This window comes from Jatrophihabitans fulvus (assembly GCF_054781375.1).
Genome location: NZ_BAAGUN010000001.1, coordinates 980,856 through 1,038,228, shown reverse-complemented (window position 1 = coordinate 1,038,228; position 57,373 = coordinate 980,856). Strand labels below are relative to the sequence as shown.

The 57,373-nt window shown below is 72.6% G+C and carries 57 protein-coding genes (2 of these 57 only partly in view); 11 read left to right on the top strand and 46 right to left on the bottom strand.

Translation table 11 applies throughout. The annotated features are described in order from the left end of the window. The 5 genes in view from aroB to ACYVP9_RS05030 are tightly spaced (at most 16 nt apart) and all read right to left on the bottom strand, a layout consistent with a single transcriptional unit that may run on beyond the window. Positions 1-507 carry the beginning of a 3-dehydroquinate synthase gene (gene aroB, locus ACYVP9_RS05050; protein WP_460604295.1) on the bottom strand. 570 nt of this gene lie to the left of the window's left edge, so 507 of the gene's 1,077 nt are visible here — the first part of the coding sequence; its start codon is at positions 505-507; its stop codon lies beyond the left edge, outside the window. Then, positions 501-1,022, bottom strand: coding sequence for a shikimate kinase (locus ACYVP9_RS05045; protein WP_460604294.1), 522 nt, complete (start codon positions 1,020-1,022; stop codon positions 501-503). Before ACYVP9_RS05045 ends, aroB begins: the two co-directional genes overlap by 7 nt. A gap of 2 nt (positions 1,023-1,024) precedes the next feature. Further along, positions 1,025-2,227 carry a chorismate synthase gene (aroC, locus tag ACYVP9_RS05040; protein WP_460603613.1) on the bottom strand — a complete coding sequence of 401 codons (1,203 nt, stop codon included), beginning with the start codon at positions 2,225-2,227 and terminating at the stop codon, positions 1,025-1,027. Between the two features lie 16 nt (positions 2,228-2,243). Further along, positions 2,244-3,650 (bottom strand): glucose-6-phosphate dehydrogenase, encoded by a 1,407-nt coding sequence (locus ACYVP9_RS05035; RefSeq protein ID WP_460603612.1) that lies wholly within the window; start codon positions 3,648-3,650, stop codon positions 2,244-2,246. Between the two features lie 16 nt (positions 3,651-3,666). Further along, positions 3,667-4,353 (bottom strand): A24 family peptidase, encoded by a 687-nt coding sequence (locus tag ACYVP9_RS05030; protein WP_460603611.1) that lies wholly within the window; start codon positions 4,351-4,353, stop codon positions 3,667-3,669. Positions 4,354-4,508: 155 nt separating this feature from the next. Here ACYVP9_RS05030 and mobA point away from each other — a divergent pair, with 155 nt between their 5' ends. Further along, positions 4,509-5,093, top strand: a complete 585-nt coding sequence (mobA, locus tag ACYVP9_RS05025; RefSeq protein WP_460603610.1) for a molybdenum cofactor guanylyltransferase — start codon at positions 4,509-4,511, stop codon at positions 5,091-5,093. On the opposite strand, the gene ACYVP9_RS05020 is transcribed toward mobA, so the two are convergent. From ACYVP9_RS05020 to alaS, 5 genes are all read right to left on the bottom strand, one after another. Then, complete coding sequence (locus tag ACYVP9_RS05020; protein ID WP_460603608.1) at positions 5,066-5,917, bottom strand: formate dehydrogenase accessory sulfurtransferase FdhD; 852 nt, start codon at positions 5,915-5,917, stop codon at positions 5,066-5,068. The two genes, mobA and ACYVP9_RS05020, sit on opposite strands and share 28 nt — an antisense overlap. 175 nt (positions 5,918-6,092) lie before the next feature. Continuing rightward, positions 6,093-6,908, bottom strand: coding sequence for a shikimate dehydrogenase (locus ACYVP9_RS05015; protein WP_460603607.1), 816 nt, complete (start codon positions 6,906-6,908; stop codon positions 6,093-6,095). Then, positions 6,905-8,182 carry an endolytic transglycosylase MltG gene (gene mltG, locus ACYVP9_RS05010; RefSeq protein ID WP_460603605.1) on the bottom strand — a complete coding sequence of 426 codons (1,278 nt, stop codon included), beginning with the start codon at positions 8,180-8,182 and terminating at the stop codon, positions 6,905-6,907. Before mltG ends, ACYVP9_RS05015 begins: the two co-directional genes overlap by 4 nt. Positions 8,183-8,243: 61 nt before the next feature. Then, positions 8,244-8,702 (bottom strand): RuvX/YqgF family protein, encoded by a 459-nt coding sequence (ruvX, locus tag ACYVP9_RS05005; protein ID WP_460603604.1) that lies wholly within the window; start codon positions 8,700-8,702, stop codon positions 8,244-8,246. A 2-nt stretch (positions 8,703-8,704) separates the two neighbouring features. Beyond that, entirely contained in the window at positions 8,705-11,416 is a 2,712-nt protein-coding gene (alaS, locus tag ACYVP9_RS05000; protein WP_460603603.1) for an alanine--tRNA ligase, read from the bottom strand. 134 nt (positions 11,417-11,550) lie between these two features. Between alaS and ACYVP9_RS04995 the strand changes: the two genes are divergently transcribed. Beyond that, positions 11,551-13,641 carry an HD-GYP domain-containing protein gene (locus tag ACYVP9_RS04995; RefSeq protein ID WP_460603601.1) on the top strand — a complete coding sequence of 697 codons (2,091 nt, stop codon included), beginning with the start codon at positions 11,551-11,553 and terminating at the stop codon, positions 13,639-13,641. Positions 13,642-13,675: 34 nt separating this feature from the next. On the opposite strand, the gene ACYVP9_RS04990 is transcribed toward ACYVP9_RS04995, so the two are convergent. The 4 genes from ACYVP9_RS04990 to ACYVP9_RS04975 all read right to left on the bottom strand — a co-directional run bounded on the left by ACYVP9_RS04990 (position 13,676) and on the right by ACYVP9_RS04975 (position 16,874). Further along, a complete protein-coding gene (locus ACYVP9_RS04990; protein ID WP_460603600.1) occupies positions 13,676-13,963 on the bottom strand; it encodes a hypothetical protein in 288 nt (95 codons plus the stop codon). Beyond that, the gene (locus tag ACYVP9_RS04985; protein ID WP_460603599.1) at positions 13,960-14,370 is read right to left on the bottom strand and encodes a DUF948 domain-containing protein; all 411 of its coding nucleotides are present in this window, start codon (positions 14,368-14,370) and stop codon (positions 13,960-13,962) included. Before ACYVP9_RS04985 ends, ACYVP9_RS04990 begins: the two co-directional genes overlap by 4 nt. 55 nt (positions 14,371-14,425) lie before the next feature. Next, on the bottom strand, positions 14,426-15,760 hold the full coding sequence (locus ACYVP9_RS04980) for a replication-associated recombination protein A (RefSeq protein ID WP_460604293.1): 1,335 nt from the start codon (positions 15,758-15,760) through the stop codon (positions 14,426-14,428). An 82-nt stretch (positions 15,761-15,842) separates the two neighbouring features. Then, entirely contained in the window at positions 15,843-16,874 is a 1,032-nt protein-coding gene (locus tag ACYVP9_RS04975) for an IPT/TIG domain-containing protein (protein ID WP_460603598.1), read from the bottom strand. A 208-nt stretch (positions 16,875-17,082) separates the two neighbouring features. Here ACYVP9_RS04975 and ACYVP9_RS04970 point away from each other — a divergent pair, with 208 nt between their 5' ends. Continuing rightward, positions 17,083-18,069: a hypothetical protein gene (locus tag ACYVP9_RS04970; protein ID WP_460603597.1), complete on the top strand. Its 987-nt coding sequence runs from the start codon at positions 17,083-17,085 to the stop codon at positions 18,067-18,069. Between the two features lie 61 nt (positions 18,070-18,130). Continuing rightward, a complete protein-coding gene (locus ACYVP9_RS04965; protein ID WP_460603595.1) occupies positions 18,131-19,630 on the top strand; it encodes a potassium/proton antiporter in 1,500 nt (499 codons plus the stop codon). Positions 19,631-19,633: 3 nt separating this feature from the next. Here the strand turns inward: ACYVP9_RS04965 and ACYVP9_RS04960 are convergent, their stop codons facing one another. The 5 genes from ACYVP9_RS04960 to ACYVP9_RS04940 all read right to left on the bottom strand — a co-directional run bounded on the left by ACYVP9_RS04960 (position 19,634) and on the right by ACYVP9_RS04940 (position 26,086). Next, positions 19,634-21,784 (bottom strand): acyltransferase family protein, encoded by a 2,151-nt coding sequence (locus tag ACYVP9_RS04960; protein ID WP_460603594.1) that lies wholly within the window; start codon positions 21,782-21,784, stop codon positions 19,634-19,636. A gap of 69 nt (positions 21,785-21,853) precedes the next feature. After that, positions 21,854-22,288, bottom strand: a complete 435-nt coding sequence (locus tag ACYVP9_RS04955; RefSeq protein ID WP_460603592.1) for a nitroreductase family deazaflavin-dependent oxidoreductase — start codon at positions 22,286-22,288, stop codon at positions 21,854-21,856. After that, positions 22,281-24,101 carry an aspartate--tRNA ligase family protein gene (aspS, locus tag ACYVP9_RS04950; RefSeq protein ID WP_460603590.1) on the bottom strand — a complete coding sequence of 607 codons (1,821 nt, stop codon included), beginning with the start codon at positions 24,099-24,101 and terminating at the stop codon, positions 22,281-22,283. The genes ACYVP9_RS04955 and aspS overlap by 8 nt, the downstream gene beginning before the upstream one ends. After that, the gene (hisS, locus tag ACYVP9_RS04945; protein ID WP_460603589.1) at positions 24,098-25,417 is read right to left on the bottom strand and encodes a histidine--tRNA ligase; all 1,320 of its coding nucleotides are present in this window, start codon (positions 25,415-25,417) and stop codon (positions 24,098-24,100) included. Before hisS ends, aspS begins: the two co-directional genes overlap by 4 nt. Beyond that, entirely contained in the window at positions 25,418-26,086 is a 669-nt protein-coding gene (locus ACYVP9_RS04940) for an MBL fold metallo-hydrolase (RefSeq protein ID WP_460603588.1), read from the bottom strand. A gap of 139 nt (positions 26,087-26,225) precedes the next feature. Here ACYVP9_RS04940 and ACYVP9_RS04935 point away from each other — a divergent pair, with 139 nt between their 5' ends. After that, positions 26,226-26,945 carry an FKBP-type peptidyl-prolyl cis-trans isomerase gene (locus tag ACYVP9_RS04935; protein WP_460603586.1) on the top strand — a complete coding sequence of 240 codons (720 nt, stop codon included), beginning with the start codon at positions 26,226-26,228 and terminating at the stop codon, positions 26,943-26,945. A 10-nt stretch (positions 26,946-26,955) separates the two neighbouring features. Then, positions 26,956-27,747, top strand: a complete 792-nt coding sequence (locus tag ACYVP9_RS04930; protein ID WP_460603585.1) for a peptidylprolyl isomerase — start codon at positions 26,956-26,958, stop codon at positions 27,745-27,747. 98 nt (positions 27,748-27,845) lie between these two features. On the opposite strand, the gene ACYVP9_RS04925 is transcribed toward ACYVP9_RS04930, so the two are convergent. From ACYVP9_RS04925 to ruvC, 9 genes are all read right to left on the bottom strand, one after another. Further along, the gene (locus tag ACYVP9_RS04925; protein ID WP_460603584.1) at positions 27,846-30,557 is read right to left on the bottom strand and encodes a RelA/SpoT family protein; all 2,712 of its coding nucleotides are present in this window, start codon (positions 30,555-30,557) and stop codon (positions 27,846-27,848) included. A 146-nt stretch (positions 30,558-30,703) separates the two neighbouring features. Next, complete coding sequence (locus ACYVP9_RS04920) at positions 30,704-31,234, bottom strand: purine phosphoribosyltransferase family protein (protein WP_460603582.1); 531 nt, start codon at positions 31,232-31,234, stop codon at positions 30,704-30,706. Continuing rightward, positions 31,231-32,361, bottom strand: coding sequence for a protein translocase subunit SecF (secF, locus tag ACYVP9_RS04915; RefSeq protein WP_460603581.1), 1,131 nt, complete (start codon positions 32,359-32,361; stop codon positions 31,231-31,233). Before secF ends, ACYVP9_RS04920 begins: the two co-directional genes overlap by 4 nt. Next, a complete protein-coding gene (gene secD, locus ACYVP9_RS04910; RefSeq protein WP_460603580.1) occupies positions 32,361-34,688 on the bottom strand; it encodes a preprotein translocase subunit SecD in 2,328 nt (775 codons plus the stop codon). The genes secF and secD overlap by 1 nt, the downstream gene beginning before the upstream one ends. Positions 34,689-34,836: 148 nt before the next feature. After that, positions 34,837-35,190: a preprotein translocase subunit YajC gene (locus ACYVP9_RS04905; RefSeq protein ID WP_460603579.1), complete on the bottom strand. Its 354-nt coding sequence runs from the start codon at positions 35,188-35,190 to the stop codon at positions 34,837-34,839. An 11-nt stretch (positions 35,191-35,201) separates the two neighbouring features. Continuing rightward, entirely contained in the window at positions 35,202-36,245 is a 1,044-nt protein-coding gene (ruvB, locus tag ACYVP9_RS04900) for a Holliday junction branch migration DNA helicase RuvB (RefSeq protein WP_460603578.1), read from the bottom strand. A 7-nt stretch (positions 36,246-36,252) separates the two neighbouring features. Further along, complete coding sequence (gene ruvA / locus ACYVP9_RS04895) at positions 36,253-36,870, bottom strand: Holliday junction branch migration protein RuvA (protein WP_460603576.1); 618 nt, start codon at positions 36,868-36,870, stop codon at positions 36,253-36,255. Next, on the bottom strand, positions 36,867-37,442 hold the full coding sequence (locus ACYVP9_RS04890) for a hypothetical protein (RefSeq protein WP_460603575.1): 576 nt from the start codon (positions 37,440-37,442) through the stop codon (positions 36,867-36,869). The genes ruvA and ACYVP9_RS04890 overlap by 4 nt, the downstream gene beginning before the upstream one ends. Beyond that, positions 37,439-37,954 carry a crossover junction endodeoxyribonuclease RuvC gene (ruvC, locus tag ACYVP9_RS04885; RefSeq protein WP_460603574.1) on the bottom strand — a complete coding sequence of 172 codons (516 nt, stop codon included), beginning with the start codon at positions 37,952-37,954 and terminating at the stop codon, positions 37,439-37,441. Before ruvC ends, ACYVP9_RS04890 begins: the two co-directional genes overlap by 4 nt. Positions 37,955-38,041: 87 nt before the next feature. On the opposite strand from ruvC, the gene ACYVP9_RS04880 reads away from it, so the two are divergent. From ACYVP9_RS04880 to ACYVP9_RS04870, 3 genes are all read left to right on the top strand, one after another. Beyond that, complete coding sequence (locus tag ACYVP9_RS04880; protein WP_460604292.1) at positions 38,042-38,860, top strand: site-2 protease family protein; 819 nt, start codon at positions 38,042-38,044, stop codon at positions 38,858-38,860. Beyond that, positions 38,857-39,657, top strand: a complete 801-nt coding sequence (locus ACYVP9_RS04875; RefSeq protein WP_460603572.1) for an alpha/beta hydrolase — start codon at positions 38,857-38,859, stop codon at positions 39,655-39,657. Before ACYVP9_RS04880 ends, ACYVP9_RS04875 begins: the two co-directional genes overlap by 4 nt. A gap of 65 nt (positions 39,658-39,722) precedes the next feature. Next, on the top strand, positions 39,723-40,202 hold the full coding sequence (locus tag ACYVP9_RS04870; RefSeq protein WP_460603571.1) for a hypothetical protein: 480 nt from the start codon (positions 39,723-39,725) through the stop codon (positions 40,200-40,202). A 3-nt stretch (positions 40,203-40,205) separates the two neighbouring features. Here the strand turns inward: ACYVP9_RS04870 and ACYVP9_RS04865 are convergent, their stop codons facing one another. Both ACYVP9_RS04865 and ACYVP9_RS04860 read right to left on the bottom strand, forming a co-directional pair. Beyond that, a complete protein-coding gene (locus ACYVP9_RS04865; protein WP_460603570.1) occupies positions 40,206-41,831 on the bottom strand; it encodes a hypothetical protein in 1,626 nt (541 codons plus the stop codon). Then, a complete protein-coding gene (locus tag ACYVP9_RS04860; protein WP_460603569.1) occupies positions 41,828-42,583 on the bottom strand; it encodes a YebC/PmpR family DNA-binding transcriptional regulator in 756 nt (251 codons plus the stop codon). Before ACYVP9_RS04860 ends, ACYVP9_RS04865 begins: the two co-directional genes overlap by 4 nt. Positions 42,584-42,649: 66 nt before the next feature. Here ACYVP9_RS04860 and ACYVP9_RS04855 point away from each other — a divergent pair, with 66 nt between their 5' ends. Continuing rightward, complete coding sequence (locus ACYVP9_RS04855; protein WP_460603568.1) at positions 42,650-43,519, top strand: class I SAM-dependent methyltransferase; 870 nt, start codon at positions 42,650-42,652, stop codon at positions 43,517-43,519. On the opposite strand, the gene pdxT is transcribed toward ACYVP9_RS04855, so the two are convergent. The 11 genes from pdxT to ffh form a co-directional block, all read right to left on the bottom strand. Further along, positions 43,520-44,119, bottom strand: a complete 600-nt coding sequence (gene pdxT, locus ACYVP9_RS04850) for a pyridoxal 5'-phosphate synthase glutaminase subunit PdxT (RefSeq protein ID WP_460603567.1) — start codon at positions 44,117-44,119, stop codon at positions 43,520-43,522. A 71-nt stretch (positions 44,120-44,190) separates the two neighbouring features. Further along, entirely contained in the window at positions 44,191-44,358 is a 168-nt protein-coding gene (locus ACYVP9_RS04845) for a hypothetical protein (protein ID WP_460603566.1), read from the bottom strand. A 565-nt stretch (positions 44,359-44,923) separates the two neighbouring features. Continuing rightward, positions 44,924-45,337: a DUF2752 domain-containing protein gene (locus ACYVP9_RS04840; RefSeq protein ID WP_460603565.1), complete on the bottom strand. Its 414-nt coding sequence runs from the start codon at positions 45,335-45,337 to the stop codon at positions 44,924-44,926. Beyond that, positions 45,330-45,713: a TM2 domain-containing protein gene (locus tag ACYVP9_RS04835; RefSeq protein WP_460603564.1), complete on the bottom strand. Its 384-nt coding sequence runs from the start codon at positions 45,711-45,713 to the stop codon at positions 45,330-45,332. Before ACYVP9_RS04835 ends, ACYVP9_RS04840 begins: the two co-directional genes overlap by 8 nt. A gap of 47 nt (positions 45,714-45,760) precedes the next feature. Further along, entirely contained in the window at positions 45,761-46,654 is an 894-nt protein-coding gene (pdxS, locus tag ACYVP9_RS04830; RefSeq protein ID WP_460603563.1) for a pyridoxal 5'-phosphate synthase subunit PdxS, read from the bottom strand. A gap of 24 nt (positions 46,655-46,678) precedes the next feature. Continuing rightward, the gene (locus ACYVP9_RS04825) at positions 46,679-47,728 is read right to left on the bottom strand and encodes a DUF3048 domain-containing protein (RefSeq protein ID WP_460603562.1); all 1,050 of its coding nucleotides are present in this window, start codon (positions 47,726-47,728) and stop codon (positions 46,679-46,681) included. Beyond that, positions 47,725-48,291, bottom strand: a complete 567-nt coding sequence (locus tag ACYVP9_RS04820; RefSeq protein ID WP_460603561.1) for a hypothetical protein — start codon at positions 48,289-48,291, stop codon at positions 47,725-47,727. The genes ACYVP9_RS04825 and ACYVP9_RS04820 overlap by 4 nt, the downstream gene beginning before the upstream one ends. A gap of 50 nt (positions 48,292-48,341) precedes the next feature. Continuing rightward, positions 48,342-49,463, bottom strand: coding sequence for a glycosyltransferase family 4 protein (locus tag ACYVP9_RS04815; protein ID WP_460603560.1), 1,122 nt, complete (start codon positions 49,461-49,463; stop codon positions 48,342-48,344). A 3-nt stretch (positions 49,464-49,466) separates the two neighbouring features. Beyond that, positions 49,467-50,393, bottom strand: a complete 927-nt coding sequence (locus tag ACYVP9_RS04810) for a phosphatidylinositol mannoside acyltransferase (protein WP_460604291.1) — start codon at positions 50,391-50,393, stop codon at positions 49,467-49,469. 133 nt (positions 50,394-50,526) lie between these two features. Continuing rightward, entirely contained in the window at positions 50,527-51,144 is a 618-nt protein-coding gene (gene pgsA, locus ACYVP9_RS04805; protein WP_460603559.1) for a phosphatidylinositol phosphate synthase, read from the bottom strand. A gap of 126 nt (positions 51,145-51,270) precedes the next feature. Next, positions 51,271-52,806 carry a signal recognition particle protein gene (gene ffh, locus ACYVP9_RS04800; protein ID WP_460603558.1) on the bottom strand — a complete coding sequence of 512 codons (1,536 nt, stop codon included), beginning with the start codon at positions 52,804-52,806 and terminating at the stop codon, positions 51,271-51,273. A gap of 128 nt (positions 52,807-52,934) precedes the next feature. Here ffh and ACYVP9_RS04795 point away from each other — a divergent pair, with 128 nt between their 5' ends. Continuing rightward, positions 52,935-53,723 carry an SGNH/GDSL hydrolase family protein gene (locus tag ACYVP9_RS04795; RefSeq protein ID WP_460603557.1) on the top strand — a complete coding sequence of 263 codons (789 nt, stop codon included), beginning with the start codon at positions 52,935-52,937 and terminating at the stop codon, positions 53,721-53,723. 123 nt (positions 53,724-53,846) lie between these two features. Here the strand turns inward: ACYVP9_RS04795 and fabG are convergent, their stop codons facing one another. The 5 genes in view from fabG to ACYVP9_RS04770 are tightly spaced (at most 33 nt apart) and all read right to left on the bottom strand, a layout consistent with a single transcriptional unit that may run on beyond the window. Continuing rightward, on the bottom strand, positions 53,847-54,611 hold the full coding sequence (gene fabG / locus ACYVP9_RS04790; RefSeq protein ID WP_460603556.1) for a Rossmann-fold NAD(P)-binding domain-containing protein: 765 nt from the start codon (positions 54,609-54,611) through the stop codon (positions 53,847-53,849). A 33-nt stretch (positions 54,612-54,644) separates the two neighbouring features. After that, positions 54,645-55,421 carry an SDR family oxidoreductase gene (locus tag ACYVP9_RS04785; RefSeq protein ID WP_460603555.1) on the bottom strand — a complete coding sequence of 259 codons (777 nt, stop codon included), beginning with the start codon at positions 55,419-55,421 and terminating at the stop codon, positions 54,645-54,647. Further along, positions 55,418-56,383 carry an LLM class oxidoreductase gene (locus ACYVP9_RS04780; RefSeq protein ID WP_460603553.1) on the bottom strand — a complete coding sequence of 322 codons (966 nt, stop codon included), beginning with the start codon at positions 56,381-56,383 and terminating at the stop codon, positions 55,418-55,420. The genes ACYVP9_RS04785 and ACYVP9_RS04780 overlap by 4 nt, the downstream gene beginning before the upstream one ends. Next, positions 56,380-56,955: a TetR/AcrR family transcriptional regulator gene (locus ACYVP9_RS04775; RefSeq protein WP_460603551.1), complete on the bottom strand. Its 576-nt coding sequence runs from the start codon at positions 56,953-56,955 to the stop codon at positions 56,380-56,382. Before ACYVP9_RS04775 ends, ACYVP9_RS04780 begins: the two co-directional genes overlap by 4 nt. Next, positions 56,948-57,373 carry the final stretch of an acyl-CoA dehydrogenase family protein gene (locus tag ACYVP9_RS04770; RefSeq protein ID WP_460603550.1) on the bottom strand. Its footprint extends 804 nt past the window's final position, so only the last 426 of its 1,230 coding nucleotides appear in the window; its start codon lies off the right edge, out of view; its stop codon occupies positions 56,948-56,950. The genes ACYVP9_RS04775 and ACYVP9_RS04770 overlap by 8 nt, the downstream gene beginning before the upstream one ends.

Here is a 57,373-nt window from a genome sequence, read left to right as displayed (position 1 = left end):
GAGCGTCGTGAGGTCGCAGAGCACCCCGGCCGGCGGGTGGAACGCGCCCACCAGGTTCTTGCCGCGTCCGGTGTTGATGCCGGTCTTGCCACCGACCGCGGCATCGACCATGCCCGCGAGCGTGGTCGGCACCTGCACGACGCGCACGCCCCGGAGCCAGGCCGCGGCGACCCAGCCGGCGAGGTCGGTGGCCGCTCCCCCGCCGACGCCGACGACGGCGTCGGAGCGGGTGAAGCCCAGCGTGCCGAGCTCGTCCCAGCAGCGGCCCGCGACGGCGAGCGTCTTGCCCGCCTCGCCGTCGGGCAGCTCGATCGGGTGCACGGTCATCCCGGCGCGGGCGAGCTCGGCGCCCACCTGCTGCGCGGTGACGGTCACGGACGGCTGGTGCAGCACGGCCACCCGCGTGGCACCGGGCAGCAGCCCGCCGATCGCGGGCAGCACGTCGGTGCCGATGAGCACGGGGTACCCGGGCGAGCCGGTGACGTCGATGCGGGTCGTGGTCAACAGTGCCCCCGGCGGTGCAGGCGGGCCGCCACCGTGGCGGCGACGTGGCCCGGAGTGCGCCCGTCCGTGTCGACGGTCAGGGTCGCGACCGAGCGGTACAGCGGCTCCCGCTCGCCGGCGAGCGACGCGAGCCGGGCCTCGGGGTCGTCGGCCAGCAGCGGACGGCTGCGGCCGTCGCCCACGCGCTCCCCCAAGGTGCTGAGGCGGGCGCGCAGCAGCACCACCGGGACGTCCGCGGCCGACAGCGCGTCACGCACCGCGGGCGTGGTGAGCGCGCCGCCGCCCAGCGCGAGAACGCCGTCGAACCCTGCCAGGGCGGACGCGATCGCGGCCGCCTCGAGCTCGCGGAAGGCGGGCTCCCCCGACTCGGCGAAGATCGCCCGGACGCTGCGCCCGGTGCGCTGCTCGACGAGCTCGTCGGAGTCGGCGAACGGCACCGCCAGGATCTTCGCCAGGCGGCGTCCGCTCGTGGTCTTGCCCGCGCCGGGCAGGCCGACGAGGACGGCCTTCGGCGGCACGGTCACCGCCCGGGGGCCGGGGTGAGGCCGCGCTCGACGAGCCGCTTCAGGTAGGAGTCCAGGTTGCGCCGGGTCTCGGTGACGGAGTCGCCGCCGAACTTCTCGAGCGCCGCCTCGGCGAGCACGAGGGCGACCATCGCCTCGGCGACGACGCCGGCGGCGGGCACGGCGCAGACGTCCGACCGCTGGTTGATGGCGACGGCGGCCTCGCCGGTCTCGGTGTCGACGGTGCGCAGCGCCCGCGGCACGGTCGAGATCGGCTTCATCGCGGCCCGCACGCGCAGCACCTCGCCGGTGGTCATGCCGCCCTCGGTGCCGCCCGACCGCCCGGACACGCGGCGGATGGTGCCGTCGTCGTTCACGATCTCGTCGTGCGCGAGCGAGCCGCGGGTGCGGGCCAGCTCGAAGCCGTCGCCGACCTCGACACCCTTGATGGCCTGGATGCCCATGAGCGCGGCCGCGAGCTTGCCGTCGAGCCGTCGGTCGCCGTGGGTGAAGCTGCCGAGACCCGGCGGCAGGCCGTAGGCGAGCACCTCGACGACGCCGCCGAGGGTGTCGCCGTCCTTGCGGGTGCGGTCGATCTCCTCGACCATCGCCGCGGACGCGTCCGCGTCGAGGCAGCGGACGGGTGAGGCGTCGACGCGCTCGGCGTCCTCGGGCGTGGGGACGACGCCGGCGGGCGCGGCCACCGTGCCGATGCCCACGACGTGGCTGACGACCTCGACACCCAGCGCCTGCTGCAGGAACGCGCGGGCGATCGTGCCCAGCGCGACCCGGGACGCGGTCTCGCGGGCGCTCGCCCGCTCGAGCACCGGACGGGCGTCGTCGACGTCGTACTTCTGCATGCCGGCGAGGTCGGCGTGGCCGGGGCGCGGGCGGGTGAGCGGGGCGTTGCGGGCCAGCTCGGCCAGCACGTCCTCGTCGACCGGGTCGGCCGACATCACCTGCTCCCACTTGGGCCACTCGGTGTTGCCGACGCGCACCGCGACGGGGCCGCCCATGGTGACGCCGTGCCGCACCCCACCGGTCAGCTCGACGACGTCCTGCTCGAACTTCATCCGCGCGCCGCGGCCGTAACCGAGGCGCCGGCGGGCGAGGTCGGCGGCGACGTCGCCGGTGGTGACGGCGACACCGGCGGGCAGGCCGTCCAGGACGGCGACGAGCGCGGGCCCGTGCGACTCGCCCGCGGTGATCCAGCGCAACACGCGGGCCAGTCTCCCACTACCCGCCGAGCAGCCATCCGTCCGGTTCGGCCAGGGCCGAGGCCTGCTTAGGGCCCCACGAGTTCGGCGCGTACCGGTGCAGCGTCGGCGGGTCGTCGAGCAGCGGCGCCGCGGCCTCCCAGACGGCGGCCAGACCGTCGGGACGGGTGAACAGCGACCGGTCGCCGGTGAGGATGTCGTGGATGAGCCGCGCGTACGGCGGCAGCGGGTCGCCGTCCGGGAGCTGGTCGAGGTGCAGCGAGGTGTCGGCGGTCTCGAGCTCCGCGCCCGGTCCGGGCCGCTTGGTGACCAGCTGCAGGTCGATCGCGCCGTCGCCCTTGAGGTCGAAGGTGATGACGTTGCCGTGCTTGGGCACGCCCGAGAGCGTGCCGGCGGGCTCGCGCAGGATGAGGCTGACCCGCTGCGCGCTGGTGTGCAGCCGCTTGCCCGTCCGCAGCAGGAACGGCACGTCGCGCCAGCGGTCGTTGTCGATGAACAGCTTCGCGGCGACGAACGTGTCGGTGCGCGAGGTGCTGCGCACCCCGTCCGTGTCGGTGAACCCCTCGAACTGGCCGAGCACCACGTCGTCGGTGTCGAGCGGACGGAAGCAGCCGATCACCTTTTCGCGGGCGGCCTGCAGGTTCTCGGCGCTCAGGTCGGCCGGGGGCTCCATGGCGACCTCGGCCGCGAGCTGGAACAGGTGGGTGACGAGCATGTCGAGCACCGCGCCGGTCTCGTCGTAGAACTCGGCGCGGTCGGCGATGCCCAGCGTCTCGGGCACGTCGATCTGCACGGCGCGGATGTGCTCGCGCGACCAGACGGCGTCGAACAGGCCGTTGGCGAAGCGCAGCACGTGCAGGTTCTGCGTCGCCTCCTTGCCCAGGAAGTGGTCGATGCGGAAGACCTGCTTCTCGTCGAGCACCTCGTGGACCATCTCGTCCAGCTCGCGGAAGCCCTTGGCGGACGTGCCGAACGGCTTCTCGTAGACGACGTAGCTGCCCTTCGCCAGGTCGTGCTCGCCGAGGCCCTCGGTGATGCGCTGGAACGCCGACGGCGGGATGGCGAGGTAGTGCACGAGCTGGGCGTCCGCGCCGACCTGCTCGCGCGCCTCGGCGATCACGTCCAGCAGGCTGCCGGGGTCGTCCTTGGCGAACCCGCCGCCGGCGAATCGCAGCCGGGACTCGAAGTCGCTCCAGGTGCCGTCGTCGAGCTTCTCGCCGGAGTCGGTGAGCACGCCCCGGACGTGCTTGCGGAAGTCGAGGTGCGACACGTCGCCGCGGCCGTTGCCGACGAGCACCCAGTCGGACGGGAGCAGCTTCTCCTTGGCCAGCGTGTAGAACGCCGGCAGCACCATGCGCTTGGCGAGATCGCCGGTGGCGCCGTAGAGGACGAAGACGGTCGGGCCGGGACGGTTCTGCTCAGTCACTCTTGCGCTGTACCCGTCAGAGAAGGTTCGGCACCAGGTCGAAGGCGAGGATCACCAGCGCCCCCAGGATCAGCATGGGTCCGAAGGGAATCGCGGTCTTCATCGTCGCCCGGCGGGTCGCCAGCAGCACGATCGAGACGACCGTACCGAGCACGAACCCGGCGAAGATGCCGTAGTAGACGTAGGCCCACCCGAACCAGCCCAGGTACCCGCCGAGGATGCCGCCGAGCTTCACGTCGCCGTAGCCGAACGCCTTCGGCGAGACGAACGCCAGCAGGAACAGCACCGCGAAGACGGCGGCCGCACCCTCCGCCGCGCGCAGCAGCGGGTGCCACTCGCCGTACGCCAGCGCGACGAGCGTCCCGAGCACGGGCGCGGCGACGGCCAGCGTGAACACCAGCCGGTTCGGCAGGCGGTGGTGCTCGCGGTCGATCACCACCAGCGGCGTGCTGACCAGCGCGAGCGCCAGCATGGGCAGCAGCACCAGCGAGAGCCCGGCGGTCAGCCCGGCCAGGGCGCCGAGCACCAGCGCGACGCCCGCGGTGGCGAGTTGCCGCTCCCGGCCGGTGCGTTCGACGCGCCACCAGTCGCGACGATCGGCGTCCGGTGCTGTCAGCGTGAGTCCCGCCAGGTAGGGCGCCGCCGCCACGCAGGCCCCCGCCGCGATCAGCGCCGCGGGCAGCGCGAGGTGCGGGAACGACACGCCGCCGGACCCTACCGGCGCGCCGCCCGCCCCGCCGGACGGTCGGGCCCGGCTGTGGACGGTGCCGGACTGTGCCGGCCGGCGCGGATCGTCGGACCTCGGGACCCGGGTGGCCGACACGCCCGAACGTCCCCGCCCGGACCTACGCTCGCGGGATGGAGCCGGGGTTCGACGCGATCGTGCTCGCGGGCGGACGGGGGCGCCGGCTCGGCGGCGCGGACAAGCCCGGGCTCGACGTCGGCGGAACACCGCTGCTCGCTCGCGTGGTCGAGGCGGCGCGCGGAGCGCACACCGTCGTGGTCGTCGGCCCTGAAAGAAGTCTCGACCTCGACGTGAGGTGGTGCCGCGAGGAACCGCCAGGGTCGGGACCGGTCGCCGCCCTCGCCGCGGCACTCCCCCTGACCACGGCCCCGCGCCTGACCGTGCTCGCCGCGGACCTGCCGTGGATCGCACCGGCGGTGCCGCTGTTGCTGGCCGCGGTGCCCGCGGGCGGACGCGCCTCCCTGATCGATGCGGACGGTCGCGAGAACCGGCTGGCGTCCGCCTGGGAGCGCGCCGCCCTCGAGGACGCGCTCGCCCGGCTCCCCACGACGCGCGACGCCTCGATGCGCTCGCTCGCCGACGGCGTCCCGCTCACGCCCGTGCCCGACACCGGGGGGTGGGGCGACGACTGCGACACCTGGGACGACGTCGCCCGGGCACGGGCCCGGGCTCAGGACACGAACTCGTCGCCGGCGTAGAGGTTCAGCCGCCCGCCGCGCACCATGCCGGCGAGCAGCAGTCCGTACTCCCGCGCCAGGTCGACGGCCAGGCTCGACGGCGCCGACACCGCGACGATGCCCGCCACCCCGGCCGCAACGGCCTTCTGCACGATCTCGAACGAGACACGCCCCGAGACGACGAGCAGGCGCTCGCGCCCGGGCAGCTCGCCGGCGAGCAGGGCCTGTCCGACCACTTTGTCGACGGCGTTGTGGCGCCCGACGTCCTCGCGCACCGGGCCGAGAGCGCCGAGCGCCCCGTTGACCAGTCCGGTGCGGCAGTCGGCGAGGGCCGCCGCGTGCACCCCGCCGGTGCGATCGAACGCCTTCTGCCGGGTGCGCATCGTGTCGGGCAGACCGGCGAGCACCTCGGCGGACACCGTCCACCCGTCGCCGTGGGTCGGCCCGCCCGCCAGCGGTGCCAGATCGAGGACGTCCGCGCTGCACACGCCGCACGCCGCCGAGGTGACGAACGCGCGGGGCCGGGGCGGACGCACACCCGGCCGCAGCGTGACGTGGACGCGGTCGGTGTCGTCCTCGCGGCAGGTGCGCATCGCCAGGATGTCGTCCGGGGCGCGCACGCCCGACTCGACGACGAGCCAGCCGGCCGCGAGCTCGATGTCGTGGCCGGGGGTGCGCATCAGGGTGGCGAGCGTGGTGCCGGCGCCGTCCTCGGGCACGAGGTGGCTGCGCGCATCGAGGCCGAGGACGAGCGGGCTCTCGACGGCGAGGTCGTCGGGCGTGCGGCGGACGTCGGCACCGCTCGCCCGCCGCACGATCGAGCGTCGCGTCGTGGTCACCGCCATGTGTCCCGACAGTAGTCCGGGCGTGGTCGCGGTCGGGGCTGGTCACCGCCGCCCGATCTTGCTAACTTAACACCGATCACACGCGCCGTCCCGGGATGGAGGGGCGGGACGACGCTGGTGCTCACCCGCTGTGGCCGGTACGGCGGCGTCGACGCGGACCGCGTCGGCGCCGCAGTCACGCCAGAAGCGCTCCCGGCACCGCGTCCGCGAGCTCGTCGCGCATCGCCGCGAGCGGACCCGGCCGGCCGGTCATGAGCTCCACCTGCCGCACCGCCTGGTGCAGCAGCAGCGACGCTCCCCCGATGACCGTCGCTCCGGCCGCGTCCGCGGCGGCGGCCAGGCGCGTCGGCCAGCCCGCGTAGACGGCATCGAGCACGGCCTGTCCCGGGCGCCACGCGTGTCCGGCGACGGCGTCGGCGGCACCCGGCGGCAGCGTCGAGACGACCAGATCGGACGCGAGCGGCCCGTCGGCACCGAACGTCCGCACGTCGAGCGTGACCCCGGCGCGCTCGGCGGTGACCCGCAGCGCCGCGGCGCGACCGGTGTCGCGCACGAGCACCGCAGCCTCACCCAGACCGAGCCGGCCGAGCGCGACGACCACGGCCTGCGCGGTGCCGCCCGCGCCCAGCACGGTCACCGACGCAGGTCGGACGTCCACCGCGGCGAGCGCGCCCAGCACCCCGTCGACGTCGGTGTTGTCCGCGATCCAGCCGCCGCGTCCGTCCGGCAACAGCGTGTTGGCCGCGTCGGCCGCGGCGGCCGAGGAACGTACCTCGGACGCGAGCGCGAGCGCAGCGTGCTTGAGCGGCATCGTGCACGAGAACCCCGCCCAGTCGCGACGCGCGTCGAGCAGGCCGGGCAGCTCGTCCTCACCGCACTCGAGGGCCTCGTAGGTCCAGTCGAGGCCGAGCTCGCGGTACGCGCGCCGGTGCAGCAGGGGCGACAGCGAGTGGGCGATCGGCCGTCCGAGCACGGCGGCACGGCGGCTCACGGCTTCGCGCAACCCCAGTTGTTCTCGTAGCACTTCAGCTGGGCCTTCACGAACTTCTCGGGGCTGTTCGTGAAGTACAGGTGGCCCTCCGCATCGCCGTTGACGTAGTACGTCCAGTTGCCCGCCGGCGGGTCGACCGCGGCGTCGAGCGCCTCGGACCCGGGGTTGCCGATCGGCGTCGGCGGCAGGTCCTTGTTGCGGTACGTGTTGTACGGGCTGTCGATGGTCACGAAGTCGACGTCGGACGGCTTCTTTCCGGCCAGTTCGGCGGCGTACACGCTCGTGGCGTCGATCTTGAGCAGGTCCTTGGCCGCGAGCCGGTTCAGGATGACCCGCACGACCTTGCCCATGTCGTCGGGGTACTTGGCCTCGGCTTGCGCCATCGAGGCGATGATCAGCGCGCGGTAGGGCGTGAGCCCGAGCTTCTTCGCCTTGGCCGAGAAGCCGTCGGCACGCACGATGTCGGTGAACTTGCCGACCATCTGCTGCAGGGCGTCACGGACGCCGGTCTCCTCGTCGAAGGTGTAGGTCGCCGGGTAGAGGAACCCCTCGGCGGTCATCGGGGTCTTCCCGCCGGGCAGCAGGTAGTCGGTGGGGATGCCGAGGTTCTTGACGTCCTTGAGGACCTTGAGCACCTCGGCCTGCGACGCGCCCAGGCCGCAGCCCTTCGCGGTGGGCAGGGAGTTCGTGCACCGCGGCGCGGTGAGCAGGGCCGTGATCGACTGCAGCGTCGCGCCCTCGCGCACGACCGTGTCGGACGCGACGCGGGACGCCGGGTCGAGCAACAACCCGAGCGCCGCGGACGCGGACATGTGGTGGCGCAGCCGGTAGGACCCGGGCTGGATGTTCTGCGAGCGGTCGTCGTCGCCGGCGGCGTCGGTGAAGGCCTGCTCGCTCGCCACGACGCCGGCGTCCTCGAGGGTCCGACCGATCTCGGACGCGCCGTCGTTCGCCTTGACGGTGACGACGACGCTGCCGGTGCCGGAGCCGTCGTAGTCGGCGGGGTTGAGGTAGTGGTACACCGGCAGCGCGATGAAGTAGACGGCCGCGGCGACGATGACGGCCACGACCGCGGCCATCACCATGACGGCACGCCGGCCGCGGCGGGCCTGGTGGTCCCGGCGCCGGTCGCTGCGTGAGCGCCGCACCGGGGCGGGCCGCCCGTGGTCGACCCCGTGGTCGCCCCCGTGGTCGCCGTCGTCCCCGAACAGGAGGTCGTGCGTGTCGAGGGACGCGTCGGGGTCGTAGACCGACTCCCGGTTGCGTCGTGCCACGCGTACTGCTCCCCTCGGTGTGCGCGCCGCGGCGCTCTCGTCGTCCCGATACCGGGCCCCGCTAGGGCGCCGGTCGGCGCCCACCCAGCTCGAGCCAGTGCTGCAGCAGTTCGACCGCTGCCGCCTGGTCGATCACGGCGCGCCCGGCCCTGCCCCGCACGCCGCCGTCGGCGAGCTTACGCGCCGCCGACACGGTGGTCAGCCGCTCGTCCAGGTACTGCACGGGAACCGGGTCGATCCGGGGGCCGAGCAGCTCGCCGTAGGTACGGGCCATCTCGGCGGACCGTCCCTCGCGGTTGGCCAGGGTGCGGGGCAGCCCGACGACCACCCCCACCGCCTCGTACTCGGCGACCAGGCCCGCCAGCTCGGCGATGTCGCGGTCGCCGCGCGGGTCGCGCCGCAGCGTCGTGACCGGGACGGCGAGCACACCCATCGGGTCGCTGCGGGCGACGCCGACCCGGACGGTGCCGACGTCGACCGCGAACCACACCCCGGGCGTGTCGCCCGTTCCCCCGGTCACGGTCAGGACGGGTTCGTCACGTACGTCCGGGCGGCGCCGAAGGCGTCCTTCAGCTGCGCCGCGTCGCCGCCGGCGCCCTGCGCGACGTCGGCCTTGCCGCCGCCACGGGCGCCGAGGACGGGCGCGAACGCCCGCACGACGTCGCCGGCCTTGAGCCCGGCGGACTGCCCGGCCTCGTTGACGGTGGCCACGAACGCGGCGCCGCCCTTGTCGTCGGGCGAGGCGACGAGCACGACGGCGGGGTCGCCGTGGCGCAGCCGGTTGCGGACGTCCAGGGCGAGCGAGCGCAGGTCGGCGCCGGTGACGCCCGCGGGCGCCTCCGCGAGCACGACCTGGGTCGCGCCCACCTGCTCGGCGGACGCGGCGAGATCGCCCGCGCTCGACAGCACGGCGGCGGCGCGCAGCTTGCCCAGCTCGCGCTCGGCGTCCTTGAGCCGGTCGAGCACGCCGGTGATGCGCTCGGGCAGTTCGTCGGGCTGCGCCTTGAACTGGCCGGCCAGCTGGGAGACGAGCACGTGCTCCTTGGCGAGGTAGCGGAAGGCGTCGAGACCGACGAGCGCATCGACGCGGCGGACGCCGGAGCCGATGGAGGCCTCGCCGAGCACCTTGACCATGCCGATCACCGAGCTGCGGGGCACGTGGGTGCCGCCGCACAGCTCGCGCGAGTAGTCGCCGATCTCGACGACGCGCACCTCGTCGCCGTACTTCTCGCCGAACATGGCGATGGCGCCGATGCGCTTGGCCTCGGCCTGGTCGGTCACGAACCACCGGACCTCGAGGTCGCGCAGCAGCACCTCGTTGATCTCCTGCTCGACGTCGGCGAGCACGCTGGCCGGCACCGCGGACGGTGTCGTGAAGTCGAAGCGCAGCCGTCCGGGGGCGTTGAGGGAACCCGCCTGGGCGGCGCTGTCGCCGAGCGCCTTGCGCAGCCCCGCGTGCAGCAGGTGGGTCGCGGAGTGGCTGCGCGACACGGACGCGCGCCGGGCCGGGTCGACGGACGCCAGCACCGGGTCGCCGGGGCGGACCTCTCCCGACAGCACCGACACCCGGTGGACGATCAGTCCGGGCACCGGCTGCTGGACGTCGACGACGGTCAGCTCGGCCTCGCGGCCGTTCGCGTTGACGGACAACCGTCCCCAGTCGGCCTGCTGGCCACCGCCCTCGGCGTAGAACGGCGTCGCGTCCAGGACGATCTCGACGTCCTGCCCCTGCCCGGCGGCGGGCAGCAGCCCGTCCGGTCCGAGGATCGAGGTGACGACCGCCTCGCGCGCGATCTCCTGGTAGCCGGTGAACAGCGTCGGCGCGGTGGAGTCGAGCGCTGTGCGGTAGATCGACAGGTCGGCGTGGCCGGTCTTCTTGGCGCGGGCGTCCTCCTTGGCCCGCGCGCGCTGCTCGGCCATGAGGGTGCGGAAGCCCTGCTCGTCGACGGCGACGCCCTGTTCGGCGGCCATCTCGAGCGTGAGGTCGATGGGGAAGCCGTACGTGTCGTGCAGCTGGAACGCGGTCGCGCCCGACAGCGTCGTCCCGCCGCCGGACTTGGTCGCCGAGACGGCGTTGTCGAGGATCGTCGTGCCGGAGCGCAGGGTCGTCCGGAACGCCTCCTCCTCGGCGTAGGCGTAGGTGGAGATGCGCTCGAAGTCGGACGCGAGCTCGGGGTACGACGGCGCCATCGCGTCGCGGGACACCGGCAGCAGCTCGGGCAGGACGGGGTCCTGCACGCCGAGCAGTCGCATCGCGCGGATGGCGCGCCGCATGATGCGCCGCAGCACGTAACCGCGGCCGTCGTTGGACGGGATCACGCCGTCGCCGATGAGCATCAGCGCGGTGCGCACGTGGTCGGCGACGATGCGCAGCCGCACGTCGTCGGGGTGCGACTGGCTGGCCGCGTGCCCGGAATGCGCGCCGTAGACCTTGCCGGCGAGCTGCGCGGCCCGATCGAGCACCGGGCGCGTCTCGTCGATCTCGTACATGTTGTCGACGCCCTGCAGCAGGGTGGCCATGCGCTCCATGCCCATGCCGGTGTCGATGTTCTTCTTCGGCAGCTCGCCCAGGATCGGGTAGTCGGACTTGCCCGGCCCGGTGTTGGCGCCCCGCTCGTTCTGCATGAACACGAGGTTCCAGAACTCCATGTAGCGGTCCTCGTCGACCGCGGGGCCGCCCTCGACGCCGTAGTCGGGGCCGCGGTCGTAGTACAGCTCGCTGCACGGGCCGCAGGGTCCGGGGATGCCCATGGACCAGAAGTTGTCGTCCATGCCCTTGCGGACGATGCGCTCCATCGGCAGGCCGATCTCGCGGTGCCAGATGTCGACGGCCTCGTCGTCGTCGAGGTAGACGGTGGCCCAGATGCGCTCACCGTCGAGGCCGAAACCGCCCTCGTCGACGGGCTTGGTCGACAGGTCCCACGCGAGCCGGACGGCCTCGGACTTGAAGTAGTCGCCGAAGCTGAAGTTGCCGTTCATCTGGAAGAACGTGCCGTGCCGGGTGGTCTTGCCGACCTCGTCGATGTCCGGGGTGCGGATGACCTTCTGCACGCTCGTGGCTCGCGGCCACGGCGGCGTCTGCTGCCCGATGAAGTAGGGGACGAACTGCACCATGCCTGCGTTGACGAACAGCAGGTTGGGGTCGTCGAAGGGCAGCGGGACGCTCGGCACGACCGTGTGGCCGTTGCGCTCGAAGTGCCCCAGGAAGCGGGACTTGATCTCGGCGGATCTCACCGTGCCATGCTGCCAGACCGCTCCACCCTGCTATCGGGCAACGCAGTCGGGGCAGTGCGCGCCGTGTCCCCTCACGTTCGGCGGCGTCCTGTCGATGCTGTGGGGGTCAACTGCATGCGTCGAGAGGGTCAACCGTGGGCAAACGTCGCACGTCGTCCGGAACGGACGTCGGCGCCGTGGGCGACGACGCCCGGGGCGCGGAGCCGCGCACCAGGTGGGAATCGCGCCCGGTCCTGGCGTTCCTGATCCGGGCGGTCGCGACGATGGTCCCGCTCGCCGTCGGCACCCTGACCGGCCGGTGGGTCGTCGGCCTGTTCCCGGTCGACACGTCGCTGTGGACGGTCACCGGCGTCTCGTTCGCCGTCGCGCTGGTCGTCGCCGCCGCCGTCGCGAAGGTGACGCAGAGGGCCGTCCCGCTCTGTGTCGTGCTCAAGATGACGATGATCTTTCCGGACGAGGCTCCGAGCCGGCTGAAGGTGGCCCGGCAGGCCTCGACGAAGAACGAACTCACCCGGCGGCTGCAGGATCCCGAGGCCCCTGCCCGGGAGATCGCCGCGGCGTTGCTGGCGCTCGTCACCGCGCTCGGGCGTCACGACCGCAGGACCCGCGGGCACAGCGAACGCGTCCGTCTCTACTGCGACCTGCTGGGCGAACAACTCGGCCTCGACGAGCACGACCGTGGCCGCCTGCGATGGGCCGGGGTGCTGCACGACATCGGCAAGCTCGAGGTGGCGTCGGCGATCCTCACCAAGCCGGGCGGGCTGGACGGCGACGAGCTGAGCGAGATCAAGCACCACCCGGACCACGGTGCGCGCATCGCCCGGCCGCTGGCCTCGTGGCTCGGTCCGTGGTTCGACGGCATCGAGCAACACCACGAACGTTGGGACGGCGCGGGGTACCCGCGCGGGCTCAGCGGATCGAAGATCAGCCTGGCAGGTCGGGCCGTGGCCGTCGTCGACGCCTTCGAGACCATGACTGCGGCCCGTTCGTACAAGTCGCCCATGCCGACGGCGGCGGCTCGGGCCGAGCTGACCCGGTGCGCCGGACACCACTTCGACCCGGCGATGGTGCGCGCGTTCCTGTCCATCGGGCTGCCGCGGTTGCTGTGGGCGATGGGCCCGCTGACCTTCGTCGTCAACGTCCCCTTCCTGCGCTGGATCCCCGCGGCGTCCGCCCGCACCGTCGACGCCGCCAACGCCGGACTGGCCGGCGCGGTGGCCCCGGTACAGGCCACTGCCGTCGCCGCGGCCGTCGTGGCCGCCCCGATGAGCGCCGTCGCGCACGCAGACACCGTGGCGTACGCCCGCGATACCGCCGTCATCACCCATCCGGGCGGCCACGGCACCTCGACCGGGGGCGTCCCCGGCCGCCGCGGCGGGGCCGGGGGGCCCGCAGCCCTCTCGCCGTCCCCCACCGCCGTCCCGGGCAGATCGGGCTCCGGCGGCGTGGGCCCGGGCTCGCCGGCCTCCGCTCGCCCCGACGCTGCTCATCCCTCCCCGGAGATGACTGGGTCGACCGCAGCGGCCTCTGGCGTCACTCCGAGCGGAAGCACCGACCCCGGCACGGACGGTGCCACCGGCAGAGACGACGACACCTCCCGCGGCGAGGACTCCGGCAGCGGACCGTCCGGTGAGGGCCGCGAGGCCGCCGCGAACCCGGGAGGCGGCTCCCGGCGCAGCGGCGGTTCCGGTTCTGCCTCGGGAGGAAGCGCAGACAAGGGGTCCGGCAAGGGGTCCGGCAACGGTGCCGGCAAGGGGTCCGGGAACGGTTCCGACAGGGGGTCCGGCAACGGGTCCGACAACTGCCACGGCAACGGGACCGGCAGCGGGTCCGACAAGGGGTCCGACAAGGGGTCCGACAAGGGGTCCGACAAGGGGTCCGACAAGGGGTCCGACAAGGGGTCCGACAAGGGGTCCGACAAGGGGTCCGGGAACGGCTCGGACAACGGGTCCGACAAGGGCCCCGGCAAGGGGTCCGACGACGGGTCCGGCAGAGGCTCGGACGACGGCTCCGGCAACGGGTCCGACAACGGGTCCGGCAAGGGGTCCGGCAAGGGCCCCGGCAAGGGGTCCGGCAAGGGCCCCGGCAAGGGGTCCGACGACGGGTCCGGCAAAGGCTCGGACAACGGCTCCGACAACGGGTCCGACAAGGGGCCAGGCAACGGCTCCGGCAAGGGCCCCGGCAAAGGCTCCGGAGGCGGATCGGGAGGCGGCGGCCGAGGCTGACGTCGCGCCGTCAGCCGCTCGGGCCGGACCGGCGTCAGGCCGAGTCGGTCGGCGTCTGTGGGGGGCCGGGGCGCGGGAGCGTGGGCATACGGCCGAGCTCGCCGTCGAGGCCGGTGTCGCGGCGCAGCTGCTCCTCGCGCTCGCTCATGGCGGCGCGCACGTCGGCGCCGAACTCACCGATGGCCACGGCGAGCTCGCTCAGCGACTCGGACAGGCCGCGGGCCATGCCCTTGGGCGTCATCTTCTCGGCGGCGGCGGACAGCTTGCGCACGACCAGCACGCCGATCGTCACGCCCATGGCCAGCCAGAACAGGCGCCTCATACCGACCGGCCCCGGCGGCTGGCGCGGTGCTTGCGCTTGGCGGCGCGGACGGCCTCGGCGTCGCGGCGGTCGGACACCGTCTTGCGGACGCCGTAGGTGAACGCGGCCGCCTTGATCATCGGGCTGCCGAGTGTGGCCGACACGACCGACGTCATCGCGGCCACGTTGGTGGTCATCGAGTTGACGTTCTTGGCGATGCCCTCGATGTGTTCGAGCTGCGCGTTCAGCTGGGTGACCGTCTGCTGCGCCTCGCCGATGATCGGGCCCAGGCCGTCGTGGGTCTTGCGGACGGCCAGCGTCGCCTCGTCGAGCGTCTTGCCGAGCTTGAGCAGCGGAACGGCCAGCACCAGCACGAGCACGACGAACGCCCCGGCCGCGATGAGTGCGGCGATGGCGCCACCGGACATGGGCTCGTCCTCCAGGGTCGACGTGCGAAACGGGCTACCGACGGACCTTATCGGGTCACCTGCCGCGTATCGCCGCCCGTAGTCGCTGCACCCACTCGACCAGGTGCTTCTCGGCGCCCCGTCCGGCCGGACGGTAGTAGTCGCGACCCACGAGTTCGTCCGGCGGGTACTGCTGCCGCACCACGCCCTCGGGGGTGTCGTGCGGGTAGCGGTAGTGCGCCGCGTGGCCGAGCTTCTTGGCGCCGGTGTAGTGGCCGTCGCGCAGGGCCGGGGGGACGGCACCGGCCAACCCGTTGCGGACGTCGGCCTGCGCGGCGTCGATGGCGGCGACGACCGCGTTCGACTTCGGCGCCAGCGCAAGGTGGATCGTGGCCTGGGCCAGGTTGATGCGGGCCTCGGGCAGCCCGATCAGCTGCACCGCCTGCGCCGCGGCGGTGGCGGCGAGCAGGGCGGTCGGGTCGGCCATGCCGACGTCCTCGGAGGCGTGGACGACGAGCCGTCGGGCGATGAAGCGCGGGTCCTCCCCCGCCTCGATCATCCGGGCGAGGTAGTGCACGGCCGCGTCGGCGTCGGAGCCGCGGATCGACTTGATGAAGGCGCTGATGACGTCGTAATGCTGGTCGCCGTCGCGGTCGTAGCGCACCGCCGCGCTGTCGACGGCCTGCTCGAGGGTGGCCAGGTCGATCGCGCTGCGCCCCTCGGCGCGGACGGTGCCGGCCGCCGCCTCGAGCGCGGTGAGCGCGCGCCGCGCGTCGCCCCCGGACAGTCGCAGCAGGTGGGCGCGGGCGTCGTCGTCGAGCGTGACGGTGCCGTCGAGGCCCCGCGGGCTGTGCAGCGCCCGGTCGACGAGCGAGCCGACGGCCGCCTCGTCCAACGGCTGCAGGGTGAGCAGCAGGCTGCGCGACAGCAGCGGCGACACGATCGAGAAGAACGGGTTCTCGGTGGTGGCGGCGACGAGCGTGACGTGCCTGGCCTCGACGGCGGCGAGCAGCGAGTCCTGCTGGGTCTTGCTGAACCGGTGGATCTCGTCGATGAACAGGACCGTCTGCCGGTTGTGGTGCGTGAGTTCGGCCTTGGCCCGGGCGATGACCTCGCGGACGTCCTTGACGCCGGCGTTGAGCGCTGACAGCTGCTCGAAGCGGCGGTTGGCCGCGGACGACACGATGAGCGCGAGCGTGGTCTTGCCGGTGCCGGGCGGGCCGAAGAGGATCAGCGACATCGGCGCGTCGCCCTCGACCAGCCGTCGCAGCGGCGACCCCGGTGCGAGCAGATGTTCCTGGCCGACGACCTCGTCGAGGGTGCGCGGGCGCATGCGGGCGGCCAGCGGGCCGGAGTCGGGTACGGCGACGGGGTCGGCGGGCGGCGGCGCGTCCCCACCGCTCTCGAACAGCGTCACCGCACCAGGTTAGGCGGGCGGCACGACAGCGGCGCCGGACCCGTGGGGGTCCGGCGCCGCGGTGGGTCGAGCAGGATCAGCGCACGTAGGTGTACGTGCTGCCGGCCGAGACGGTGCTGGTGACCGAGCCGGTCGTGGTCTGGACGGTGACCGGGCCCTCGGCGGTGGCCGCGGGGACGGTGCAGGTGACCGTGGTGGCCTTGACCGAGCCGGCGACGACCGGGCAGGAGTTGCCGTCGACGGTGACCGTGGTCGAGGTGGTGAAGCCGGTGCCGGTGACGGCGAGCTTGTTGCCGCCGTCCATCGGGCCCGAGGCCGAGCCGACCTTGATCGAGATGCCGGCGATCTGGAAGGCGTGGCTGTCGGCGACGGTGGTGCTCGAGCTGGCCGCGGCGTAGGCGAAGGACTTGCTGACGCCGTTGCTGGTGACCCTGAGGACCGGCGCGGCATCGGCCGGGATGGCCGGCAGGGTCGCGGTGAAGGACCCGCCACCGGACGCCATGGTCACGCCGGTGAGCTTGACGCCGTCCAGGGTGGCCGACAGCGGGTACGTGGTCGAGTTGACGAACGGGGTCGAGCCCGCGGTCACCTTGATCGCGGTTCCGCCGCCGGACGACGCCGAGGTCTTCGGGGCGGTCTGGCCGGCGGAGCCCGCCGTCACGACCGGGAACGTGGTGCCGTCGTTGTCCGCGAGCGTCGGGGCGGCGACGAAGGCGAGGGCCTGCTTGGTGTTGGTGGACGGCGTGGTGACGACGTTCGAGCCCGTGACCGGGTCGATCGTCACGACGACGTTGTTGCCGACGGCGCAGGTGTTGTCGGTCTTGAAGATGAGGGTCGTCGGGCTGGTCACGGCGTAGATGCCGGCGGTGCAGCCGGCGACGGTGACGTCGTTGATCGAGTCCTCGTCGAAGTTGGTGCCGGTGACGACGATGCTCTGCTTGGCCGTGAGGGCGGGCAGGCGGTGGACGCTCAGCGAGGTGATGGTCATCGTCGCGGCGGCGTTCGCCGGGCCCGCCACGGTGAGGACGCCGGCGGTCAGCGCGCCGGCACCGACCAGCACGGCTCCGCCGGCCGCGACCAGGCGGCGGCTGGGGTGGATACGGGTCATCGGGGGGACTCCTCCGTGAGTACTGGGCGGGCCGGGAGGGTCCCGGCCGACCGTCGCGTCCGTGCGACACCCGGTCCATCGGCAGCGGCAGCAGGAAGTTGAGGCGCAACGCCGGAACTTCTTCCCCCCGCCGGCGACGACGTCCGATTCGTCCGGCGCTGGACGGATTCACAGCTACCGGACGGCCGGACGCGGATAGGCCGACACCGTGAACTCGACCCGACGCCGCTCCCTGTTCCTGGCCGCCACGGCCTCGGCCGCGTCCGCCGTCGTGGTGGCGGCCGCCGTCCCCGCGGTCGCCGGCGAGCGGGGCCCCCGCCCGGCGCCCGGGCGGGCCACGACGATCGCCCTGCCCACCGGCCTGCAGCCCGAGGGCATCACCTCGGCCGGGTCGCGGTACTTCGTCGGCTCGCTGAACGACGGACGGATCGTCACCGGCGACCTGCGCCGCGGTGGGGCGGCGACGGTACTGCTGCCGGGCGCCGCGGGCCGGCAGATCCGCGGGCTGTACTACGAGCCGCGCTCGAAGCTGGTGTGGGCGGCCGGCAACGTCGGCACCACCGGCCACGTCTGGGCCGTCGACTCCCTCAGCGGGCGCGTCGCGTCCGACACGGTCGTGCCGGGCGCGGTGTTCCTCAACGACCTGGTCGCCACCCGTGCGCAGGTGGTCGTCACCGATTCGCGGGCCGAGCGGCTGACCACGATCCCGCTCGGCCGCAGCGGCACCGCGTCCGGGGCGCCCCGGTTCACCGCCCTCGGCGGCGCCTGGCCCGGCGCGGTGGTCGAGAACGGCGAGCGCGGTCTCAGCGCCAATGGCATCCGGCTGCTCGACAAGCGCACCGTCGTGCTCGACCACAGCACCGCCGGCGGTCTGTGGGCGGTCGACCTCGGCACCGGCAAGGCCCGCGCCATCCGGGTGACGGGCGGCCCGGCCATCACCGCCGGTGACGGCCTCGAGCGACGGGGCGCGACCCTGTGGGTCGTGCGCGGCACCTCCGACACGTCCGTCGCCCAGCTGCGGCTGAGGCACGGGCGCGGCGGCTGGACGGCGTCGTGGCAGCGGCTGCTGACGGACCCGTCGCTCGACGTCCCGTCGACGGCGACGTTCGCGCTCGGTGCGCTGTACGCGGTCAACGCGCGCTTCGGCACCCCGTCCCCCGCCACGGCCGACTACCGGATCACGCGACTGCGCTGATCGACCCCTCCCGCCCCAGTAGGCTGGAGGACTCGCCCGACCCCGACCCGGTAGGACGCCTGTGACGCTCGAGCAGCTGTACGTCGTGCTGCTCGTGGGCGGGGTGGTCGTACTGGTCAGTATCGCGGCGACGCGCCTCGCGTCCGTCGTCGGACTGCCCAGCCTGCTGCTGTTCCTCGGCCTCGGTGTCGTTCTCGGCGAGGACGTCATCGGCGTCCAGTTCGACAATGCGCAGGTCGCGCAGGACCTCGGCACCGCCGCCCTCGCCGTCATCCTCGTCGAAGGCGGTCTGACCACCCGCTGGCACGAGGTCAAGGCGGTCCTGGCACCGGCGGGCATCCTCGCGACACTCGGCGTCGGCGTCAGCACCGTGGTCACGGCCGTCGGCGCCCACGCGCTGCTCGGCTTCGACTGGCAGCTCTCGCTGCTGCTCGGCGCGATCGTGTCCTCGACGGACGCCGCCGCGGTGTTCGCGATCCTGCGGGTGGTGCCGCTGCCGAAACGGGTGGCCGGTCTGCTCGAGGCGGAGTCCGGATTCAACGACGCCCCGTCCGTCATCCTCGTGACGCTGTTCAGCACCACCCCGTTGCACCCGGACGGGCTGCACTTCGCCGGCGAGCTGGTCTACGAGCTCGGCGCCGGTGCGGGCATCGGGTTGGCCCTCGGCTTCGCCGGGTCGTGGGGGCTCAAGCGGCTGGCGCTGCCCGCGTCGGGTCTCTACCCGCTCGCGATCTTCGGGCTGGGCATGGTGGCGTTCGCCGCGGCCGGGTCGGCGCACGCCAGCGGCTTCCTCGCCGCGTACCTGTCGGCGCTGGTGCTGGCGAACACCGGCCTGCCGCACCGTGCGGCCACCCGGTCGTTCGCCGAGGGCTTCGGCTGGCTCGCCCAGATCGGGCTGTTCGTGCTGCTCGGCCTGCTCGTCGACCCGAGCGAGCTCGGCCGGGCGATCGGGCCGGCGCTCGTGGCGGGCGTCGTGCTGCTGCTGCTCGCCCGTCCGCTGTCGGTGTTCGCGTCGCTGGTGCCGTTCCGGGTGCCGGTACGCGAACAGGTTTATCTGTCGTTCGCGGGCCTGCGCGGCGCGGTGCCGATCGTGCTCGCCACCTTCCCGATCGTCGAGAACGTCACCGACTCCGATCAGCTGCTCAACATCGTGTTCGTGCTGGTCGTCGTGTTCACCCTGATCCAGGGGCCCAGCCTCGCGCCGTTCGCGAAGCTGCTCGGCATCGCCCCGCGCGACGCCGTCCGCGACCTCGAGGTCGAGGCCGCGCCGCTCGACGTGCTCGACGCCGAGCTGCTCACCGTCGCGATCCAGAAGGGGTCCCGGCTCGACTCGGTGTCGGTGCTCGAGCTGCGACTGCCCCCGCGCAGCGTCATCACGCTGGTCATCCGCGACGACCGCAGTTTCGTGCCCGACCACCTCACGCGGTTCCGCACGGGTGACCAGATGCTCATCGTCACCAGCCGCACGCATCGCGAGGCCACCGAGCGCCGGCTGCGGGCGGTCAGCCGTCGCGGCGCGCTCGCCCGCTGGTTCGGCGACGACGGCGCCGAGGAGCAGTAGACCTCAGGTCTTCAGCGCCGCCAGCAGATCGGGCTGCAGCATCGGCGCGAGGGTGCGCGAGTACGCGCCCGCCAGGTGGCTGTCGTCGTAGAAGACGGGCACGCCGCCGATGGCGGCCGAGCACCGGCGGGCCGGGCAGATGAAGCGGGTCATGTCGGCGAGGTGCACGTCCGACCGGCCGAGGCTGCGGACGGCGGCGGGCATGTCGTCCGGGGGGAAGCGCAGCGCGGTCCCGCACACCGTGTAGTCGTCCGGGTGCTCGATCATGCAGGTCGTGCCCGGGTCCTTCAACGTGGGCGTGTCCCGGATGACGACCACGGGGACGCCGCCGGCGGACAGCTTCTGCAGCACGGCGCGGTAGCCGGCGAGATAGGCCTTGTGGCTGCCCGCCCGCGTCGTGCCGTAGGCCCGGTACAGCTCGCGGTTGCTCATGACGACGAGGTCGACCTTGTCGGCGACGACGCTGGAGACGACGTCGTCGACCCAGCGGTCGCAGTTGCGTCGGGACGGCGCGTCGGCGAAGTTCTGCGTCACGTCGGCCAACGAGCAGCGGATCGAGGTGTACGTGACGATGCTCCAGTCACGCGACCTCCCCACCTCGCGGATGGCGGGCAACCACTGGGCGCCGTGACTGTTGCCGACCAGCGCGACCTTCGTCGTCCCCGTTGCGGGGCCGAACTCGCAGCGGCGCAGCGGGAAGTCCGGCGGGTGCGAGAAGCAGTTCAATCCGTCCGCCTGCTCGTGCCAGATGTCCGACTGCTCACGGCGCGCGTCGGCTGCGGTGGGGACGAGACGGCCCGACGTGGTCACGACCGTGCACTTGCCGGGGCCGCTCAACACGGCGGCGGCGCCGTAGCAAGGGTCCTTGCCCTTGAGCGCCTTCTGCGTGGCGACGGCGTCCTGGCGTTCGCGCGCCGTGACCTCGTGCAGTTGCAGCTGGGCGCCGGCGACCACGACCGCCATGGCGACCGCGGCGAGCGCATAGGGCCGGGGCAACGTCCGACCCCACGCCGGCGTACGGAACCGGTCCTCGACGAAGCGTTTCGTCAGCGCGGCCAGCACCAGCGTGGCGAGCAGGATCGCGATGTTGTCCAGCCGCCCGCGCCGGCCGTCCGAGACGCTCGGCGCCAGGATGATCAACGGCCAGTGCCACAGATACACCGAGTAGGAGATGTCGCCGAGGTACTGCACCGGACGCAGCGCCATCGGCGCCGCCGGCGAGAACCGTCCCCTCGGCGCAGCCGCCGCGATCACCAGCGCCGCGCCGCCCACGGGCAGCGCCGCCCGCCAGCTCGGGAACGGCGTGGCGTCGGTGTAGGTCAGCGCCACACCGGCGACGACGGCCAGTCCGGCCCAGCAGGCGACCACGCGCACGACGCGTCCGGCCCGTTCGGGCAACCGGGGGCGCGACCCGCGCGCCACCCACGCCGCGAGCGCGCCGCCGATGCCGAGCTCCCAGATGCGGGTGGTCGTGGCGAAGTAGGCGGTCGTCGGGTCGCTGTCGGTCAGCCGGATCGACCACGCGAACGAGCCCGCGACGACCAGGACGATGCCGGCGAGCACGAGAGCGCGGAACCGCACCGCGAGCGCGCACAGGACCGCGAGCAGGATCGGCCAGCCGAGATAGAACTGCTCCTCCACCGACAACGACCAGAAGTGCTGCACCGGCGTCGGCGGCGAGGCCGGATGCAGGTAGTCGACCTGCTGGCCCGCGAGCGTCCAGTTGATGACGTACAGCGCCGCCGACCGCACCTGCGTCGCGGTGTCACGCCACAGACCGTCCGGCGCGACCACCCGGGTCGCGACCAACGTCGCCAGCAGCACCAGCAGCGACGCCGGCAGCAGCCGGCGGATACGGCGCGACCAGAAGGTCAGCAGGTCGCGCGGCCCGCGCGGCGGTTTCCGCAACAGGTGCGCGGTGATCAGGAAGCCGGAGATGACGAAGAAGACGTCGACGCCGACGAAACCGCCGCTCAGCCGTCCCGGCGAGAGGTGGTAGACGACGACCAGCCCGACCGCCAGCGCCCGCAGCGCCTGCACGTCCGTCCGGACGCCACCCTCGCGGGTGACCGTGCCGACCGCCGGCCGGGGTCGCTCGTCCCCCGGCGCGGCGCGATGGCGGCCGGCCGGCCGCGGGCGGGACGGAATGGACATGTGCGCGGCTTGTCTATCAAAGCCGTCGACAACTCCGCCAGCCGGCGCCCGACCGCGGTCGGCCGTCTCTCAGGCGCGGGTCAGCGCGAGCACCGGGATGGTGCGGATGCCGTCGGTCTTCGTCGCGTAGTCGCCGAAGCCCGGGGCCTGGCGGACGATCTCGGCGTAGGCGCGGTCGCGCTCGTCACCCTCGAGCTCGCGGACGGTGACGTCGTAGGTGTCGATGCCGCCGACGCCGTCGCCGCGGCCGACCTCGACACTGGCCCGGCCGGCGCCCAGCACGTTCTCGTACCACTGCGGATGCGTCGGGGCTCCGGCCGCGGAGGCGACGATCAGGATCTCGCCGGGCTCGCCCTCGAACCACATCAGGGGCGCGACGTAGCCCTTGCCCGAGCTCCGTCCGACGTGGTGGAGCAGCACCATGTTCGCGCCGTCGAAAGGCCCGCCCACCATGCCGTTCTTGGTGTGGAACTCGTCGATGACCTGCTGGTTCCAGTCACTCACTCTTGTCAGCCTCCTCGGGCTTCGACTCGGGCTTCGACTCGGGCTTCGGCTCGGGCTTCGGCTCGGGCTCGGCGTCGACACCGGCCTCCTTGCGCTGCTGCGCGGTGATGGGCGCGGGGGCTGCCGTCAGCGGGTCGTAGCCGCCGCCGCTCTTCGGGAACGCGATGACGTCGCGGATCGAGTCCGCGCCCGACAGCAGGGCGCAGATGCGGTCCCAGCCGAAGGCGATGCCGCCGTGCGGCGGGGCGCCGAAACTGAAGGCGTCCAGCAGGAAGCCGAACTTCTCCTGCGCCTCCTCCTGCGACAGGCCCATGACCTTGAAGACCCGCTCCTGCACGTCACGGCGGTGGATACGGATGGACCCGCCGCCGATCTCGTTGCCGTTGCAGACCACGTCGTAGGCGTACGCCAGCGCCGACCCGGGGTCGGTGTCGAACGTGTCCATCGAGTCGGGCTTGGGCGAGGTGAAGGCGTGGTGGACGGCGGTCCACTCCCCCGCGCCGACGGCGACGTCGCCGGCGGCGACGGCCGCGGACGACGGCTCGAACAGCGGGGCGTCGACGACCCACAGGAACGACCACGCCGACTCGTCGATGAGACCGAGCCGCTTGCCGATCTCGAGCCGGGTCGCGCCGAGCAGCGCGCGGGCGCTGCTCGCGGGTCCGGCGGCGAAGAAGACGCAGTCGCCCGGCTTCGCGCCGACGTGGTCGACGAGCCCGGCGCGCTCGGCGTCGGACAGGTTCTTGGCGACGGGACCGCCGAGTTCGCCGTCCTCGCCGACGAGCACGTAGGCCAGGCCCCTGTGCCCGCGCTGCTTGGCGAACTCCTGCCAGGCGTCGAGGGTGCGGCGCGGCTGCGACGCGCCACCGGCCATGACGACGGCGCCGACGTACGGCGCCTGGAAGACCCGGAACGGGGTGTCGGCGAAGAACTCGGTGCACTCGACGAGTTCGAGGTCGAAGCGCAGGTCGGGCTTGTCGCTGCCGTAGCGGCGCATCGCCTCGGCGTACGGCATGCGCGGGATGTCGCCGATCTCGTGGCCGATCAGGCCCCACAGGGCGCGCAGCACCGACTCGGCGAGCGCGATGACGTCGTCCTGGTCGACGAAGCTCATCTCGATGTCGAGCTGGGTGAACTCCGGCTGCCGGTCGGCGCGGAAGTCCTCGTCGCGGTAGCAGCGGGCGATCTGGAAGTAGCGCTCCATTCCCGCGACCATCAGCAGCTGCTTGAACAGCTGCGGCGACTGCGGCAACGCGTACCAGCTGCCGGGACGCAGCCGCGCCGGCACGAGGAAGTCGCGGGCGCCCTCGGGCGTCGACCGAGTGAGCGTCGGCGTCTCGATCTCGACGAAACCCTGGTCGACGAGCACGTCGCGGGCCGCCTTGTTGACCTTGCTGCGCAGCCGGATGGCGGCGGCCGGGCCCTCGCGGCGCAGGTCGAGGTAGCGGTACTTCAACCGCGCCTCCTCGCCGACCTCGGTGTGGGCGTCGAGCTGGAACGGCAGTGCACCCGCCTCGTTGAGCACCTCGATGGAGGTGGCGGCGACCTCGACCTCACCGGTGGGCAGGTTCGGGTTGACGTTCTGCGGCTCGCGGGCGCGCACCTCGCCGGTCACCTTGAGCACCCACTCGTTGCGCAGGCCGTGCGCGAGGTCGTTCTCGCGGACGACCACCTGCACCACGCCGGACGCGTCGCGCAGATCGATGAACGCCACCCCGCCGTGGTCGCGGCGGGTGGCGACCCAGCCGGCGAGGGTGACGGTGCTGCCTGCGTCGGACGCGCGGAGGGTGCCGGCGTCGTGGGTGCGGATCATGACTCAACCTTCGTTGCGAGTACCTGCGGTCGCAGGTCGGTTTCAGGGGGTGACCAGGTGGCGGGATCGGCCTCGACCTGGTCGCCGGAACGGATGTCCCTCACGCCGTGGGCGTCGCCGGGGAACCAGACGTACGGGATCCCCCGGCGCTCGGCGTAGCGGATCTGCTTGCCGAACTTCTGCGGCGCGGCGGCGACCTCGCACGGGATGCCGCGGGCGCGCAGCGCCTGGGCGATCGCGTCCGACTCGCCGCGCGACTCCTCGTTCACCAGGGCCACGAGCACCGCGGACGGTACCGAGCGCGACGCGTCCAGCACCTTGCCCTGGAACAGCGGCAGCAGCAGCCGGCTGACGCCGAGCGAGATGCCCACGCCGGGGTAGGTGCTCTTCCCGTCGGACGCGAGCTGGTCGTACCGTCCGCCCGAGCAGATGGAGCCCAGCGATTCCCAGCCGGTCATGCGGGTCTCGAACACGGTGCCGGTGTAGTAGTCGAGACCGCGCGCGATGCGCAGGTCGGCCTCGACGGTGACGCCGGTGATCGACGCGCACCCCTCGACGACGGCCACGAGCTCGTCGAGACCCTGCTCGAGCAGCTCGTGCGTGACGCCCAGCGCCCGCACCCGCTCGGCGAACGACCCGTCGGACGCCCGGATGTCGGCGAGTGCGAGACAGCGGTCGGCCTGCTGCTCGTCGAGCCCCGCGACGTCGACCAGTGAACGGCGAACCACGTCGGCGGGCACCTTGTCGAGCCGGTCGATCTCGCGCATGACCGCGGCCGGATCGCCGGCGCCGAGGCCGCGGTAGAAGCCCTCGATGAGGCGGCGGTTGTTGACCTGCAGCCGCAACGGCGGCAGGAAGTCGAGGGCGCTCAGCGCCTCGGCCATGACCCGGGCGATCTCGACGTCGTGGTGGAACGGCAGCGTGTCCTTGGCGACGACGTCGATGTCGGCCTGCGTGAACTCGCGGAAGCGTCCCTGCTGCGGCCGCTCGCCGCGCCACACCTTCTGGATCTGGTAGCGCCGGAACGGGAACTCGAGGTGGCCGGCGTGCTCGAGCACGTAACGCGCGAACGGCACGGTGAGGTCGTAGTGCAGGCCGAGGCCGGCGTCGCCCTCGTCGTCGCCGGCGTGCAGCCGGCGCAGCACGTACACCTCCTTGTCGATCTCGCCCTTGCGCAGCAGGGTGTCGAGCGACTCGACGGCGGGTGTCTCGAGCGAGGCGAAGCCGTGCAGCTCGAACACCGTGCGCAGCCGGTCGAGCACCGCCTGCTCGGCGAAACGCTGCGACGGCAGGAGTTCGGGGAAACCGCTGACCATCTAGAGATCCTGGAGGAAGGGGTTGGTGGCGCGCTCGCGCGCGATGGTGGTCTGGGGGCCGTGGCCGGGCAGCACGACGGTGGTGTCGTCCATCGGCAGGATCACCCGCTTCAGCGACGCGGTCATGTCGCTCATCGAGCCGCCCGGCAGGTCCGTCCGCCCGATCGAACCGGCGAACAGCACGTCGCCGGCCAGCAGCGCCGCCTCGTCGTCGGGACCGGCGTGCTCGAGGTCGAACACGACCGAGCCGAGGCTGTGGCCGGGTGCGTGCCGCACGCCGAAGCGCAGGCCAGCGAGCTCGATCGGCGCGCCGTCGGACAGTTCCTTCACGTCGTCGGGCTCCGCGGCGGTGAGCATGCCGTAGAGCGGCGTGCCCTTCGGGATGCCTGTCCACGACCAGGGGTCCGACAGCTGCGGACGGTCGCCCGGGTGGATGTAGGCGGGCACGTCACGCGCCTGGCACACCGGCACGACCGAGAACGTGTGGTCGAAGTGGCCGTGGGTCAGCAGCACCGCGACGGGGTGCAGCCGGTTCTCGGCGATCACCTCGTCGAGCCGGCCGGTGACCCCGATGCCCGGGTCGACGACGACGCACTGCTCGCCCACACCGGTTGCGACGACGTAGCAGTTGGTCGCGGTGACGTCGGACGGGAAGCCCGCGATGAACACCTTCGGGCACTCCTACGACGGTCGGCGGACGGGACGGGATCGAGCGCCCGCCAGCCTACCGAGCAGCGTCCTCGGCCCGGGGACAGCCCACTTCCGTACACTGCGGAGGTTTGATCAGCGGCATCGAGAGGTTGTGCGGGTGGCCACGAACAAGCAGCGCCGGGAAGCCGAACGGGACCGGTTGCGGCGACAGCTCGAGGATCGCCGCCGCAAGGAGGCCGCCCGCAAGCGATTCGTCCTCGTCGCGTCCGTGGTCGGCACCCTGGCCCTGATCGTCGTGCTGGTGGTCGTGCTCGCCACGAGCCTCGGCGGCGACGACGACACCCCGGCCGCCCAGAGCCCCAGCGCCACCCCGACGCAGCCGACGAGCGCGGCCCCCTCCTCCCCCGAGGCGCAGCACTGCCCGACCACCACCGGTCCCGGGGTCGTCACGTTCCAGGGCGTCAGCGTCGGCAACGCGGCGAACATCGCCAAGGAGCCGAAGGTCTGCTCGACCAGCGCGAAGGCGCCGACGAAGCTGCTCTACAAGGACCTCGTGGTCGGCAAGGGCAAGACCCCGGCGCTCACCTCGACGGTGTCGGTGCAGTACACCGGCGTGCTCTACAAGAACGGCACGCAGTTCGACTCGTCCTGGGCCCGCGGCGGCCAGCCCGCGCAGTTCAACCTGCAGCAGGTCGTCGCCGGCTTCACCCAGGGCATCGGCGGCAACTCGGCCGCGAAGATCCCGCCGATGAAGGTCGGCGGACGGCGCATCGTGATCCTGCCGTCCGACCTCGGCTACGGCGCCCAGGGCTCACCGCCCACCATCCCGGCCAACGCGCCGCTCGTGTTCGTGATCGACCTGAAGAACGTCGGCTGAGGCACCCGCCGTGGTCACCGACAAGCAGCGCCGCGCGGCCGAACGTCGCCGTCTGCAGCGGCAACTCGAACGCCGCCGCGAGCGGGAACTGCGCCGCCGCAGGTTCACCCTGATCGCCTCGATCGTCGGCGTCGTCGTGGTCGTCGGCGTCGTCGCCGGCCTGCTCGTCGCGACGTCCGGCTCGGACGACGACACCCCCGCGGCCTCGACGCCCCCGTCCGGGTCGCCGACGACCGCGGCCGCCGCGGGCCTGTGCACGTGGACCTCGTCCGGCGACGCGGCGCGCAAGGTCACCCCGCCGACCACGACGAACCCACCCGACACCGGCACGGTGTCGGTGTCCCTGCGCACCAGCCGCGGCACCATCGGCCTGAAGCTGAACCGCGCCAAGGCGCCCTGCGCCGTCGCCAGCTTCCTGTCGCTCGCGAAGCAGAAGTACTACGACCGGACGCCCTGCCACCGCGTCACCACCGGACCGACGCTCTACGTGCTGCAGTGCGGTGACCCGACCGGCTCCGGCAGCGGTGGTCCCGGGTACTCGTTCGGCGACGAGCTCATCGGCGACGAGAAGTACACCAAGGGCGTGCTGGCCATGGCCAACGCCGGGCCCGACACCAACGGCAGCCAGTTCTTCCTCGTCTACAAGAACTCGACGCTGAAGCCCGACTACACCGTCTTCGGCACCATCACGTCCGGACTCGGCATCATCGACAAGGTCGCCGCCGCCGGCGTCGCCACGGGCGGCCCGGACGGCAAGCCGAAGCTGCCCATCGACATCACGTCCGTCACCCGGGCCAAGTAACCGCTTCCCGGCCGGAGTGGTCGTGACACACCGGCGTGTCCGCAGCCGATCGAGCCGGGAAGCGGTGGGCGGTCACGCCGTCGCGTGACCGTCACACCTCACGCTGTCGCGTGGATGCGGTACACGTCGTAGCACCCCTCGACGCCGCGGATGGCCCGCAGCAGTGAGTCGAGGTGCTTGGCCTCGGCCATCTCGAACGTGAACCGGCTGACCGCGATGTTGTCGCGGGTGGTCGACACGTTGGCCGACAGAATGCTCACCCGCTGCTCGGTGAGCACCCGGGTCAGGTCGTTGAGCAAGCCGCGCCGGTCGAGCGCCTCGACCTGGATCGACACCGCGAAGGTCGAGCCCGCGCGCGGCGCCCATTCGACGTCGACGAGGCGCTCCGCCTGCCCGAGCAGGGAGTCGGCGTTCGTGCAGCTGCGCCGGTGCACCGACACGCCGCCGCCTCGGGTGACGTAGCCGAAGATGTCGTCGCCGGGCACCGGCGTGCAGCACAGCGCGAGCTTCACCCACACGTCGCTGACGCCCTTGACGACGACGCCGACGTCGCTGTTGGTGCGGCGTCCGGACGACGGGTCGACCGGCGGCAGGTAGGCCTCGGCGATGTCCTCGACCGAGCCCTCGGACCCGCCGAGCATGTGCACCAGCTTGTGCACGACCGACTCGGCGGACACGTGGTTCTCGCCGATGGCCGCGTACAGCGCGGAGATGTCGGCGTAGTGCATGTCGGTGGCGAGGGTGAGCAGCTGGTCGCCGCCGAGCAGCCGCTGCATCGGCAGCGACTCCTTGCGCATCGCCTTCGACAGTGCGGCCTTGCCGGCGTCGATCGCGTCCTCGCGACGCTCCCGCGCGAACCACGACTTGATCTTGTTCTTGGCGCGGGCGGAGCCGACGAACTCCAGCCAGTCGCGCGACGGCCCGGCGTTCTCGCTCTTGGACGTGAACACCTCGACGGTGTCGCCGTTGTCGAGCTTGCTCTCGAGGGCGACGAGCTTGCCGTTGACCCGCGCGCCGATGCATCGGTGACCCACCTCGGTGTGCACGGCGTACGCGAAGTCGACGGTGGTCGAGCCGCTGGGCAACGACATGACGTCGCCCTTGGGCGTGAAGACGAACACCTCCTTCGCCTTGAGCTCGAAGCGCAGCGTGTCGAGGAACTCCTCGGGCTCCTGCGCCTCGCGCTGCCAGTCGAGCAGCTGGCGCAGCCAGCCCATCTCGTCGCGCATGCCCGCCGGGTCGGCGACGGCGAGGTCCTTGTGCTCCTTGTAGCGCCAGTGCGCGGCGATGCCGTACTCGGCGGTGCGGTGCATGGCATGGGTGCGGATCTGCAGTTCGACCGGCTTGCCACCCGGGCCGATGACGGTCGTGTGCAGCGACTGGTACATGTTGAACTTCGGCATGGCGATGTAGTCCTTGAACCGGCCGGGCACCGGTTGCCAGTTGCCGTGGATCACGCCGAGCGTGGCGTAGCAGTCGCGGTCCTCCTGCACGAGGACGCGGATGCCGACGAGGTCGTAGATGTCGGTGAACTCGCGACCGCGCACGATCATCTTCTGGTAGATCGAGTAGTAGTGCTTCGGCCGCCCGGTCACGTCCGCCTTGATGTTGGCGCCCTTGAGATCGCTCTGGATGCGCTCGATGACCTCGTTGAGGTACGTGTCGCGGCTGGGTGCGCGCTCGGCGACGAGGCGGACGATCTCGTCGTACCGCTTCGGGTACAGCGTCGCGAAGGCGAGGTCCTCGAGCTCCCACTTGATGGTGTTCATGCCGAGGCGGTGCGCCATCGGCGCGAGCACCTCGAGCGTCTCGCGGGCCTTGCGCTCCTGCTTGGCGGGCGGCAGGAAACGCAGCGTGCGCATGTTGTGCAGGCGGTCGGCCAGCTTGATCACGAGCACCCGCGGGTCGCGGGCCATCGCGGTGATCATCTTGCGGATTGTCTCGGCCTCGGCGGCGTCGCCGTACTTGACCTTGTCGAGCTTCGTGACGCCGTCGACGAGCAGCGCGACCTGCTCGCCGAACTGCTCGCGCACGCCCTCGAGCGTCTTGCCGGTGTCCTCGACGGTGTCGTGCAGCAGCGCCGCGATCAGCGTGGTGGTGTCCATGCCGAGCTCGGCGAGGATCGTCGCCACCGCGAGCGGGTGGGTGATGTACGGGTCACCGCTCTTGCGCAGCTGCCCGCGGTGACACTCCTCGGCCACGTCGTAGGCGAGCTGCAGCAGCTTGGTGTCGGCCTTCGGGTGCGCCGTGCGCAGGGCCTGGATCAGCGGTTCGAGCACCGGCTTGACGGTGGGCGGACGGTTCGTGGTCACCAACCGCCGGGCGAGCCGGTCGCGCACCCGGCGCCGCTGCTGGCCGCTCGCGCCGTCGGACGGGTCCGCCGCGGGTGCACCGGCCGGCGGCGTCTTCGCCGGCGCCGGTGCCTCGGCAGGCGTGGCGGGTGCGGTCCTGGCCGCCGTCTTGGCCGCAACCTTGGCCGCGGGCTTGCCGGCGGGCTTGCCGGCGGGCTTCTCGGCGGGCTTCTCGGCGGGTTTGTCGGCGGGTTTGTCCGCGGGCTTCTTGGCGGATTCGTCCGCGGGCTTCGCTGCGGTCTTCGCAGCAGGTTCGGCGGCCGTCGTCGCGGCGGGCCGGGTGACGGGCTCGGACGCGCCCTGCCGGGCCTCGACCGCTGTCGTGCCGGTGTCGGTGCGGTGCTCCGCTGCGCCGCCCGCTCCGCCGTCCGCTCGGCCGTCCGCGTCGGGACGGGCGCCGCCGCCGGGGGCGTCCGTGGTGGACGTCCGGCTCAGATCGGGGGCGACGGCAGGCGGCATGGGCGCGGCGTCCGGGGACACCGTGGCACGGACGTCGGGTTCGGGGGTCAGAGCCGCCCCTCTCGCCGCAGGGTTGCGTCGCGCACGAGTCTACGGACAACCCGGCCGAGGAGCACGGGCGCCCCGCAAGCGTTCTCGGACGTGCCTCAGAGCGTGAGCAGGGCGTGCACCGCCGCGCCGTCGACCAGCGCCGTCCGCCCGTTCAGGAACCCCAACTCGACGACGACGGCCGTCGCGATCACCTCGGCCCCGGCGTCGCCCAGCAGATCGGCGGCGGCGCGCAGCGTGCCGCCGGTCGCCAGCACGTCGTCGACCAGCAGCACCCGGCGGCCGTCGAGCAGGCCGGTGGGCACCTCGATCTCGGCGTTGCCGTACTCGAGCTCGTAGGCACGGCGGACGGTGGGCGGCGGCAGCTTGCCGGCCTTGCGGACGGGAACGACGCCGATCGAGAGCGCGCTCGCCAGCGCGCCCGCGAACACGAAACCGCGCGCCTCGACGCCGGCGACGAGGTCCGGCCGGTCGTCCTCCGGAACCGCCCCGGCAAGTCCGGCGACGACGGCCTCGAACAGGGCCGCGTCGGCGAGCAGCGGCGCGATGTCCTTGAACAGCACGCCGGGCTGCGGGAAGTCGGGCACGTCGCGCAGCGCGCCGGCGATGCGCTCGGACAGATCGGTCATCGTTTGCGGCGCTGCGGCCGCGCGCCCGGCCGGGGCGCCGGGGCGGGCCCGCCGGTGCGGGCGGGCTTCTTCGACAGGTCGGCGCCGGCTGTCACGAGCTCGCCGTCGGCGGGGCTCGCGTCACCGGTCGCGTCGGCCCTCTTGCGGTCGCTGGACCGCTTCGCGGCCACCCGCTTGGTGAGCGCCTTGTACTGCGGCTCCCGCTCGGTGAGGTCGACGACGATCGGCGCGGCGAGGAACAGCGACGAGTACGCACCGGACGCCAGACCCACGAACAAGATCAGGGCGAGGTCCTTGATGGTGCCGACGCCGAGCACGCCCGCGCCCACGAAGAGCAGGCCGGCGACCGGCAGCAGGCCGATCAGCGACGTGTTGATCGAACGCATCAGCGTCTGGTTTACCGCAAGGTTCGCTGCCTCGGTGTAGGTGGTGCGGGACCCGGCGAGGATGTCCTTCGCGTTCTCGGTGATCTTGTCGTAGACCACCACCGTGTCGTACAGCGAGAAGCCGAGAATGGTGAGCAGGCCGACCACCGTCGACGGCGTGACCTCGAAACCGATCACCGAGTAGATACCTGCGGTGATCAGCAGGTCGAACAGCAACGCGGCCAGCGCCCCGACCGCCATGCGCCATTGGAACCACAGCGCGATGTAGATCGTGACCGCGACGAGGAAGATCGCGAGTCCCTGCAGCGCCTTGACCGTGGTCTCGCGACCCCACGAGCTGCTGATGCTCTGGGAAGTGAACTGGTCCTGGTTCACCCCGATCGCCTTCGACACCGACGCCTCGACCTGCTGCTGCTTGGCCGGGGTGAGGTCGGGGACGTTGGTGATGAGCTGGCGGTTGCTCGAGTCACCGGCCTCGGTGGTCGCGCCGTCGGGCTCGACCCCCGCGTCGATGAACGCCTGGTTGACGTCGTTGGTGCTGATCGACGTGTCGTTGGTCTTGATCTGCACCGTGGTGCCGCCGGCGAAGGCGACGCCGAAGTTGAAGCCGCGGAACACCAGGCTGAGGATGCAGATCAACATGACGATCGCGGACGCGATGTACCAGCGCTTGCGCGTCTGCACGAACGGGATGCGGGTCTCACCGCGGTAGAGGTCGGTGAAGATCTTCGGCAGCGCCATCATCTGTCACCCTTCTCGCGCTGCTCGCGCATCCGTGCCCGGCGGGCGGCCGCGCGCTCGGCCGCGGACCCGGCCTCCGGCGTTGTCTTGCGGCGTGGGGTGTCGTCGAGATCCTCGTCCGAGGTGTCGACGTCGTCGTCGGTCACGGGTTCGTCGTCCGCCACGGGTTCGTCGTCGACCTCGGACGTGGGGTCCTCGACGACCGGTGTCGCCTTCCGGGCCGGTCGGCGGCGCTTGCTGGTGCTGACCGGCGCAGCGTCCGGATCGCCGTCCTCGACCGCGTCGTCGTCCCGGTCGAGCACCGCGGTGCCCGTCGACGAGGACGGAGAGATCGACGACGTCGAGGCGGTGCTACCGGCGGCGCGACGGCGCGCGGCGAGCTTGCCCCGCGACACCTCCCGCGACTCGGTGATGCCACCCTCGCGCACCGACGCCAGGCCGGAGAAGCGGGCCGAGCCGAAGGTCTTGAACCGCGACAGCCATGCCACCATCGGATGGGTGAAGACGACGACCACGAACAGGTCGAGCACGGTCGACAGGCCCAGCGTGAACGCGAAGCCCTTCACGTCCGCGGACGCGAAGATGTAGAGGATCACCGCGGCGAGGAACGACACGACGTCGGCCGAGATGACCGTGCGCCGGGCGCGCACCCAGCCGCGCGGTACGGCGACGCGCACACTCCGGCCCTCGTGCACTTCGTCCTTGATGCGTTCGAAGAACACGACGAACGAGTCGGCGGTGATACCCAACGCCACGATCAGACCGGTGATGCCGGCGAGGTCGAGCGTGAAGCCGATCTGCTGGCCGAGGATCACCATCATCGCGTAGGTCAGCAGACCCGACACGATCAGCGACGCGATGGTCACGAGGCCGAGTCCGCGGTAGTAGAGCAGCGAGTACAGGACGACCAGCACGAGGCCGATGCCGCCGGCGAGGAACGCCGCCTTGAGCTGCGAGGTGCCGAGGCTGGCCGACACCCGCTCGTTCGAGGACGTGTCGAAGTTCAGCGGCAGCGCGCCGTACTTGAGCGAGTCGGCGAGCGCGTTCGCGGACGACTGCACGAAGCTGCCGGAGATCTGCGTGGCCTGCCCGACGATGGCCTCGTTGGTGGCCGGCGCCGAGAGCACACGGCCGTCGAGGGTGAAGCCGACGAAGTCGTTGCAGGGGAACTGCCCGTTGAGCGAGCACTGCGTCGGGTCGGCGTTCTGCCGTCCGGTGTTGTGCTTGGTGGTCCAGTCGCCCCAGGCCTTCTTGCCCGAGTCCTTGAGCGTCAGTGACACGGTCCACTCGGTCGAGCCGCCCTGGCCGCCGGTGCTCGGCGCGACCGCATCGGCCTCGTCGATCTGTGTGCCGGGCACGATCACCTGGCCCAGCAGGTAGGCGTACTCGACACCGCCCTCGGGCTTGGAGCAGGCGACGTAGGCCTGCTTCGGCTTGTCCTGCTGGATGTCGATCGCCGAGTCGCAGTCCATGTTGGTCAGCGCGTTCTGGATCGCGGTCTGCTGCGTCTGGCTCAGCGCCGCGTACTGCTGCTCGGTGACCGGCAGCGTGGGGACCGTCGTCTTCAGGTCCTTGAGGATGTTCGTGGTGCACGGCCGCGCCGCTTGCGCCGGGGCGGTGTTCGCCGGCGCGGTGCTCGGCGTCGCCGCCGGGCTGGAGGCCGGGGTCGACGCCTTGGCCTTCGACGACGGGGCGGCGGGCGAGGACGAGTCGCCCGGTGCGAGCTCACGGAACCCGGCGTCGTTGGTGCCGGCGGACGAGCTGCCCGCCGCGCCCGCGTTCGCGCCGGTGCTGCTCGGGCGGCCGGACGGCGCCGCGCTCGTGCCGCCGGACCCGGACGCCGAGCCGGACGGGGTCGAGCCGGAGGGCGAACCGGATGCCGCACCCGACCCCGACGGCGCGCTGGGCAGCGTGCTGACGTCCTTCTTGGCCGGGTCGCAGGTGACCGGGATGGCCGGCGCGATGAGCGGGCGGAAGTTCAGCTGGGCGGCCTGGCCGAGCCGACGCACGTCGGTGTCGGTGCCGCCGGGGATGGAGACGACGAGCTGGTCGTCGCCCTGCACCTGCACGGTCGAGGCGGTGACGCCGGTGCCGTTGATGCGGTCCTCGATGATCTGGCGGGCCTGCTCCATGGCCGTCGAGGTGACCTGCTGCCCGCCGGGGGCGTTCGCGGTGAAGATGACCCGGATACCACCGACGAGGTCGATGCCGAGCTTGGGCGTGTTGGCCGTGCCGGGCAGGAACACGATGAGGTACAGCACGCCGAGGACCAGTGCGAGCGCGGTGAAGTAGCGCGAGACGCGCATGGTTCCGGCGGGTGGTGCCACGGGGACGAGCTCCTCGGGTGTCCTGCGGTTCCGGCCCGCGATCAGTGCCGGCGGGTCCGGTCGGTCCGGTCTGTTCGGATGTCAAGCCCGTGCGGGCCGTCGGCAAGTATGACCGACGACCTGCGTGGCGCCCTGAGCCCGGGGTGAGTCAGCGCACGTCGTCGCGGCGGTCGTCGCTCGTGGACGCCTCGAGCGGACCCCCGGACGGCGGGGCCCCGGCCGGTCCGGTGACGCGCCGGTCGGGCAGCGACGCGGCGTCCCGCAGGGCCGCGACCTCCCAGCGCACCTCGATGCCCGGGGCGATCGCGAGCTGCACGGTGCCGTCGTCGTTGCGGGCCACCACGGTGCCGTGCAGGCCGGAGGTCGTCATCACGTCGGTGCCCACCCCGATGCGCTCGGCGAGGGCGGCGGCGGCCACCGCCTGCCGGCGGCGGGCGCGGCCCGCGACGACGAGCAGCAGGACGATGACGGCGGCGAACGCGACGAGGGGCAGGTAGTCCACGGCGAACGAGCCTACGCGTCGAACAGTGTGTCGCCTGAGGATCGCGGGCCCGACGAGGGCGCGGGAGGCGGCGGGATCAGCCCCAGGTGCTCCCAGGCGGCGGGGGTCGCCACCCGTCCGCGTTGGGTCCGCGCGAGCAGGCCGGCGCGGACGAGGAACGGCTCGGCGACCTCCTCGACGGTCTCGACCTCCTCGCCGACGGCGACCGCGAGGGTGCCGACCCCGACCGGTCCCCCGCCGAATCGCCGCACCAGCGCGTCGAGCACCGCGCGGTCGAGCCGGTCGAGGCCGAGGTCGTCGACGTCGTAGACGGCCAGGGCCGCCCGGGCGATGCCGGCGGTCACCACACCGTCCGCCCGGACCTCGGCGTAGTCGCGCACCCGGCGCAACAGCCGGTTGGCGATGCGCGGCGTGCCCCGCGAGCGGGAGGCGATCTCGGCGGCGCCGTCGTCGCGCAGGTCGACCTCGAGCAGCCGGGCCGAACGGGTCAGCACCTGTTCGAGCTCGGGCGGGTCGTAGAAGTCCATGTGGCCGGTGAAGCCGAACCGGTCGCGCAGCGGGCCGGTGAGCAACCCCGCGCGGGTGGTGGCGCCGACGAGCGTGAACGGCGCGAGGTCGAGCGGGATGGCGGTGGCGCCGGGGCCCTTGCCGACGACGACGTCGACGCGGAAGTCCTCCATCGCCATGTAGAGCAACTCCTCGGCGGGCCGGGCGATGCGGTGGATCTCGTCGACGAACAGCACCTCGCCCTCGCCGAGGCTGGTGAGCAGGGCGGCGAGGTCACCGGCTCGCTCGATGGCCGGGCCGCTCGTCACCCGGATGGGCGCGCCCAGCTCGGCGGCGACGATCATCGCGAGGCTGGTCTTGCCGAGCCCCGGCGGGCCGGACAGCAGGATGTGGTCAGGCGGACGCTGCCGCCGCAGCGCGCTCTGCAGCACCAGCTGCAACTGCTCGCGGACCTTCGGCTGCCCGACGAACTCGTCCAGCTGCTTCGGGCGCAGCGACGCCTCGATCTCGCGCTCGTCGGGCTGGACGTCCGGTTCGGTCTCGTTCATCGCGAGGTCACCGGGTGCGGCCGAGCAACTGGATCGACTGCCGCAGCAGCACCGCGACGTCGGGCGACGAACCGTCGGCCACCCCGGCCGACACCAGCTCGATGGCGTCGCCGGCCTCCTTGGCCGAGAACCCCAGCCCCGCCAGCGCGTGGGCCAGCTGGTCGCGCCACGGCGCCACCGCGACGACCCCCGCGCCCGGGACGACCGCGCCGTCGGAGCCGTCGATGGCCCCGATGCGGTCGCGCAGCTCGATGACGATGCGCTCGGCGCCCTTCTTGCCGACGCCGGGCACCTGCGTCAGCGTCGCGAAGTCGGACGTCGCGATCGCGCGGCGCAGCTCGCGCGGGGGGTGGACGGCGAGCATCGTCTGCGCCAGCTTCGGCCCCACGCCGTTCGCGGTCTGCAGCAGCTCGAACAGCGCCCGCTCGTCGTCGTCGGCGAAGCCGTAGAGGGTCAGCGAGTCCTCCCGGACGACCAGTGAGGTGGCCAACCGGGCCTGCTCCCCCACCCGCAGCCGGGCGATGGTGCCGGGCGAGCAGGAGACGGCGAGCCCGACCCCGCCGACCTCGACGACGGCACCGTCGGGCGCGACCGCGGCCACCGTCCCGCGAACGCTGGCGATCACTGCTGCTCCTCGGCGTGCCGCTCGGCCGCGGCGAGCGCGGTGCGCAGCGGCGCCAGCTCGGCCTCGTCCAGCTCGAGCTGCTCGCGCAGCTTGAGCGCCGCGGTGAACTGCTGCCGCGCGTCGGACCAGTGACCCTGCTCGTAGTCGTTCAGCCCGGCGTGGTGGCGCGTGTAGGCCTCGACGACCGGGCCCAGGCGACCCGCGGCCGCCATCAGCTCGGTGAGCACGACGTTCGCGTCGCCGTACTCGCCGCGCCACGAGTGCACGTGCGCGAGCCGGACCCGGGCGAGGTGCACCTGCGGGGGCGTGCCCTCGAGCTCGGCCCGGTCGACGGCGGCGTTCGCCTCGGCCAGGGCGTCGTCGAGCTCTCCGCGGATGCGCAGCAGGTCGACCAGCTCGCCCCGGGCGAGCAACTCGCCGATCTCGTCCGCCCGGTACTGCGCACCGCGGATGCGCTCGCGCAGCACCTCGACGTGCGCCTGCGCGGCGTCCGGATCGACGAACCGTTCGCGCAGGGTCTCGGCGTCCCACTCGAGGGCGGGGAAGTCGTCGTCGGGAAGCTGTTCGGTCACCGTGCCACTCTCGCAAGCGCGTCCGACACCTTGCGCCGGGCACTGCCGCGCCAGACGTGACAGATCGCGAGCGCGAGCGCGTCGGCGGCGTCCGCCGGTTTCGGCGCGACGGACAGCCGCAGCAGGCGGGTGACCATCGCGGTCACCTGCGCCTTGTCGGCGACGCCCGAGCCGGTGACGGCGGCCTTCACCTCGCTGGGGGTGTGCAGCGCGACCGGCACGCCGGCACGGGTGGCCGCGACCATGGCCAGGCCCGCCACCTGCGCGGTGCCCATGACGGTGCGGACGTTGTGCTGGCTGAACACCCGCTCGACGGCGACGACGTCCGGTCGGTGCAGCGCGATCGCCTCGCCGATCGCGTCCGCCTGCGCGAGCAGGCGGCGGCCGGGCTCCTCGTCCGCCGGGGTGCGGACCACGTCGACGTGCACGAGCGTCAGCGGACGGCCCGGGGCCCCGTCGACCACGCCCACCCCGCACCGGGTCAGGCCGGGGTCGATGCCGAGGACGCGCACGGGCAGCCTTCCCAACGGTTCGAACGGGCGTTCGACGCAGCCTAAGCCCCGTTCAGGGCCCGCTCCCGTACCGTGCGCAGCGTGTCGGTGTACAACCTCGGCAACCGCCGCGCGGGCTCGGTGCGCCCGAGTCCGCTGTTCCTCGCGTTCGTCGCGGCGACGGCGCTGGGCGCCGCGCTCGCCTGGACGCAGGACGAACGCGGCTCGTGGATCGGCAACGTCGGCGTCTTCGTCTTCGTGCTCGCCGGCTGGGTGGTGTCGGTCTGCTTCCACGAGTTCGCGCACGCTCTCGCGGCCTACCGTGCGGGCGACCGCAGCGTGGCCGATGCGGGCTATCTGACGCTCAACCCGTTCAAGTACACGCACCCGCTGCTGTCGATCATCCTGCCGCTGTTCTTCATCATCCAGGGCGGCATCGGCCTGCCCGGCGGGGCCGTCTACCTGCACCGCCACATGTTCCGCAGCCGGCTCTCGCAGAGCATCGCGTCGGCCGTCGGACCGACGGTCAACCTGGTCCTCGGCATCGTGCTGCTGCTGGTCGCCAAGGGTCACGCCGACGAGGTGGTCGCGTACGGGCAACCGGGCAACCACGCGCGGTTCTGGGCCGCGCTCGCGTTCCTCGGGTTCCTGCAGATCACCGCCGCCGTGCTCAACCTGCTGCCGGTCCCCGGACTCGACGGGTACGGGATCATCGAGCCCTACCTCGACCCGCAGACCCGCCAGTTCGGCGACCGGGTCAAGCCGTGGGGCATGCTCGGCGTGATCGTCCTGCTGATCGCGTTCGACCCGCTCAACGCCGCGTTCTTCGACCTCGTCGACTGGCTGTGCGGACTCACCGGCATCCAGGACGGCTTCACCGGCGTCGGACGGTACTTCTTCCAGTTCTGGGACAAGCCCGCCCCGTGATCGGGCGGCGCGGCTTCCTGGCGGGCGCCGTCGGCAGCGCCGCCCTGGTGGCGGCGGGGTGCTCGTCCTACGACGTCACCGGGGCGAACGAGGGCGGCACCTTCCGCTCCCGCTACCGGCGGACGGACGTCGGGTGGCGGCTCGTCCGACCGCCCGGCCACGACCGCGAGCGGCTGCCCGTGCTGGTCGTGCTGCACGGGCGCGAGGGCAACCACGACCAGGCCTTCGACTACCTGCACCTCGACCGGGCGCTCGCCGACGTGGTGCGGGACGGTGCCCGCCCGTTCGCCCTGGCCGCGGCGGACGGCGGCCACGCCGAGTACTGGCACCCGCGCCGCGACACCGACCCGGCCGGCATGGTGCTGCACGAGTTCCTGCCGCTGCTCGCCCGCCGCGGTCTGGACACGAGCAGGGTCGGCTTCCTGGGCTGGTCGATGGGCGGCTACGGCGCGCTCTACCTCGGCGGCGCGCTCGGTCCGGGGCGTACCCGCGCAGTGGTCGCCGAGAGCCCCGCGATCTGGCACCGGGCCGAGCAGACGGTGCAGGGCGCGTTCGACGGCGCCGAGGACTTCGCGCGGCACTCGATCTTCGGTCACCTCGACCGGCTGCGAGGGCTCGCCCTGCAACTCGACTGCGGCGACCGCGACGGGTTCCAGTACGTGACCCGCGACCTGCGCGGCGCGCTGCGGCCGACGCCGGCCGGCGGCATCACCGCGGGCGGCCACGACGGCGACTACTGGCGGGGCCGCGCGCACACGCAGTTGCGGTTCGTCGCCCGCCACCTGACGCGACCTTAAGGCTGCCCGAAGGGGCGTCCGGACGCTGGTCCCATCACGCCGACCACACCCCGAGAGGCCCTCCCGTGAAGCTGCGTCCCGCCGCCGTTGCCGCTGCCCTGCTCGCTGCCCTGCTGCTCGCCGGCTGCGGCTCCGACTCGTCCGGGTCGCCGGGCGGCGGTTCCGGCGGCGGCTCGCCGTCCGGCCCCTGCGACGTGACCGACCAGAAGACCGTCGCGTCGGTGTTCCCGGGCGCGAACACCGGCAAGCCGGGCAAGGTCCGCAATTGCGAATACACATTCGCGGGCGGCAAGGTGAACGTCTATCTCTTCGACGGCGACCTCGACGGCTACAAGCAGCAGGCCAAGGACAACGACATCTCGTTCACCCCGGTGTCCGTCGGCGACGCGGCGATCCGCGACCAGATCCACACGCTGACCGTCCAGCAGGGCGACACGCTGTTCGCCGTCCAGGCGCTGCCCAGCAGCGGTCTCGCAAAGAAGGACCTCGCGAAGTACGACCCGCAGACGCTCGCGCTGGCGAAGAAGATCGCCGCGGACCTCTGAGCCTCAGGCGCCGCCGGGTCTGGACGTGTCCAGCTCGAGACGTCGCAGCCCGGCCGCGTCGAGCGCTGCGGCCAGCGACGCGACCCAGCCGACCACCTGCGCCCGGGGGGCCCGGGCGCTCTTCCCGTCCGTGAACACGCTGTCGCTCATGACGATCTGCACGGCCACGCCGCCGACCGCGCGGAAAGCGCGCACCTCACCGGTCGGCCCGCCGAGGGACGTACGGTCACCGGTCTGCACGTACCGTGCCGTCCACCCGGGGGGCAGTCCGGCCACCGGGTCGACGGGGAACACGTCCTCGAGTTCGTCCTGATAGGCGCCCCACCCCGCGGTGACGGTGGCCGCGGGCACCGGCCCGAGCGCCGCCACGACGAGGTCGGCCGACGGGGCGAGCCCGTCCGGCAGCTCCTCGGACCGGTCGAGCTCGAAGCGGCGTACACCACCGACGCCGTCGCGGCCGGCCCATTCCCGGAAGCGGTCGGTCACCGTGTCGACGTCGACGTAGGAGATCCGGGTCGCCGGGTCCCACCCCGCCGCCCGCACGTAGGGCAGCGCGGTCTCACGCCGGTCGGGCGGCGCCCCGAGCAGGTCCAGCTGCTGCTGCACCAGCAGCACGGCGAGCACGACGGCGAGCGCGGTGGGCAGGCCGACACCGGTGAGCCGCCGCCGCAGCACCGTGCGGCGCGGGTGCCGTCCCGCCGCGGCCGGCAGACCGAGCCGGGCGACCTTCTCACCGTCGAGCCGCAGGTCGGGGCGGGCGCCGGCGGCCAGCGCGCGGACGTCGGTGGAGAGGGGGCCGTCGCCCTCCTCGCGACGCAACCGCAGTTCGGTGCCGACGGCCGCCCCCTGCCAGATGAGCGCGGCGAGCACCGCAAGCGCCGACAGCAGGAACACCGCGCCGACGACCAGGTAGTCGTGACCGCCGACCTCGTAGGCGTTCAGGTTGCCGAACAGGTCGCGGGTCACCGCCCACCGCTCGCCCGGACGCGGCCGGCCCGACTCCGCGACCGCGGTGCCGTCGGGGGTGGACAGGAACCACGTGGTGTCGCCGCCCCCGGTCTCGGAGGTGATGCCGGTCGACGCCGTGACCGTCACGACGCGATCGCCGTGACCGTGGTTGGCCCGCCACGCGGGCCACACCGACGAGGCCGACATGACGGTCAGCAGTCCGAACAGCAGGAGCATCACGACCGCGCCCGACCGCACCATGCCCTGGCGTCGCAGCCGGGCCTGGAATGCGGGTGCCGAGCCGGGCGGCTGGATCGCCGGCATCCGTCGGTGACCGGTCAGCGGGACGAGCTGGCGGACGATGCGCCCCGCGTGCCCGAACCGCCCCACTGCGAGGGTCGCCGCCCAGGTCACGGCGAGGGCGACGAGGATGACGACGAAGCCCGGACCGGTCTCGTCGTCGATGCGCTGCCAGTTCGTCGACCCACGCTCGAAGTAGGCCTCCATCGACAGCGAGTAGGCGGCCCACACCGCGACCGCCAGCAGTTCGACGAGGCACAGCGCCCGGAGCACCCGGCGCGCGTGGTAGCGGCGCAGCAGGCGCAGGGCGTCCGTGTCGTAGGGCTCGGTCGCGTCGCCGGCCGGGGCGGCGTCCGGCTGCTTGTCGAGCGAGACCCTCACTGTGCGCCGACGGCCTCGAGCACCTCGTCGCTGACGTCGAAGTTGGCGTACACGTTCTGCACGTCGTCGAGGTCCTCGAGCGCGTCGATCAGCTTGAGGACCTTGCGGGCGGAGTCCTCGTCGAGCGGCACCTGCACGCTCGGCAGGAACGACGAGTCGGCGGAGTCGTACTCGATGCCGGCGTCCTGCAGGGCGGTGCGCACGGGGACGAGATCGGTGGCCTCGCTGACGACCTCGAACGCGCCGCCGAGGTTGTTGACCTCCTCGGCGCCGGCGTCGAGCACGGCCATGAGGACGTCGTCCTCCTGCAACCCGTTGTCGGGCACGACCACGACACCCTTGCGGTTGAACAGGTACGCCACCGACCCGGGGTCGGCCATGTTGCCGCCGTTGCGGCTCATGGCGGTGCGGACCTCCATGGCGGCGCGGTTGCGGTTGTCGGTGAGGCACTCGATGAGCACGGCGACACCCGCGGGCCCGTAGCCCTCGTACATGATCGTCTGCCAGTCGGCGCCGCCGGCCTCGGCGCCGGACCCGCGCTTGACCGCACGGTCGATGTTGTCGATCGGGACGGAGTTCTTGCGCGCCTTCTGGATGGCGTCGTAGAGCGTCGGGTTGCCGTCGGGGTCACCGCCGCCGGTGCGCGCCGCGACCTCGATGTTCTTGATCAACTTGGCGAACAGCTTGCCGCGCTTGGCGTCCTTCGCAGCCTTCTGGTGCTTGGTCGTCGCCCATTTGGAGTGGCCGCTCACTGCCCCGCCTCGCCTCGTCGCCGTCGGATACTCGACCACCCATTCTAGTGGTCGTACCGTCCGGGCATGACCGAGCGAACGGGCGAGCACGGGCCACCCTCGGAATGGGCCTGGTCGGGTGAACGGGTCGAGCGGTGGTTGATGCAGGCGGACGGCCTGGAGGAGCAGCACCGCGAGGTCACCGAGTTGCTGTTCGCCGCGGCGGCCGTCGCTGCGAGCGAGGTCGTGCTGGACGTCGGGTGCGGCACCGGACCGACCACGCGCCGGGCCGCCGCCGAGGCGGGCCCGTCCGGAGCGGTCGACGGCCTGGACGTCGCCGCCGCGATGCTCGAGGCCGCCGCCCGCGTGCCGGTGCCCGACGGCGCGGCGCCCATCACCTGGATCGTCGCCGACGCCGTCGACTGGGATGCGCCCGTGGCGCGCTACGACCTGGTGCTGTCCCGGTTCGGGGTCATGTTCTTCGGCGACCCGGCCGCCGCGGTCGGCACCCTCGCCCGGGCCACCCGCCCCGGCGGACGGTTCGCCGCCGCGGTGTGGGCGCACCGCGCCCGTTCGCCGCTGTTCGAGGTGCCGTTGCAGGCCGCGGTGCGCACGCTCGCCGGACGCGGCATCGACGCCGAGGCGCCGGACCCGACCGCCGGCCCCTCGTCCTGGCACGACCCCGGCAAGGTCACCGCGCTGCTGACCGGACAGGGCTGGCGCGACGTCACGCTCACGCCACACGAGCTGCGGATGCCGTTCGCCGGCGGCCTCGACGCCGCCGCGGCGGCCCGCGCGAGCCTGGACTTCGGCCCGACCCAGCGCCTGCTGTCGGGGCGGGACGACGACACCGTCGCCGCGGTCGCCGCCGCGATCGAGGCGGCGTTCGCCGAGCACGAGACGGACGGACGGGTGGTGCTGGGCGCCACCGTCCAGATCGTCACCGCCCGCCGGTGATCAGCCTTCGCCGATGACCTCGTCGATCATCGAGCAGAAGTAGGCGTGCACCCGGCCGTCGCCGGTCATCTCGGGGTGGAAGGACGTGGCCAGCAGCGGGCCCTGCCGCACCGCGACCACGTGACCGTCCTTCGTCGTGCCGAGGGCCGTGGCCCTCGGGCCGAGGTCCTGGATCCACGGAGCACGGATGAACACCGCCCGCACCGGGCCGCCCTCGACACCGTCGATGGCGATGTCCTCCTCGAACGAGTCGACCTGGCGCCCGAAGGCGTTGCGCCGGACCGTGACGTCGAGCCCGCCGACGGTCTCGGCCAGCGGCGACCCGCCCGTGTCGACCCGGTCGGCGAGCAGGATCATGCCGGCGCACGAGCCGTAGGCAGGCATGCCGGCGGCGATACGCTCGCGCAACGGGTCGAGCAGCTCGAACGTCCGCGCAAGTTTGATCATGGTCGTGGATTCGCCGCCGGGCAGCACCACCGCGTCGACGGCGTCGAGTTCCTTCGGCCGGCGTACCGGTACCGCGGCACAACCCGCCGCCTCGAGCGCGCGGGCGTGCTCGCGCACGTCGCCCTGCAACGCGAAGATCCCCACCGTCGCCACGACACAACGCTAGCCGCCGCCCGCCACCCGGCGACGCCCCGGCTCGGCCCCGCACGCCACGGCGGTGACGCTCACCAGTCGTAGGTCTGACCGAGTGCCGTCCGCACGAGTGCCCGCACCCACACCGACGGGCCCATCCCCAGCTCCTCGGCACGGCGGCACACCTCGCGCCACTCACGGTGACCGATGCGCACGGTGAACACGGTCGAGTACGCGTTGCCGTTGCGCCGCGGGCGCACACCTGGACCGTGTCCCCGTCCCGGCACCCCCGAGCGGCCCGCGACCGTCGAGCGGCCCGCGACCGTCGAGCGGCCCGGGACCATCGAGGGGTCCGCGCCCTCTGGGTGATCCGCGTCGTCGGACCGGACCCAGCCCGAACGGTCGCCGCAGCACGGACAGTCCGGGTCGCCCGCCTGGTCGAACCGCACGGCGCAGCAGCCACAGGCCCCCACGGTCCGTGCCGCACGCGGATCTTCCGGCTCGCCGCACTCACAGGCCACCGGCGGGCCGAACCACCCTGCGTTCTCGGTCCCCGCCATACCTGTCCCGCCCTGCCCTGCCGTCGACGCCCGGCCACCTGTCGGGACGACGCTAGGCGAAGCCGACCCGCACGCGAGGAGTTGTCCACAGGCGACCGACCCGTCACGAGATCGGCGACCGCGCCCCGGTCCCCGGTCTCCGGTCCCCGTCCCCGTCACCACCCTTTCCGGAATCTGTAATACGCGCAGATCTGCGCGTATTACAGATTTCGAAAGAGGGGTGTTCGAACCGGGGCACATCCTTCGTGGCGGCGGGCCGCCGGGATCAGGCGAGGTTGCGGACGACCGTCCACGCGATCGCGACGACGGCGAGCGCGGCAGTGGCATGCCGGTCGCGGCGCGCCTGGCCGGCGGTCGCGAAGGCGCCGACGGCCCAGCGCAGGGCGAAGCGGGTGAGCAGCACGGCGAGCACCGGCAGCAGCACGAGCAGCACCGCGTTGTCGTGCCAGGCGGCCCCGAGCCGGCCGTGCAGCAGGTCGTGGGTCATGCGCAATCCGCCGCAGCCGGGGCAGTCGAGCCCGGTGGCGCGGTGGAACGGGCAGACCGGCATGGGGGCGCCGGGATCGCGCGGGTCGCGGACGCCGACGTACGCGAGCCCCGCGGCGGCGGCGACGAGCGCGCCGGCGAGCAGGCGCACCCGCTGCCGGCGAGGCGTCGCGGGCGCGCGCAGATCAGTCACGCAGCGGCCGGCCCTGCGGGTCGCGGACGTTGCCCACGAAGATCATGATGGCGTCGACGAGGGCCCAGACACCGAGCCCGCCGCAGGTGAACAGCTGCGCGAGACCGATGCCGGTGTGGCCGAGGTAGAACCGTCCGACGCCGAAGGTGCCGAGAAAGAACTGCAGCAGGCCGGCGGTCAGCTTCGACTTGTCCGACAGCGGCTCACCGGTGAGCGGATGCACACCGAACGGGGCGCCGGGCTGCGGGGCGTAGGGCGACCCGTACGGCGCCGGCGGGTACCCGAACGGGGGTCCCTGGTGCGGTCCCTGCGGGTACGGCTGTCCGTACGGCCCTTGCTCGGGAAGACCGGGCTGGTCGTTGCCGGGGTAGGTCACGCCCGGGGACTATTCCGGACCTCGGGGTCACCCGCCAGATCGAGAGGTCACCAGCCCCGGTCGGCGAGTCGGTGCGGCTGCGGGATGTCGTCGACGTTGATGCCGACCATGGCCTCGCCGAGCCCCCGCGAGACCTTGGCGATCACGTCCGGGTCGTCGTGGAACGTCGTCGCCTTCACGATCGCCTCGGCACGCTGGGCCGGGTTGCCGGACTTGAAGATCCCCGAGCCGACGAACACGCCCTCGGCGCCGAGCTGCATCATCATGGCCGCGTCGGCCGGGGTGGCGATGCCACCGGCGGTGAACAGCACGACCGGAAGCTTGCCGAGCCGGGCGACCTCGGCCACCAGCTCGTACGGCGCCTGCAGCTCCTTGGCGGCGACGAACAGCTCGTCCTCGGGCAGCGAGGTCAGCCGGCGGATCTCCTGGCGGATGCGCCGCATGTGAGTGGTCGCGTTCGAGACGTCACCGGTGCCGGCCTCGCCCTTCGAGCGGATCATGGCCGCGCCCTCGGTGATGCGCCGCAGCGCCTCCCCCAGGTTCGTGGCCCCGCAGACGAAGGGGACGGTGAACTGCCACTTGTCGATGTGGTTGGCGTAGTCGGCCGGGGTCAGCACCTCGGACTCGTCGACGTAGTCGACACCGAGCGACTGCAGCACCTGCGCCTCGACGAAGTGGCCGATACGCGCCTTGGCCATGACAGGGATCGAGACCGCCGCGACGATGCCCTCGATCATGTCCGGGTCGCTCATGCGGGCCACGCCGCCCTGGGCGCGGATGTCGGCGGGCACGCGCTCGAGGGCCATCACGGCGACGGCGCCGGCGTCCTCGGCGATCTTCGCCTGCTCGGCATCGACGACGTCCATGATGACGCCGCCCTTGAGCATCTCGGCCATACCGCGCTTGACGCGCGCCGTCCCGGTCTCGTGCTGGTCGGTCATGCCGCCCAGTCTACGAGCCCGCCGTCAGGCCAGTGGGGCCCCGGTGCGGGTGAGGACCACCCACACCCCACCCGGCTTGAGCTGCATCTGCGCGCCACCCGACGTGCGGAACGTCGTGCCCTTGGTCAGGGACGGCCGCGACCAGGTGCCCACCAGCCGCTTGCCGTTGCGGAACAGCACCGCCTTGCCCTTGCCGATCGTGTGCGTGAACTTGTTCGGGTTGCCGTTCACGTCGCGGTCGGCGTTGAAGGTCTCGACCTTGCAGAACTGGACGAGGACGTTGGGCGTGGCCACGCGGCGGCCGGCCTGGGTCTTCACGGGCTGGCCGTCGATGAAGCGCACGTACTGCTTGATCTTGGTGTCGTAGCGGAACGTGATGGGAGTCGCGCCGACGACCGTCGACACGACCTGACCGCCCTTGCCCTTGGCGGCCTGCGCGCTCGAGGACGACCAGTCGAAGCCGACGTCCTTCGGCCGCGGCGCCTTCAGCCGCTTGGCGATGACGGCGAGGTCGGCGGTGAGGTTGTAGGGGGCCGGCTTGTCCCCGGCCCGCGCGAACCCCGGGCCGCCGCGGTCGTTGATGCTCGTCTTCAGGAACGAGCGGTCGAGCAGCCGCAGCGGCACCGACGCACCCCCGGAGGCGACGTAGGCGATGCGGCCGTACTGCGAGACGAGCTCCGGGTCGGCCGGACGGGTGCTGCGCACCGACTCGACCAGGGGCAGCGACGTGTGGAAGACGGCCACGAGCCGGGTCAGACCGCCTTCGACCTCCTCGATGTAGACCACGTCCGCCTTGTCGATGTTGCGCTGCGGACGGCCGTTCGCGGTGTCGTCGATCTTCACGGCCACGACGCCGTTCTTCGAGACCTTGCCGCCGGTGAGCGGGTCGACCGCCTTCGGCTTCGGGGTCGGGGACGAGTCGGACGACGGCGGCGGGGTGACGCCGGAACTGGACGGCGACGACTTGTCGTCGCTCGTGCACGCGGCCAGGCCGAGGGCGAGGACGGTGACGAGTCCGATCGCACCGACGCGGGCCCCGGGCCGGGCGTGCTCGGGGCGGGGTCGTGCGGTCATCGATTTTCCTCTTCCGCGTCGGCCGGCCGGAACTGCGGCACGGTGTCGTCGATGTCGAAGAACTGCGGCATCTCGCGGTGCCCAGCCATTCGTAGCAGGCGGGGCAGGCGGCGGGCGCGCAGCGAGCGCGTGTCGCGCACAGCGTCGTTGTAGAAGCGGCGTGATATCAGGACGCGGGTGGCGGCCTCCTGCAGCTCCTCCGCGGCGGCCGGTTCCAGCGGACGTCCGGCCACCGCGCCGGCCGCCCGTCCGACCGCGTTCTCGGCCACCTCGCGCACGGCGCCGTCGTCGTGGCCGCCGACACCGCCGGTCCGGCCCGCGCGCAATGCGTTCTCGGCCACCTCGGCGATGCGTGCCCGCTCGTCCGCCGGCAGGTCGCTGGCGGGGTCCCGGGCGGCCAGCTTGAGGGCGGCCGCCCGCCGGACCAGCTGGGCGTCGAGGGCCGCCTCGGCCGCGTCGATGCGCGCGTGCAGCCGGTCGAGGCGGGTCAGCGTGAACGTGAACCACAGGGTGAGCAGGACGGCGACCACGACGGCCGCCACCAACCACACGACCGGGAGCACCCGAAGACCCTAACGGCGTCGCCCGGGCGGCACCTGTCGACCGGACGGGATCACACAGGTTGGCCGGCGCTCGCGATCGCCAGCTCGTAGACCCGCAGCACGTCGGCCACGATGACCGACCAGTCGAACGGCGCCACCGCGGCCGTCCCGGCGGCGACCAGCTCGGCGCGCAGCGCGGCGTCGTCGAGCACCTCGGCGAGGGCGGTGGCCAGGGCGTCGCGGTCGCCCACGGCGAAGAGGCGTCCGGCGGTGCCGTCGGCGAGGACCCGCCGGAACGCGGGGATGTCGCTGGCGACGACGGCCGTGCGGGCCGCCATCGCCTCGAGCAGGATCACACCGAAGCTCTCGCCGCCCGTGTTGGGCGCGCAGTACACGTCGACGCTGCGCAGCAGCCGCGCCTTGTCGGCCTCGCTGACCTGCCCGAGCAGCTCGACACGCTCGGCCAGGGAGGCGGGCAGCTCGGCGCGGAAGTCGTCGGCGTCGCCCCGCCCGGCGACCAGCAGCCGCAGCCCCGGACGGTCGCCGACCAGTCGCTCGAGCGCGCCGATCAGCACGCCCATGCCCTTGCGCGCCTCGTCGTAACGGCCGATGAAGCCGATGGTGCCGCCGTCCCGGGGGTACCCGTCGAGGGGTTCGGCGTCGACGAAGTGGTCGACGGCCACGCCGTTGGGGATGACGACGGCGTCGCCGCCGAGATGCTCGACGATCACCTGCCGGGCGGCCGGCGAGACCGCGATCTTGCCGCTGATCTTCTCGAGGAACGGCTGCAGCACCGTGTCGAACATCGACAGGAACCGGGAGCGGGCGGTGGCGACGTGGAACGTCGCGACCAGCGGGCCCTCGTGGATCATGCAGGTCAACAGCGACAGGCTGGGCGGGGCCGGCTCGTGCACGTGCACGACGTGGAAGCGGCCGTCCTTGAGCCAGCGGCGCACCCGGGCCGCCGAGACCAGGCCGAACTGCAGGCGGGCGACGGAGCCGTTGTACGGGATCGGCACCGCCTTGCCCGCCACCACGACGTACGGCGGCAGGCCCGGGGTGTCCTCGTCGCCGGGCGCGAGCACCGACACCTCGTGGCCGAGTTCCATCAGCTTCTCGGCGAGATCGCGGACGTGCGCCTGGACCCCGCCGGGGATGTCCCACGAGTACGGGCAGACGATGCCGATGCGCACGGTTCAGGCCTCCGCGATCCGGGGGCGCGGGGTGAGGTCGGCGAGCCAGAGCTTCTGCAGCATGTGCCAGTCCTCGGGCTTGGCGGCGATGTACCCGGCGAAGCGGTCGGCCAGCAGCTGGGTGGCGGACGTGACCTGGTCGCGCAGCCGGGTGCCGGTCAGCTCCAGTCGCGGTCCGACGTGGTGGGACCAGCCGTCGTCGCCCTCGAACTGGCAGTGCACGGCGTGCAGCGCGGCGCCGGTGGTGGCCGCGAGCAGGGCCGGGCCCGCGGGCATGCGGGCGGCCTCGCCGAAGAACGACACCTCGACGCCGCTGCTCGACAGGTCCCGGTCGGCGACCAGGCAGACGATCCGGTTCTCGCGCAGGCGCTGGGTGAGCACCTGCGTCGGCGGCCGTTCACCGCCGGTGAGCGGGATGACCTCCATGCCCAGCGACTCGCGGTACGCGACGAACCGGTCGAACAGCGACTCGGGTTTGAGACGTTCGGCGACCGTCGTGAACGACCCGTACCGGCGCGCCAGCCACATGCCCGACGCGTCCCAGTTGCCGGAGTGGGTCAGGGCCAGAATGACGCCCCGGCCCTCCGCCAGGGACTCGTCCACCCGGTGCATGCCCGTCATCGTCGCCTCGAGACTGGCGAGGACCGCCTCGTGGTCCATGGACTCGAGCGTGAACGTCTCGCGCCAGTAGCGCGCGTAGGAGCGCAGCGCGTCGCCGACGAGCGCGTCCATGCGCAGTTCGGACATGCCCGGTCCGACGACCCGGCGGAGGTTCTTGCGCAGCTGCCGGGTGCCGCGCCCGTTGCGGACGGTCGCGGCGTCGGCCGCCGCCCGGAACGCCCGGGACGACATGCCCTGCGGCATCGACTTGATCATGCTCCAGCCGGCGGCGTAGCCGAGCCCGACGGCGCGCTCGCGGACGGGCGCCACCACGTCCCCCGGCGCGGGGCGGCGCGCGGGTCGCAGCGACGGCCGGCGGAAGGACCGCCGTGGGGGCCGGCTCGCGACGGGCGGCGGCAGCGGCGCGGCGACCGCGTCCGCCGCGGGGGGCGACCAGTCGGGCTCAGGCACCGGCCGCCTCACGGGCGCGCGACTGCTCCCACACGGTCGCGAGCCGCTGGTACACCGTGATCGCCGAGGCGGCGACGAGCAGCCACAGCGCCACGGCCAGCACGAAGGGCACGCCGAGACCGGTCAGTCCGGTGCCGACGAGCACGAGGATCAGCCGCTCGGCCCGCTCGGCGATACCGACGGTGCACGTCAGCCCGGCGCCCTCAGCGCGGGCGCGGATGTAGCTGGTCAGCGCGCCGAGCACCAGACACAGCAGCGCGGCGAGCAGCATCCATTGCTCGCCGTGGTGTGCGTAGTACCAGGCGACGGAACCGAAGATGGCGGCGTCGGCGATGCGGTCGCAGCTCGAGTCGAGGACGGCACCGAACACCGAGCTCGTCCCCCCGGCGCGCGCCACCGCACCGTCGACGATGTCGAGGAGCACGAAGAAGGTGATGACGAGCGTCCCGGTGAAGAACCATCCGGTGCCCAGCAGACCGACCGCGGCGGCCGTCGCGCCGACCGTGCCGAAGACGGTGATGGCGTTCGGCGTCACCCGGGCCCGGGCGAGGGCCGCACCGAGCGGTTCGAGCGCCCGCGACACGGTGGCGCGGGCGTGGATGTTGAGCACGGGTGCGGCGGATCCGTTCTGGGGCGTTCGGCGGACGGGACGGTCGGCCCACGATAACCCGGGCGGACGGACGGACCCGGACCGACGAGACCCGGAGGCCCCGGGGACACGGCCCCGGGGCGGCGGCTACTCCTTGGGCAGGTTCTTGAAGTCGAGCTTCGACAGGTCGGGCATCTGCATGCCCGGCGGCAAGCCCGGTGGCAGCTGGGGCTGCTGTCCGTACCCGGCCGGCATCTGGGGCATCCCGGTGGGGACACGCGCCGGCCCGCGGCTCTGCCCGCTCTTCTTGCCCTTCTTGTTCTTGCGCTGGTTCTTCGACGACTTCGTCGCACTGCGCTTGCGCATGCCCGGCAGGCCCATGCCGCCGAGCTGGCCCATCATCTTGCGGGCCTCGAAGAAGCGGTCGACGAGCTGGTTGACCTCGCTGACCTTGACGCCGGAACCGTTGGCGATGCGCAGCCGCCGCGAGCCGTTGATGATCTTCGGGTTCTCGCGCTCGGCGGGCGTCATGCCCCGGATGATGGCGGCGGTGCGGTCGAGGTCCTTGTCGTCTACCTCGGCCAGGGCCTCCTTCATCTGGCCCATGCCCGGCATCATGCCGAGCAGGTTGCCGATCGGCCCCATACGGCGGATCGCCTGCAGCTGTCCGAGGAAGTCCTCGAGGGTGAAGTCGCTGCCGCCGCCCGCGAGCTTGGCGGCCATCTTCTCGGCCTCGGCCTGGTCGAAGTGCTTCTCGGCCGTCTCGATGAGCGTGAGCACGTCACCCATGCCGAGGATGCGCGAGGCCATCCGGTCGGGGTGGAAGACGTCGAAGTCCTCGAGCTTCTCGCCGTTGGACGCGAACATGATCGGCTGGCCGGTGACCTCGCGGACGGACAGTGCCGCACCGCCGCGCGCGTCGCCGTCGAGCTTGGTCAGCACGACGCCGGTGAAGCCGACGCCGTCGCGGAACGCCTCGGCCGTGGTCACGGCGTCCTGGCCGACCATCGCGTCGACGACGAACAGCACTTCCTGCGGGTCGACGGCATCGCGGATGTCCGCCGCCTGCTGCATCATGTCGGCGTCGATGCCGAGGCGGCCGGCGGTGTCGACGATGACGATGTCGTGCTGCTGGCGCTTGGCGATCTCGATCGAGTCGCGGGCGACCTGCACCGGGTCGCCGACGCCGTTGCCCGGCTCGGGCGCGTAGGTGGCGACGCCGGCGCGGTCACCGACGATCTTGAGCTGGTTGACGGCGTTGGGGCGCTGCAGGTCACAGGCCACGAGCAGCGGCGTGTGCTTCTGCTCGCGCAGGTGACGGGCGAGCTTGCCGGCGAGCGTCGTCTTGCCGGCGCCCTGCAGGCCGGCGAGCATGATCACCGTCGGCGGCTGCTTGGCGTAGCGCAGCCGGCGGGTCTCGCCGCCGAGGATCGCCACGAGTTCCTCGTTGACAATCTTGATGACCTGCTGCGCCGGGTTGAGCGCCTTCGACACCTCCTCGCCGCGCGCCCGCTCCTTGATGTTGGCGATGAACTGGCGGACGACCGGCAGGGCGACGTCGGCCTCGAGCAGGGCGATGCGGATCTCGCGGGCAGTGGCGTCGATGTCCGCCTCGGACAGTCGCCCCTTGCCCCGCAGGCCGCTGAAGACCCCGGAGAGCCGGTCGGAAAGGGTGTCGAACACGCTGCCAGCCTACGGGGCGCCGTCCGGCCGGACCGGAACCTTCCCGGCCGGTGACCCTGGCCAACGCGCGGGGTTCACGATAGAACAAGCCGGACAGAATCGGACAATTCGCATCCGGAGGCCGTCCCGTGCGCCGCGCATCCCTGCTCACCACCCTGTTGCTCGCGGTCGCGGGCCTCGTCCTCGCGCTGGCGTCACCCGCCGCCGCGGCGGGCGTGCACTACGTCGCCCTCGGCGACTCGTACTCCTCCGGCGTGGGCGCCGGCGACTACATCGACTCCAGCGGTGACTGCGACCGCAGCCTGAACGCCTACAGCCAGGTGTGGGCCGACAACCACTCCCCCGCGTCGTACACCTCGGTGGCGTGTTCGGGCGCCACCACCTCGGACGTGGTGAGCAACCAGCTATCCGCACTCTCGTCGTCCACCACGCTGGTGAGCATCACGATCGGCGGCAACGACGAGAACTTCAGCGGCGTCATGAAGGACTGCAACCTGGGCAGCGACTCGACCTGCGTGAGCGAGATCGACGCGGCCGAGAACGACGCCCGCGCGACGCTGCCGGGCAAGCTGGACAACCTGTTCGGGCAGATCCGCGACCGGGCGCCGTCCGCCGAGCTCGTGGTCCTCAACTACCCGGACTTCTACGACCTGGGCAGCGACTGCATCGGCCTCAGCCAGACCAAGCGGGCGAAGATCAACGAGGGCATCGACACGCTGTCGTCCGTGCTGCGGGCAGCGGCCGGACGGACCGGGGCCACCTTCGCCGACGTGCGCAGCGCCTTCGACGGGCACGAGATCTGCGACGACAACCGCTGGCTGCACTCGGTCAACTTCGCCGACTTCGGCATCTCGTACCACCCGACCGAGGACGGCCACCGCGACGCGTACTACCCGACGTTCGACGCCGTCGCTTGACCGCCCGGCGCCTGGGATCGACTGGCACCGTATCGAGTTGACTGGCGACCTTCACCGCTGACTGGATGACTTCAAGTCCCCAGTCAGCCTGGAAGGTCGCCAGTCAACGTGCGAGGGCGACGGTCAGTGCAGGCCGGAGCCGCCGTCGACGTAGAGCACCTGGCCGGTGACATAGCCCGACTCCTCGCCGGCGAAGAACGCGACGGCGTTGGCGATGTCGGCCGGCACGCCGCCACGACGCACCGGAAGCGTCTTCTCGGCGTTGCCGCGCATGTCCTCGATGGTGATGCCGATGCGCTCGGCGGTCGCCTTCGTCATCGCGGTCTCGATGAACCCGGGGGCGATGGCGTTGGCCGTGACGCCGAACGGGCCGAGCTCGATGGCCAGCGTCTTGGTCAGGCCCTGCAGGCCCGCCTTGGCGGTGGAGTAGTTCGCCTGGCCGCGGTTGCCGCGCGCCGAGGTCGAGCTCATCGAGATGATGCGGCCGTACTTCGCGTCGACCATGTGCTTCTGCGCGGCCTTGCTGCACAGGTACGCGCCCTTGAGGTGGACGCCCATGACGATGTCCCAGTCGTCCTCGCTCATCTTGAACAGCAGGTTGTCGCGCAGCACACCCGCGTTGTTGACGAGGATGTGCAGGCCGCCGAACTCGGCGACGACCGCGTCGACGGCGGCCTGGACCTGCGCGGCGTCCGAGACGTCGGCGCCGACGGCGATGGCGGTGCCACCGATGCCGGTGATCTGGTCGACGGTGGCCTGCGCGGCGTCCTTGTTCAGGTCGACGACCGCGACCTTCGCGCCGTCGGCGGCCAGCCGGGCACAGATGCCCGCACCGATGCCCTGGGCACCTCCGGTGACCAACGCGACGCGGTCCTTCACTCCTGCCATGAGCGGGTATTCCTTTCGATAGTTGGTGTTCGGTTACTCGGACCGTACGAGGCGGCGCATTCCCGCCAGCCACCGGTCCGGGTCGGACGCCTTCTGGGCCCAGTACGTGCCGACCTCGGGGTGAGGCAGCAGCAGGAACTTCCCCGCTTCGATGCCCTGGGCGGCGACGGCCGCGACGTGCTCGGCGGACACGATCTCGCCGGACGCGGCGACCGCGCGGGCACCGGCGTCGCCGGCCGCGAGCGGGTCCATGAGCAGCGGGGTGTCGACCCCCATCGGACACAGCACGCTGACGCCGATGTTGCGGTCGCCGTAGGTCACGGACAGCCACTCGGCGAACGCGACGGCGCCGTGCTTGGTGACCGCGTACGGCGCGTCTCCGGGCGAGGTCAGCAGGCCGGCGGCGGATGCGGTCTGCAGCAGGTGGCCGCCACCCTGCCGGATCATGGTCGGGAGCACGGCCCGTGCGGCGTAGACGTGGCTCATCACGTTGATGTTGAAGGCGTCGCGCCAGGCCTGCGGGTCGGCGACGCCCGCACCGGTGGTGATGCCGGCGTTGCTGCAGAACAGGTCGATGCGTCCCTCGCGGTCGACGGTGCGCTGCACGAGGGCGAGCACGGCGTCGGCGTCGGCGACGTTCACCTGCTCGGCGGTGCCGCCGACCTCGGCGGCCACGGCGGACGCGCCCTCGAGGTTGCGGTCGACGACCACGACGTGTCGAGCGCCGTCGGCGTGGAAGCGGCGGGCCAGCGCCGCGCCGATGCCGCTCGCGCCGCCGGTGACGACGACGACGGAGTCCTTGATCCTCATGAGGTCGGCGCCAATCGTCGCAGCAGCTCGAGGTCGGGCGGCCCGTCCGGCGTGGGGACGAGCGCCATCACCGGCGTCGTCACGCCCGCGTCGGCGTAGGCCCGCACCTGGTCGCGGCACGACTCGGGGCTGCCGTGCAGCACCAGGTCGTCGACGACGTCGTCGGGGATCGCCGCGGACGCCGCCTTGCGGTCACCGGCGGCCCACGCCTCCTGCATCGGACGAAGCTTCTCACCGCGCCCGACCCAGTCGTGGAACGCCGCGTACGCAGGGACGGTGAGGTAGCTGGAGATCATGAACCGGCCGACCGCCCGCGCGTGGTCGGCGTCCTCCGTCGGGCACACGAAGATGCGGGCGACCACCTCGGCGGACGGGTTGCCGATGGCCGCGACGCACTGCGCGACGTCGTAGCTCGCGAGCCAGTTGAGGATCGCGCCGTCGGCCTCGCGCCCGGCCAGGGCGAGCATCTGGGCGCGCAGTGCGGCCAGCACGATCGGCGGCGACTGCTGCGGCGCGGACTCGAGCTTGAACCGCTTGACGGTGAAGGTGTCGAACTCGCCGTCGACCCGCTCGCCCGCGAGCGCGGTGCGCACGGCGCGCAGCACGTCACGGGTGCGCCGGTACGGCTGGTCGAACGACAGACCGTTCCAGTTCTCGACGATCGCGGGACTCGACGCACCGAGGCCCAGCACGAACCGGCCGGGGGCGGCCTCGGCGAGCGCGGCCGCCGACATCGCGAGCAGCGCCGGCCCGCGCGTGTAGACCGGCACGATCGCGGTGCCGAGGCGCAGCGTCGGCTCCCATACGGACGCGAGCGCGAGCGGCGTGAACGCGTCCGTGCCGTTGGTCTCGGCCGACCACAGGTCGGTGTAGCCCAGGTCGGGCAGGGCTCGCACGATGTCGGCGTGCGCGGCGAGCGGCACGCCGGTCAGCGGCACGGTCAGACCCCAGCGCGCGGTCACGGCTCGAGCCCCCGCAGCACGAGGTCCGCGAGTTCCTGCGCGAGCTGGGCGGGACGTTTGCGGCCGTTCGGCCGGTACCAGATGGGCAATTCGTTCACGACTCCGAAGACGGTGTTGGCGATCATGTCCGGTGACGCGACCGACCCGAACGCGCCGGAGGCCTGGCCGTCACGCACGAGCTTGCGGACGGCGTCGTGGTAGCGCCGCCGCTGCCTGCGGTACTGCTCGGTGCGCTCGTCGCCGAGGCTGTGCAGCTCGCGCCAGAACACCAGGGCCGGACGGGCGCTGGTCGCGGTCGTGACCATGAGGTCCTCGATGATCAGACGCAGGGTGGTCGCGGGGTCCTGTTTTTGCGCAAGAATCCGTGAAAGTCGTTCGAGCTGCGCCGTGATGAGGTCGCCGTAGACCTCGTACAGCAGCGCTTCCTTGGACACGAAGTGGTGGTAGAAACCGCCCTTCGCCACGCCGGCCCGCTCGACGACCTGCGCCACGCTCGTGCCGTCATATCCCCGTTCGGCGAACAGGTCGACAGCGGCGGCGAGCACGCGCTCGCGGACGCCGGTGTCAGGCACGCGCTCCCCGCAGCTCCTGGCGGGCGACCGTGCGCAGGTGCACCTCGTCCGGCCCGTCGGCCAGGTGCAGCGTGCGCAGCTGCGCCCACATCTCGGCCAGCGGGGTGTCGCCGGAGACGCCGGCCCCGCCGTAGGCCTGGACCGCGCGATCGACGACGTACGAGGCGGCGCGCGGCGCGGCCACCTTGATGGCGGCGATCTCCGTCCGCGCCCCCTTCGCGCCGACGGTGTCGATCAGCCATGCCGCCTTGAGCACGAGCAGCCGGGCCTGGTCGATGGCGAGCCGCGACTCGGCGATCCACTGCTGCACGACGCCCTGGGACGCGATGGGTCCCCCGAACGCCTCGCGCTCGGACGTCCGCGCACACATCAGTTCGAGGGCCCGCTCGGCGGCACCGAGGCTGCGCATGCAGTGGTG

Coding starts and splice junctions, on each gene's coding strand:
- mobA (WP_460603610.1), top strand. CDS start 4,509: ATGGAGCCGGGGTTCGACGCGATCGTGCTCGCGGGCGGACGGGGGCGC.
- ACYVP9_RS05020 (WP_460603608.1), bottom strand. CDS start 5,917: ATGGCGGTGACCACGACGCGACGCTCGATCGTGCGGCGGGCGAGCGGT.
- ACYVP9_RS04990 (WP_460603600.1), bottom strand. CDS start 13,963: ATGAGGCGCCTGTTCTGGCTGGCCATGGGCGTGACGATCGGCGTGCTG.
- ACYVP9_RS04985 (WP_460603599.1), bottom strand. CDS start 14,370: ATGTCCGGTGGCGCCATCGCCGCACTCATCGCGGCCGGGGCGTTCGTC.
- ACYVP9_RS04975 (WP_460603598.1), bottom strand. CDS start 16,874: ATGACCCGTATCCACCCCAGCCGCCGCCTGGTCGCGGCCGGCGGAGCC.
- ACYVP9_RS04960 (WP_460603594.1), bottom strand. CDS start 21,784: ATGTCCATTCCGTCCCGCCCGCGGCCGGCCGGCCGCCATCGCGCCGCG.
- aspS (WP_460603590.1), bottom strand. CDS start 24,101: ATGATCCGCACCCACGACGCCGGCACCCTCCGCGCGTCCGACGCAGGC.
- hisS (WP_460603589.1), bottom strand. CDS start 25,417: ATGGTCAGCGGTTTCCCCGAACTCCTGCCGTCGCAGCGTTTCGCCGAG.
- ACYVP9_RS04925 (WP_460603584.1), bottom strand. CDS start 30,557: ATGCCGCCTGCCGTCGCCCCCGATCTGAGCCGGACGTCCACCACGGAC.
- ACYVP9_RS04920 (WP_460603582.1), bottom strand. CDS start 31,234: ATGACCGATCTGTCCGAGCGCATCGCCGGCGCGCTGCGCGACGTGCCC.
- secF (WP_460603581.1), bottom strand. CDS start 32,361: ATGGCGCTGCCGAAGATCTTCACCGACCTCTACCGCGGTGAGACCCGC.
- ruvB (WP_460603578.1), bottom strand. CDS start 36,245: ATGAACGAGACCGAACCGGACGTCCAGCCCGACGAGCGCGAGATCGAG.
- ACYVP9_RS04855 (WP_460603568.1), top strand. CDS start 42,650: ATGACCGAGCGAACGGGCGAGCACGGGCCACCCTCGGAATGGGCCTGG.
- pdxS (WP_460603563.1), bottom strand. CDS start 46,654: ATGACCGACCAGCACGAGACCGGGACGGCGCGCGTCAAGCGCGGTATG.
- ACYVP9_RS04825 (WP_460603562.1), bottom strand. CDS start 47,728: ATGACCGCACGACCCCGCCCCGAGCACGCCCGGCCCGGGGCCCGCGTC.
- fabG (WP_460603556.1), bottom strand. CDS start 54,611: ATGGCAGGAGTGAAGGACCGCGTCGCGTTGGTCACCGGAGGTGCCCAG.
- ACYVP9_RS04785 (WP_460603555.1), bottom strand. CDS start 55,421: ATGAGGATCAAGGACTCCGTCGTCGTCGTCACCGGCGGCGCGAGCGGC.